The 56436-nt window shown below is 69.3% G+C and carries 51 protein-coding genes and 1 other RNA gene (2 of these 52 cut by a window edge); 20 read left to right on the top strand and 32 right to left on the bottom strand.

All coding sequences use genetic code 11. The features are described from left to right. The 3 genes in view from ABD648_RS01940 to ABD648_RS01930 are tightly spaced (at most 1 nt apart) and all read right to left on the bottom strand, a layout consistent with a single transcriptional unit that may run on beyond the window. Positions 1 to 607, bottom strand: partial view of a GMC oxidoreductase gene (locus ABD648_RS01940; protein ID WP_282217049.1) — the 5' portion only. It extends 1025 nt beyond the left edge of the window; 607 of the gene's 1632 nt are visible here — the first part of the coding sequence; it begins with the start codon at positions 605 to 607; its stop codon lies beyond the left edge, outside the window. Further along, the gene (locus ABD648_RS01935) at positions 604 to 1509 is read right to left on the bottom strand and encodes a YegS/Rv2252/BmrU family lipid kinase (RefSeq protein ID WP_282217048.1); all 906 of its coding nucleotides are present in this window, start codon (positions 1507 to 1509) and stop codon (positions 604 to 606) included. Before ABD648_RS01935 ends, ABD648_RS01940 begins: the two co-directional genes overlap by 4 nt. A 1-nt stretch (position 1510) precedes the next feature. After that, positions 1511 to 3145, bottom strand: coding sequence for an FAD-binding oxidoreductase (locus ABD648_RS01930; RefSeq protein ID WP_282217047.1), 1635 nt, complete (start codon positions 3143 to 3145; stop codon positions 1511 to 1513). A gap of 20 nt (positions 3146 to 3165) precedes the next feature. On the opposite strand from ABD648_RS01930, the gene ABD648_RS01925 reads away from it, so the two are divergent. From ABD648_RS01925 to ABD648_RS01915, 3 genes are all read left to right on the top strand, one after another. Further along, the gene (locus tag ABD648_RS01925; protein WP_282217046.1) at positions 3166 to 3774 is read left to right on the top strand and encodes a TetR/AcrR family transcriptional regulator; all 609 of its coding nucleotides are present in this window, start codon (positions 3166 to 3168) and stop codon (positions 3772 to 3774) included. Beyond that, complete coding sequence (locus tag ABD648_RS01920) at positions 3771 to 5240, top strand: glycerol-3-phosphate dehydrogenase/oxidase (protein WP_282217045.1); 1470 nt, start codon at positions 3771 to 3773, stop codon at positions 5238 to 5240. Before ABD648_RS01925 ends, ABD648_RS01920 begins: the two co-directional genes overlap by 4 nt. 94 nt (positions 5241 to 5334) lie before the next feature. Beyond that, positions 5335 to 6033, top strand: a complete 699-nt coding sequence (locus ABD648_RS01915) for an SPFH domain-containing protein (protein WP_282217044.1) — start codon at positions 5335 to 5337, stop codon at positions 6031 to 6033. A 34-nt stretch (positions 6034 to 6067) separates the two neighbouring features. On the opposite strand, the gene dxs is transcribed toward ABD648_RS01915, so the two are convergent. The 5 genes from dxs to dut form a co-directional block, all read right to left on the bottom strand. Then, entirely contained in the window at positions 6068 to 8008 is a 1941-nt protein-coding gene (dxs, locus tag ABD648_RS01910; protein ID WP_282217043.1) for a 1-deoxy-D-xylulose-5-phosphate synthase, read from the bottom strand. Positions 8009 to 8164: 156 nt separating this feature from the next. Further along, entirely contained in the window at positions 8165 to 11002 is a 2838-nt protein-coding gene (locus tag ABD648_RS01905) for an aconitate hydratase (protein ID WP_282217042.1), read from the bottom strand. Between the two features lie 153 nt (positions 11003 to 11155). Then, complete coding sequence (locus ABD648_RS01900; RefSeq protein ID WP_282217041.1) at positions 11156 to 11890, bottom strand: DUF3159 domain-containing protein; 735 nt, start codon at positions 11888 to 11890, stop codon at positions 11156 to 11158. Then, positions 11887 to 12474 (bottom strand): DUF3710 domain-containing protein, encoded by a 588-nt coding sequence (locus ABD648_RS01895; protein ID WP_116634865.1) that lies wholly within the window; start codon positions 12472 to 12474, stop codon positions 11887 to 11889. Before ABD648_RS01895 ends, ABD648_RS01900 begins: the two co-directional genes overlap by 4 nt. Beyond that, entirely contained in the window at positions 12474 to 12941 is a 468-nt protein-coding gene (gene dut / locus ABD648_RS01890; RefSeq protein ID WP_282217040.1) for a dUTP diphosphatase, read from the bottom strand. The genes ABD648_RS01895 and dut overlap by 1 nt, the downstream gene beginning before the upstream one ends. 12 nt (positions 12942 to 12953) lie before the next feature. On the opposite strand from dut, the gene ABD648_RS01885 reads away from it, so the two are divergent. Further along, entirely contained in the window at positions 12954 to 13415 is a 462-nt protein-coding gene (locus tag ABD648_RS01885; protein WP_282217039.1) for a DUF3093 domain-containing protein, read from the top strand. Positions 13416 to 13488: 73 nt separating this feature from the next. Here the strand turns inward: ABD648_RS01885 and ABD648_RS01880 are convergent, their stop codons facing one another. Further along, on the bottom strand, positions 13489 to 13782 hold the full coding sequence (locus tag ABD648_RS01880; RefSeq protein ID WP_105725536.1) for a DUF4193 domain-containing protein: 294 nt from the start codon (positions 13780 to 13782) through the stop codon (positions 13489 to 13491). Positions 13783 to 13980: 198 nt separating this feature from the next. On the opposite strand from ABD648_RS01880, the gene sepH reads away from it, so the two are divergent. Then, the gene (gene sepH, locus ABD648_RS01875) at positions 13981 to 15027 is read left to right on the top strand and encodes a septation protein SepH (protein ID WP_282217038.1); all 1047 of its coding nucleotides are present in this window, start codon (positions 13981 to 13983) and stop codon (positions 15025 to 15027) included. 39 nt (positions 15028 to 15066) lie between these two features. Here the strand turns inward: sepH and ABD648_RS01870 are convergent, their stop codons facing one another. Further along, positions 15067 to 16188, bottom strand: coding sequence for an alkaline phosphatase family protein (locus tag ABD648_RS01870; RefSeq protein WP_282217037.1), 1122 nt, complete (start codon positions 16186 to 16188; stop codon positions 15067 to 15069). A gap of 44 nt (positions 16189 to 16232) precedes the next feature. On the opposite strand from ABD648_RS01870, the gene ABD648_RS01865 reads away from it, so the two are divergent. Continuing rightward, positions 16233 to 18674 carry a DNA gyrase/topoisomerase IV subunit A gene (locus tag ABD648_RS01865; RefSeq protein WP_282217036.1) on the top strand — a complete coding sequence of 814 codons (2442 nt, stop codon included), beginning with the start codon at positions 16233 to 16235 and terminating at the stop codon, positions 18672 to 18674. Between the two features lie 22 nt (positions 18675 to 18696). On the opposite strand, the gene ABD648_RS01860 is transcribed toward ABD648_RS01865, so the two are convergent. Genes ABD648_RS01860 through ABD648_RS01845 form a run of 4 tightly spaced genes read right to left on the bottom strand, consistent with a single transcriptional unit; the run spans position 18697 to position 22700 of the window. Continuing rightward, entirely contained in the window at positions 18697 to 19629 is a 933-nt protein-coding gene (locus ABD648_RS01860) for a 3-oxoacyl-ACP synthase III family protein (RefSeq protein ID WP_282217035.1), read from the bottom strand. Beyond that, positions 19616 to 20917 (bottom strand): F390 synthetase-related protein, encoded by a 1302-nt coding sequence (locus ABD648_RS01855; protein ID WP_282217034.1) that lies wholly within the window; start codon positions 20915 to 20917, stop codon positions 19616 to 19618. Before ABD648_RS01855 ends, ABD648_RS01860 begins: the two co-directional genes overlap by 14 nt. After that, positions 20917 to 21714, bottom strand: a complete 798-nt coding sequence (locus ABD648_RS01850; RefSeq protein WP_282217033.1) for an MBL fold metallo-hydrolase — start codon at positions 21712 to 21714, stop codon at positions 20917 to 20919. Before ABD648_RS01850 ends, ABD648_RS01855 begins: the two co-directional genes overlap by 1 nt. Continuing rightward, positions 21711 to 22700 carry an NAD-dependent epimerase/dehydratase family protein gene (locus ABD648_RS01845; protein WP_282217032.1) on the bottom strand — a complete coding sequence of 330 codons (990 nt, stop codon included), beginning with the start codon at positions 22698 to 22700 and terminating at the stop codon, positions 21711 to 21713. Before ABD648_RS01845 ends, ABD648_RS01850 begins: the two co-directional genes overlap by 4 nt. Before the next feature lie 32 nt (positions 22701 to 22732). Between ABD648_RS01845 and ABD648_RS01840 the strand changes: the two genes are divergently transcribed. After that, positions 22733 to 23950 carry a glycosyltransferase gene (locus tag ABD648_RS01840; protein ID WP_282217031.1) on the top strand — a complete coding sequence of 406 codons (1218 nt, stop codon included), beginning with the start codon at positions 22733 to 22735 and terminating at the stop codon, positions 23948 to 23950. 5 nt (positions 23951 to 23955) lie between these two features. On the opposite strand, the gene ABD648_RS01835 is transcribed toward ABD648_RS01840, so the two are convergent. After that, complete coding sequence (locus ABD648_RS01835) at positions 23956 to 26091, bottom strand: DNA gyrase/topoisomerase IV subunit B (protein WP_486348111.1); 2136 nt, start codon at positions 26089 to 26091, stop codon at positions 23956 to 23958. Between the two features lie 181 nt (positions 26092 to 26272). Between ABD648_RS01835 and ABD648_RS01830 the strand changes: the two genes are divergently transcribed. After that, on the top strand, positions 26273 to 26491 hold the full coding sequence (locus tag ABD648_RS01830; RefSeq protein WP_223628754.1) for a DUF7455 domain-containing protein: 219 nt from the start codon (positions 26273 to 26275) through the stop codon (positions 26489 to 26491). Positions 26492 to 26558: 67 nt separating this feature from the next. Here the strand turns inward: ABD648_RS01830 and ABD648_RS01825 are convergent, their stop codons facing one another. The 5 genes from ABD648_RS01825 to ABD648_RS01805 all read right to left on the bottom strand — a co-directional run bounded on the left by ABD648_RS01825 (position 26559) and on the right by ABD648_RS01805 (position 31523). Further along, positions 26559 to 27599 (bottom strand): alanine racemase, encoded by a 1041-nt coding sequence (locus tag ABD648_RS01825; protein WP_282217029.1) that lies wholly within the window; start codon positions 27597 to 27599, stop codon positions 26559 to 26561. Further along, complete coding sequence (locus tag ABD648_RS01820) at positions 27596 to 28300, bottom strand: alanine racemase (protein ID WP_282217028.1); 705 nt, start codon at positions 28298 to 28300, stop codon at positions 27596 to 27598. Before ABD648_RS01820 ends, ABD648_RS01825 begins: the two co-directional genes overlap by 4 nt. A 176-nt stretch (positions 28301 to 28476) precedes the next feature. Next, positions 28477 to 29169: a coenzyme F420-0:L-glutamate ligase gene (locus ABD648_RS01815; RefSeq protein ID WP_282217027.1), complete on the bottom strand. Its 693-nt coding sequence runs from the start codon at positions 29167 to 29169 to the stop codon at positions 28477 to 28479. Next, the gene (locus ABD648_RS01810) at positions 29169 to 30413 is read right to left on the bottom strand and encodes an RNA polymerase sigma factor (RefSeq protein ID WP_282217026.1); all 1245 of its coding nucleotides are present in this window, start codon (positions 30411 to 30413) and stop codon (positions 29169 to 29171) included. Before ABD648_RS01810 ends, ABD648_RS01815 begins: the two co-directional genes overlap by 1 nt. 168 nt (positions 30414 to 30581) lie before the next feature. Continuing rightward, positions 30582 to 31523, bottom strand: coding sequence for a proteasome assembly chaperone family protein (locus ABD648_RS01805; RefSeq protein ID WP_282217025.1), 942 nt, complete (start codon positions 31521 to 31523; stop codon positions 30582 to 30584). Between the two features lie 113 nt (positions 31524 to 31636). Between ABD648_RS01805 and ABD648_RS01800 the strand changes: the two genes are divergently transcribed. The 3 genes from ABD648_RS01800 (at position 31637) to sucB (ending at position 36332) form a co-directional block, all read left to right on the top strand. After that, a complete protein-coding gene (locus tag ABD648_RS01800) occupies positions 31637 to 33109 on the top strand; it encodes a leucyl aminopeptidase (RefSeq protein WP_282217024.1) in 1473 nt (490 codons plus the stop codon). A gap of 3 nt (positions 33110 to 33112) precedes the next feature. Next, positions 33113 to 34486, top strand: coding sequence for a dihydrolipoyl dehydrogenase (lpdA, locus tag ABD648_RS01795; RefSeq protein WP_282217023.1), 1374 nt, complete (start codon positions 33113 to 33115; stop codon positions 34484 to 34486). A 67-nt stretch (positions 34487 to 34553) separates the two neighbouring features. After that, positions 34554 to 36332: a 2-oxoglutarate dehydrogenase, E2 component, dihydrolipoamide succinyltransferase gene (sucB, locus tag ABD648_RS01790; protein ID WP_282217022.1), complete on the top strand. Its 1779-nt coding sequence runs from the start codon at positions 34554 to 34556 to the stop codon at positions 36330 to 36332. An 8-nt stretch (positions 36333 to 36340) separates the two neighbouring features. On the opposite strand, the gene ABD648_RS01785 is transcribed toward sucB, so the two are convergent. After that, positions 36341 to 37795, bottom strand: a complete 1455-nt coding sequence (locus ABD648_RS01785; RefSeq protein ID WP_282217021.1) for a hypothetical protein — start codon at positions 37793 to 37795, stop codon at positions 36341 to 36343. A 163-nt stretch (positions 37796 to 37958) separates the two neighbouring features. Between ABD648_RS01785 and ABD648_RS01780 the strand changes: the two genes are divergently transcribed. Next, positions 37959 to 38669 carry a DUF4191 family protein gene (locus ABD648_RS01780; RefSeq protein WP_282217020.1) on the top strand — a complete coding sequence of 237 codons (711 nt, stop codon included), beginning with the start codon at positions 37959 to 37961 and terminating at the stop codon, positions 38667 to 38669. Between the two features lie 63 nt (positions 38670 to 38732). Here ABD648_RS01780 and ABD648_RS01775 read toward each other — a convergent pair whose 3' ends face one another. After that, complete coding sequence (locus ABD648_RS01775) at positions 38733 to 39920, bottom strand: RimK family alpha-L-glutamate ligase (RefSeq protein ID WP_282217019.1); 1188 nt, start codon at positions 39918 to 39920, stop codon at positions 38733 to 38735. Positions 39921 to 39937: 17 nt separating this feature from the next. Here ABD648_RS01775 and ABD648_RS01770 point away from each other — a divergent pair, with 17 nt between their 5' ends. Beyond that, positions 39938 to 40426, top strand: coding sequence for an ATP-dependent zinc protease family protein (locus ABD648_RS01770; RefSeq protein ID WP_282217018.1), 489 nt, complete (start codon positions 39938 to 39940; stop codon positions 40424 to 40426). Between the two features lie 7 nt (positions 40427 to 40433). Here ABD648_RS01770 and ABD648_RS01765 read toward each other — a convergent pair whose 3' ends face one another. After that, positions 40434 to 40862, bottom strand: coding sequence for an RDD family protein (locus ABD648_RS01765; RefSeq protein WP_282217017.1), 429 nt, complete (start codon positions 40860 to 40862; stop codon positions 40434 to 40436). Between the two features lie 121 nt (positions 40863 to 40983). Here ABD648_RS01765 and glnA (ABD648_RS01760) point away from each other — a divergent pair, with 121 nt between their 5' ends. After that, positions 40984 to 42408, top strand: a complete 1425-nt coding sequence (gene glnA / locus ABD648_RS01760) for a type I glutamate--ammonia ligase (RefSeq protein WP_282217016.1) — start codon at positions 40984 to 40986, stop codon at positions 42406 to 42408. A gap of 411 nt (positions 42409 to 42819) precedes the next feature. On the opposite strand, the gene ABD648_RS01755 is transcribed toward glnA (ABD648_RS01760), so the two are convergent. Further along, entirely contained in the window at positions 42820 to 43743 is a 924-nt protein-coding gene (locus ABD648_RS01755) for a helix-turn-helix transcriptional regulator (protein WP_282217015.1), read from the bottom strand. Between the two features lie 100 nt (positions 43744 to 43843). Here ABD648_RS01755 and ABD648_RS01750 point away from each other — a divergent pair, with 100 nt between their 5' ends. From ABD648_RS01750 to ABD648_RS01735, 4 genes are all read left to right on the top strand, one after another. After that, positions 43844 to 44275 (top strand): cyclophilin-like fold protein, encoded by a 432-nt coding sequence (locus tag ABD648_RS01750; protein WP_282217014.1) that lies wholly within the window; start codon positions 43844 to 43846, stop codon positions 44273 to 44275. A gap of 112 nt (positions 44276 to 44387) precedes the next feature. After that, positions 44388 to 44876 (top strand): pyridoxamine 5'-phosphate oxidase family protein, encoded by a 489-nt coding sequence (locus ABD648_RS01745; RefSeq protein ID WP_282217013.1) that lies wholly within the window; start codon positions 44388 to 44390, stop codon positions 44874 to 44876. A 73-nt stretch (positions 44877 to 44949) separates the two neighbouring features. Further along, positions 44950 to 45108 (top strand): hypothetical protein, encoded by a 159-nt coding sequence (locus ABD648_RS01740; protein ID WP_165808032.1) that lies wholly within the window; start codon positions 44950 to 44952, stop codon positions 45106 to 45108. Between the two features lie 83 nt (positions 45109 to 45191). After that, positions 45192 to 46349, top strand: coding sequence for an AI-2E family transporter (locus ABD648_RS01735; protein ID WP_282217012.1), 1158 nt, complete (start codon positions 45192 to 45194; stop codon positions 46347 to 46349). 7 nt (positions 46350 to 46356) lie between these two features. Here the strand turns inward: ABD648_RS01735 and ABD648_RS01730 are convergent, their stop codons facing one another. Genes ABD648_RS01730 through ABD648_RS01715 form a run of 4 tightly spaced genes read right to left on the bottom strand, consistent with a single transcriptional unit; the run spans position 46357 to position 51876 of the window. Then, positions 46357 to 47277, bottom strand: coding sequence for a diacylglycerol/lipid kinase family protein (locus ABD648_RS01730; RefSeq protein WP_282217011.1), 921 nt, complete (start codon positions 47275 to 47277; stop codon positions 46357 to 46359). A gap of 49 nt (positions 47278 to 47326) precedes the next feature. Beyond that, complete coding sequence (locus ABD648_RS01725) at positions 47327 to 50302, bottom strand: bifunctional [glutamine synthetase] adenylyltransferase/[glutamine synthetase]-adenylyl-L-tyrosine phosphorylase (protein WP_282217010.1); 2976 nt, start codon at positions 50300 to 50302, stop codon at positions 47327 to 47329. A 9-nt stretch (positions 50303 to 50311) separates the two neighbouring features. Continuing rightward, complete coding sequence (glnA, locus tag ABD648_RS01720) at positions 50312 to 51649, bottom strand: type I glutamate--ammonia ligase (protein ID WP_116634839.1); 1338 nt, start codon at positions 51647 to 51649, stop codon at positions 50312 to 50314. A 2-nt stretch (positions 51650 to 51651) separates the two neighbouring features. Continuing rightward, positions 51652 to 51876: an SPOR domain-containing protein gene (locus ABD648_RS01715; protein ID WP_282217009.1), complete on the bottom strand. Its 225-nt coding sequence runs from the start codon at positions 51874 to 51876 to the stop codon at positions 51652 to 51654. A 68-nt stretch (positions 51877 to 51944) separates the two neighbouring features. Between ABD648_RS01715 and ppgK the strand changes: the two genes are divergently transcribed. Continuing rightward, positions 51945 to 52691, top strand: coding sequence for a polyphosphate--glucose phosphotransferase (gene ppgK, locus ABD648_RS01710; RefSeq protein ID WP_282217008.1), 747 nt, complete (start codon positions 51945 to 51947; stop codon positions 52689 to 52691). A 139-nt stretch (positions 52692 to 52830) separates the two neighbouring features. Here ppgK and rnpB read toward each other — a convergent pair. The 4 genes from rnpB to ABD648_RS01690 all read right to left on the bottom strand — a co-directional run bounded on the left by rnpB (position 52831) and on the right by ABD648_RS01690 (position 56131). Next, positions 52831 to 53213, bottom strand: an RNA gene (rnpB, locus tag ABD648_RS01705) — RNase P RNA component class A. A 43-nt stretch (positions 53214 to 53256) separates the two neighbouring features. Then, positions 53257 to 54954 (bottom strand): bifunctional 3'-5' exonuclease/DNA polymerase, encoded by a 1698-nt coding sequence (locus tag ABD648_RS01700; protein ID WP_282217007.1) that lies wholly within the window; start codon positions 54952 to 54954, stop codon positions 53257 to 53259. A 22-nt stretch (positions 54955 to 54976) separates the two neighbouring features. Continuing rightward, positions 54977 to 55711, bottom strand: a complete 735-nt coding sequence (locus ABD648_RS01695) for a zinc ribbon domain-containing protein (RefSeq protein ID WP_282217006.1) — start codon at positions 55709 to 55711, stop codon at positions 54977 to 54979. Positions 55712 to 55747: 36 nt separating this feature from the next. Beyond that, positions 55748 to 56131 (bottom strand): YchJ family protein, encoded by a 384-nt coding sequence (locus ABD648_RS01690; RefSeq protein WP_282217005.1) that lies wholly within the window; start codon positions 56129 to 56131, stop codon positions 55748 to 55750. Between the two features lie 61 nt (positions 56132 to 56192). On the opposite strand from ABD648_RS01690, the gene ABD648_RS01685 reads away from it, so the two are divergent. Then, on the top strand, positions 56193 to 56436 hold the start of the coding sequence (locus ABD648_RS01685) for an aldo/keto reductase (RefSeq protein WP_282217004.1). The gene runs 596 nt beyond the window's last position; the window shows 244 of its 840 coding nt (coding positions 1-244); the start codon lies at positions 56193 to 56195; its stop codon lies beyond the right edge, outside the window.

Below are 56436 nucleotides of genomic sequence, written 5' to 3'. Positions count from 1 at the left end.
TCGCGCCGACCCGGCATCCGACCATGCAGTTTCCGCACAGCGTGCACCCGGTGCGCTCTGGCCCCTCCCCGCCGAAGAACGGATCCGCCGTGCGCTCCCCCGGCTTGCCGAACCAGACGCCCACGGGCGCGTGACGGAAGGTGCTCCCCACGCCGAGATCCTCGGCGGCGCCGGCCATGATCCTCTCCACCGGTCCGCTGTGGGGGTAGCGCTCGACGACGCCGAGCATCCGCTTCGCCGTCACGTAGTGGGGCGCGAGCTCGGTCTCCCAGTCGGCGAGTCCCGCCCACTGCAGGTCGGCGAAGAACGCTGCGCCAGGCTGATAGAGGGTGTTCGCGTAGTTCAGCGAGCCACCGCCCACACCGGCACCCGCGAGGATCATCACGTGGGGCAGCCGGTGGATGCGCTGCACGCCGAAGCATCCGAGTCCCGGTGCCCACAGGTAGCGGCGCACGTCCCAGCTCGTCTTCGCGAAGTCCTCGTCCTCGAAGCGCCGCCCCGCCTCGAACACCCGCACGCGATACCCCTTCTCGGTCAGGCGCAGGGCGGCCACCGACCCGCCGAATCCGGAGCCCACGATCACGACGTCTTCATCGAAACCGCTCACGATCGGCCTCCCTCAGCTGGCGTCATCACGGTCAGCGCCGCCGCGCGCACCGAGATGGTGCACTCGTCCTCACCGAGACGCTCGCCGTCGGCGTACACGACGAGACCGGGCGCGCTCACCGTGACCGTCCGTGCGCGGCGACGCTGCACTTCCGGCCGCGAGAGATGCCGTCCGCTCAGGAGCAGCGGGAACAGCCGCAGGAGCCTCAGACGTCCGATCCGGGCCACCTGGACGAGATCGAGCAACCCGTCGTCGGGCTCCGCTCCGACGCACACCGGCATGCCGCCCCCGTAGCTCGCGGTGTTGCCCACCGCGACGAGGGTGCCGAGCGCTGTGACGGGCGCCTCCCCGTCCACGGCCACCGTGAAGCGCAGCGGCCGGAGGCGTGCGAGCTCGATGACGAGCGCCAGGTAGTAGCGAAGAGCTCCGTGCGGCCAGCGAAGCCTGTTCGTGCGGTCGCTGACCTTGGCGTCGAATCCCAGCGCGGCGATGGTGAGGAAACGCGCGGTGCGGTCGCCGGTCGTCACCTCGCCGACGTCGATCACGCGTCCGGCGCCGGTCAGTGCAAGTTCCGCGGCGGCAGCCGGATCGTGCCGCGGCAGCCCGAGCGCTCGGGCGAGGTCGTTGCCCGTACCCGCGGCGACGAGCGCGACGGGGACGGATGCCGCGCAGACCGCGTCGAGGATCGCGGAGAGCGTCCCGTCCCCTCCGACAACCACCAGGACGTCAGGGCCCTCGTCGAGCGCGCGCACGGCGAGCTCGACGGTCGCCGACGCGGAATCGCCGACGTAGACGCGCACGTCGGCTCCCTGCGACCGCAGGTGCGAGACCGCGGCATCCGTCGCGTGTACGCCCCGCCCCTTGCCGGCGTACGGATTCGAGAGCAGGGCGATGTGGCCCACGTCAGCCGATCCTCTCGAGCGGCGCCGACGCACCGACGACGGCTCCGGGGTTCATGATGCCGCGCGGATCGAGCTCCCGCTTGATGGCGGTCAGGATGCGGATGCCGGTCTCGCCGATCTCCTGCGCCAGCCACGGTGCGTGATCGCGCCCCACCGCGTGATGATGGCTGATCGTGCCCCCTGCGGCGAGGATCGCGTCGTTCGCGCGCGCCTTCACCGGCAGCCAGGTGGTCAGTGGATCAGAGCGGATGCCGGCGAGCACGGTGAAGTACAGCGATGCGCCCGTCGGGTAGACGTGTGAGACATGACACATCACGTACGACTTGGCACCGGCATCCGCGAAACCCTCGCGCAGGGCGTTCGCGACGGCGGTGCGCAGACTCTGCAGGTTCGCCCAGGTGGTCGCCGTCTCCAGCGTCTCGCAGAAGACGCCCGCGTCGAGGAGGGAGTCGCGAAGGTACGGTCCGTCGAAGCGCCCTGACACCCACTCCTCGGCGGCACCCTGGCCGGACGAGGTTCCTCCCGCCGCCGCGAGCAGAGCGGCGGTCCGCTCGCGTCTCTCGGCGATGCCGTCGCCCTCGTACACGGTGACGACGCTCGCGCCCTTCGCCAGCGCCTTTCCGATGCGGCCGACCTGCGCCAGGCTCACGGCGGTCTCCGCTTCGTCCGACAGCCGTATCACCGTCGGCCCGCCGCCGTTCTGCGCGACCGCGCGCAGTCCCTCCGCACCGCTCGCGAAGTCGGGGAACGACCAGGCCTCGAAGACCCTCTCCGTCGGAACAGGGTGCACGCGCACGCGCACTTCGGTGATCACCCCGAAGATCCCCTCCGAGCCGAGGAAGACGCGAACCAGGTCGGGACCCGCCGCGGAGCCCGGTGAGCGGCCGAGGTCGATGTCGCCGGTGGGCGTCGCGACCCGGATGCCGGTCACCATCGTGTCGAAGCGGCCGTACCCGGCCGAGTTCTGTCCGGAGGATCGGGCGGCCGCGAACCCGCCGATCGTCGCGTAGCGGAAACTCTGCGGGTAGTGCCCCAGTTCGAGGCCGTGCGCCGACAGCAGCGCCTCGGCTTCAGGCCCGGTGGTCCCGGCCGCCAACACGGCCTCGCCGCTGACCTGGTCGAGCTTCAGGAGTCCACTGAGGCGCCGGAGATCGAGGCTGAGGACGGCGCGGTGTGCTCCGCGCTCCGGATCGAGCGCACCCACGACGCTGGTGCCGCCGCCGAACGGGATCACTGCGATGTCACGAGCGGCGGCGAGGGCGAGGCAGTCGCGCACTTCGTCGTGACTGCCGGGACGGATGACCGCATCCGGCACCTGCTGGGTGCTCTCACGGCGGCGGAGGAGATCGGGCGTCGACCTGCCCCCGGCGTGTCGGATCCGCCCCTCCGCGGACGCGTCGACCTGGTCGCTCCCGACGACGGCGGCGAAACCCGCAAAGTCCTCTGCGGTGAGCGCGCAGTCGGCGATGCGGACCTCGTCGAGTGCGGGCGCGGCCGGCGGGCGGCGGATGCGGCCCAGCAGGAGCGGCAGAAGCGCTCGCACCGCACGTGGCAGCTCGTGTGCCTGGGCAGGATCTCCCCAGCCGTTCCAGCGCATCGGACCGGCGTCGGCGCCTCTGCCGTTCTCTTGCTCCATGCGTTACAGTGTGACAGATCATGGAAGAACGTCAACCAGGAAGATCCGCTCTCCTCGCCGCTCGCCCGCAGTGGGACGCGACGCAGGCCCGCGTCCTCGACGCGGCCGACGCCCTCATCGGCCGTCGCGGAGTCCACGGCGTGACCATCGCCGAACTCGCACGGCGCTCGTCGCTGAGTCGCCCGACGATCTACCGCAGCTGGAACGATGCGGACGACGTCGTCCGCTCCGCCCTGTTGCGACGCGTCGTGGGGCTCATCGATCAGTTCCCTGCTCCGGCTCGCACCCGCTCCGCGCTCGTCGACGACGTCATGAGATTCACCTCCCTGTTCCGCAACGACGCGGTGTACGGCCGCCTGCTCGCCGATGAGCCGGAGGCGTTCACCCGTTACACGCTGCAGCGCGTCGGCTCCAGCCAGCGGATGATCCTGCAGTGGCTCGCCACGGCCATCGGCGCCGCGCAGGACGACGGCTCGGTGCGCACGGGCGAGCCGCAGGAGATCGCGGTGATGCTGCTCCTGATCGCACAGTCGGCCGTGATCTCGCATGGCACGGTCGCCGATCTCATCGATGAAGCAGCCTGGGAGCGCGAGCTGCGCGCGGCGCTCGACGGACATCTGCGGGCATGAGTCGCCCGTCGTCCGACCTCGATCCTCGTCGCCGTCGCCGAGAGCTGGACCGATCATCCCTCGACGAGGTCGACGTGCTCGTGGTGGGCGGCGGGATCACCGGAGCAGGCGTCGCGCTCGACGCCGCATCCCGGGGGTTGAGCGTGACACTCGTCGAAGCCGAGGACCTGGCCTTCGGGACCAGCCGGTTCAGCTCGAAGCTCGTGCACGGCGGGCTCCGCTATCTCGCGACCGGTGACATCGCGACCGCGAGGGAGAGCGCCCAGGAGCGCCACCTCCTCATGACGGCGATCGCGCCGCACCTCATCCGTCCACTGGCACAGCTACTGCCCTTCCGCCCCGGCGTGACCTGGCGGCAACGAGGCGCCGGCGCGGTGGGGATGACTCTCGGCGACCTTCTGCGCATGCAGGCCCGCACTCCGCGTTCTGTGCTGCCCGCCCCGCGCCCCGTGTCGGCACGGACCGCGGCGCGCCTCTTCCCGGCGCTCGACGCGCGGGGCCTCCGCGGCGGCATGCTCTCGTACGACGGACAGCTGGTCGATGACGCGCGGCTCGTCGTGACCGTGGCGAGGACGGCGGCCGGAATGGGGGCACGCATCCTCACGCACGTCCGCGCCGAGCGGCTGCACGCCGGCGGGGCGGTCGTGACGGACGAGTTCACCGGCGAGCGGTTCGAGATCCGCGCGCGCAGCGTGATCAACGCGACCGGCGTGTGGGCCGGCACGCTCGACGACGCCATCTCCGTCCGACCCAGCCGGGGCACGCATATCGTTCTCGACGCAGCGGACCTCGGCGATCCGTCCGCCGCCCTCACGATTCCGCACGAGGGTTCGATCAGCCGCTACGTGTTCGCTCTCCCCCAGCGAGGGCGACGCGTGATCGTGGGACTCACCGACGAGAGCGCGCCTGGACCCGTTCCCCGGATCGCGGAGGCGAGCGAACCCGAGATCGCCTTCCTCCTCGCCACCCTGAACCGGGTGGTGTCGACGCCGATCCGACGCGACCAGGTGCGCGGCTCCTTCGCCGGCCTGCGTCCCCTGGTCGACAACGGTGCGGATGCCACAGCCGATGTCTCGCGCCGGCACCTGGTCGCCGTCTCCGAGGGCGGATTCGTCACCGTCCTCGGCGGCAAGCTCACCACCTACCGACGGATGGCGGAGGATGCCGTCGACCTTGCCGTGCGCACGCGCGGCCTGCCCCTCGCGCCGAGCCGCTCGGCGTCGATCCGACTGATCCAGGATGACGTGGTCGGCCGCGCCCGCCTCGCGGACGCGGAAGCCGAGGTCGCGGAAGGCATCGCGGTCACCCGCGCGGAAGTCGAGTTCGCCGTGCGGGCCGAGGGCGCGATGACGGTCGACGACGTGATGGAGCGTCGGACGCGGATCGGACTCGTCGATGCCGATCGCGAGCGCAGCCTCCATGTCGTCGAGGAGATCGTCGCGCAGACGCTCGCGCAGATCGACTGAGACGACCGGGAGAGGAATCGGCCGCGAAATCCACGTGAACATCGGGTGCGCGGGCTCTCCGAGCGGACTCCGACGGCGTCGCAGCGTGCAGAGTATGAGCGTGGACGCGATCTTCAGCATGTTCAGCAGTGGTGGAGCGATGGGTGGCCTGGTCAAGACCGGGACGGCGGTGCTCACGGTCCTCCTCGTCGTGCCGGCGATGCTGAAGCTGTTCTTCGTGACGGTCGACGAGGGCTGGGCCGCGATCCGGACGCGCAACGGCAAGCCGATCATCCGCCGCGCTCGCCTGGGCAAGACGGGAACACCCGGAGTCGGCGAGGTCGTCGTGCTCACACCGGGCTCGCACGGCGCCTTTCCGCTGTTCTACTGGTACAAGCTCATCGATGTGAGGTGCCGGGCGACGGACCTGCCCGCACGGCACCTCACCGCGGCCTCCGGGCACCAGCACCTCGTGCACGCGTCGTTCGAATGGCGTCCTGTCGTGTCGGGCCGCGACCTGCGGGTGTTCGAGCTCGACGTCGTGAACGTCACCGAGCGCGCCGCCAACATCATCTCGGCGGCGCTGCGCGATGCTGTTCGTTCGCTCGAGGGAGCCGAACTCCCCCGCAACGACGAGTTGAGCACGCAGGTTCTGGCGCTGTGCGGCGAGAAGGTGCGCGCGGCCTGCGGAGTCGAGGTCGTCGACGTGCTCATCACGGGAGACGCCCTCACCGACGGCTACCTGCTGTCTCAGGCCATCCGCGGCACCGACAACGCCCCCGAGGTCGTCGCCGCCCTGCACGCGCTGAACTGAGGCCCGTCGGCCCTGCTGCGCTGCGGCTCGGAGGTCAGCGCCGTTCGCGCAGGGGCAGATCGATCGCCTCGGTCTCGCCCGTCTGCCGCGCGACCGGGATCCGGGTGCCGAGCACCTGAGAGACGATGTCCTGCGCGATCTTCGAGGGGGTCAGCCCCGCATCCGTGAGGATCTGATCGCGTGAGGCGTGGTCGATGAACTCGTCCGGAAGGCCCAGTTCGTCCACGGCGGTGTCGATGCCGGCCTCGCGGAGCACCTGGCGCACGCGCGTTCCGATGCCGCCGACGCGGATGCCGTCTTCGAGCGTGATCACCAGTCGGTGCTGCCCTGCGAGCTTCACGACGGAGGGCTGCACGGGGATCGCCCACCGCGGATCGATGACCGTCGCGCCGATCCCCTGAGCGCGGAGACGGTCGGCGACGTCCATGGCCAGCGCGGCGAACGGTCCGATCGCGACGATCAGCACGTCTTCGGACTCGCCGCGGGCGAGCACATCGACGCCGTCCTCCAGACGTTCGATGGCCGGCAGGTCGGCCGCGACCTCTCCCTTGGGGAACCGGATCACGGTCGGTGCGTCATCGACGTCGACCGCCTCGGCGAGGGCCTCGGTGAGGCGCGCAGCATCCCGAGGCGCAGCGATCCTGATGTGCGGCACGATCTGCAGCATCGCGAGATCCCACATGCCGTGGTGGCTGGGGCCATCGGGGCCGGTCACGCCGGCGCGGTCGAGGACGAAGGTGACACCGGCACGGTGCAAGGCGACGTCCATCAGCACCTGGTCGAACGCGCGCCCCATGAAGGTCGCATACAGCGCCACGACAGGATGCAGTCCGCCGAAGGCCAGGCCGGCGGCTGAGGCGACGGCGTGCTGCTCGGCGATCCCGACGTCGTAGACCCGATCGGGGAAGCGCTCAGCGAACGGCGCGAGACCCGTCGGCCGGAGCATCGCCGCAGTCATGGCGATGACGTCGGTGCGGCGCTCGCCGATCGAGACGAGGGAGTCGGAGAACACATCGGTCCAGCTGCGTCCTCCGGACGACAGCTCCTCGCCGGTGGCCGGGTCTATGCGCCCGACGGCATGGAACTGGTCGGCTTCGTCATCGCGGGCGGGCTGATAGCCGCGGCCCTTCTCGGTGATGGCGTGCACGATGACCGGTGCCCCGTAGGACTTCGCGAGCTCGAGCGTCTCGAGCAGCGCGGGGAGATCATGCCCGTCCACCGGGCCGAGGTACTTGATGTCGAGATTGGAATACAGGGCCTCGTTGTTGGTGAATCGCGAGAGGAAGCCGTGCGTGCCGCCGCGCACGCCGCGGAACACCGCACGCCCGACCGGTCCGAAGGCGCGGAACAGGCGATCCGACTTGTGGTGCAGCTCCTTGTAGGCCGCGGCCGTGCGCACACGGTTGAGATACCGCGACATCCCGCCGATCGTCGGGGCATACGAGCGACCGTTGTCGTTCACGACGATCACGAGGTTGCGGTCGTTGTCATCGGAGATGTTGTTCAACGCCTCCCAGGTCATTCCGCCGGTGAGCGATCCGTCGCCGACGACGGCCACCACATGACGATCGGCCCGTCCGGTCGCCGTCAGTGCGCGTGAGACGCCGTCCGCCCAGCTGAGCGAGCTCGAGGCGTGCGAGGACTCGACCACGTCGTGCGCGCTCTCGCTGCGCTGCGGATAGCCGGCGAGACCGCCGCGGACCCGGAGACCTGAGAAGTCCTGGCGCCCGGTGAGCAGCTTGTGCACGTACGACTGGTGCCCCGTGTCGAAGATGAAGGGATCGTCCGGGGAGGAGAACACGCGATGCAGCGCGATCGTCAGCTCGACCACACCGAGGTTCGGGCCGAGGTGGCCGCCGGTGCGGGAGACGTTCTCGACGAGGAACGTGCGGATCTCCGCAGCGAGCTCGCCCAGCTGTTCGGTGGACAGCGCGTCCAGATCACGGGGTCCTGAGATGCTCGGAAGAATGGGCATCTGCACCTCCTCACAGGCTCTGTCTCTGGCGTCCGACAGGGGCCGGACGTCCCCTCGATCCTACCGCGCCGGGCAGGGAAAGCTCGGAGAGCGTGCACCCCTTGACATACGGAGAGGGGCCCGTGTCCGAAGACGCGGGCCCCTCTCGGACTGTGCTCAGACGAGCGAGCGCAGCACGTACTGCAGAATGCCGCCGTTGCGGTAGTAGTCCGCCTCACCGGGGGTGTCGATGCGGACGACCGCGTCGAACTCGACCGCCTGCTTGCCCTCGGGCGAGTTCTCGCTCGGAGTCGCGGTCACGCGCACCGTCTTGGGCGTGACACCCTCGTTCAGCTCCTCCAGGCCCGTGATCGAGACGATCTCGGTGCCGTCGAGTCCGAGGGACTCCCAGCTCTCGCCGGCGGGGAACTGCAGCGGGACGACGCCCATGCCGATCAGGTTCGAGCGGTGGATGCGCTCGAAGCTCTCGGTGATGACGGCCTTGACGCCCAGCAGGCTCGTTCCCTTGGCCGCCCAGTCGCGCGACGAGCCGGAGCCGTACTCCTTGCCGCCGAAGATGACGAGCGGGGTGCCCTGCTCCTGGTAGTTCATGCTCGCGTCGTAGATGTACGACTGCGGTCCACCCGGCAGGGTGAAGTCGCGGGTGTAGCCGCCCTCGACGACCTGGCCGTCGTTGACCGCGGACACCATCATGTTCTTCAGGCGGATGTTCGCGAACGTGCCGCGGATCATGACCTCGTGGTTGCCACGACGGGAGCCGAAGGAGTTGAAGTCCTTGCGGTCGACACCGTGCTCGGTGAGGTATTGGGCCGCGGGCGTGCCGGCCTTGATGTTTCCGGCCGGCGAGATGTGGTCGGTCGTGACCGAGTCGCCGAGCGTCGCCATCACGCGCGCACCCTCGATGTCGCGCACCGGGGTGAGCTCCATCGTCATGCCGTCGAAGTACGGAGCCTTGCGGACGTAGGTCGAGTTTTCGTCCCACTGGAAGATCGCGTCATCCGGCGTCGGAAGGCTCTTCCAGCGCTCGTCGCCGTCGAACACGGTCGCGTACTGCTTGATGAACTGCTCACGGGAGATCGACGAGTCGACGAGCTCCTGCACCTCGGCGGGCGTCGGCCAGATGTCGCGGAGGAACACGTCGTTGCCGTCGGTGCCCTTGCCCAGTGCGTCGTTCTCGAAGTCGAAGTGCATCGATCCGGCCAGCGCGTATGCGATGACCAGCGGCGGGCTGGCGAGGTAGTTCATCTTCACGTCGGGGCTGATGCGCCCCTCGAAGTTGCGGTTTCCGGAGAGGACGGCCGTGACCGCGAGGTCGTGGTCGTTGATGGCCGCGGAGACCTCTTCGATGAGCGGGCCCGAGTTGCCGATGCAGATCGTGCAGCCGTAGCCGACCGTGTAGAAGCCGAGGCCCTCGAGGTCCTTGTCGAGACCGGACTTCTCGTAGTAGTCGGTGACGACCTTCGAGCCCGGGCCGAGCGTGGTCTTGACCCACGGCTTCTGCTTCAGGCCCTTCTCGAGCGCCTTGCGCGCGACGAGACCCGCGGCGATCATGACCGAGGGGTTCGAGGTGTTCGTGCACGACGTGATGGCCGCGAGCGTGACGGCGCCGTTGTCGAGGATGTACTTCTCCCCCGACGGCGTCGTGACCGGCACAGGCTTCGACGCGTTCGCCGGGGCGCCACTGTTGATGTGCACCGGACGCGTCGTCGTGGGCTCCTCCTCGCCGGGGACCGAACCGGGGTCGGATGCCGGGAAGGAGTGCTTCGACTCGAGATCGACGACGGAGTCCGAGGTCGAGGCCGATGCGTACGCCAGGATGTCCTGCTCGAACTGCGACTTCGCCTCCGAGAGGAGGATGCGGTCCTGCGGGCGCTTCGGGCCGGCGATCGACGGGACGACGGTGCCGAGGTCGAGCTCCAGGTACTCGCTGAAGGTCGGCTCGTGCGCCGAGTCGTGCCAGAGCTTCTGCTCCTTGGCGTACGACTCGACGAGCGCGACGGCCTCCTCGCTGCGACCGGTGAGGCGCAGGTAGTCGAGGGTCACGTCGTCGATCGGGAAGATCGCGGCGGTGGAGCCGAACTCGGGCGACATGTTGCCGATGGTCGCGCGGTTGGCGAGCGGGACGGATGCGACGCCCTCGCCGTAGAACTCGACGAACTTGCCGACGACGCCGTGCTTGCGCAGCAGGTCGGTGATCGTGAGCACGACGTCGGTCGCGGTCACGCCGGCGGGGATCTCGCCGCTGAGCTTGAAGCCCACGACACGCGGGATCAGCATCGACACGGGCTGACCGAGCATCGCGGCCTCGGCCTCGATGCCGCCGACGCCCCAGCCGAGCACGCCCAGGCCGTTGACCATCGTGGTGTGCGAGTCGGTGCCGACGCAGGTGTCAGGGTAGGCGCGGAGCACGCCGTCGACGTCGCGGTCGTAGATGACCTTCGCCAGGTGCTCGATGTTCACCTGGTGGACGATGCCGGTCCCCGGGGGGACGACCTTGAAGTCACTGAAGGCCGTCTGGCCCCAGCGGAGGAACTGGTAGCGCTCGCCGTTGCGCTCGTACTCGATCTCGACGTTGCGCTCGAGGGCGTTCTCCGAGCCGAACAGGTCGGCGATGACGGAGTGGTCGATGACCATCTCGGCCGGCGAGAGCGGGTTGATCTTGTTCGCGTCGCCGCCGAGAGCGGTGACGGCTTCGCGCATGGTGGCGAGGTCGACGATGCAGGGAACTCCGGTGAAGTCCTGCATGACCACGCGGGCCGGCGTGAACTGGATCTCGGTGTTCGGCTCCGCCGCGGCATCCCAGGACCCGAGGGCCTCGATCTGCGCCTTCGTCACGTTCGCGCCGTCCTCGGTGCGGAGCAGGTTCTCCAGGAGGACCTTGAGACTGAAGGGGAGCTTCTCGAAACCGGGCACCGTGTCGATGCGGAAGATCTCGTAGTCGGTGCTGCCGACCGTCAGGGTGCTCTTGGCACCGAAGCTGTTCACCGTGGACACGAATCCGTCTCCTTCTATTCGGATGGGAGCGACAGGCGCCTCCATCTTGCTCGCCAGGGAGCCCCTGCGGCTAGGAAGGCGGACCTAACCAGTCTGCCCCGCGGGAGTCGCTGGCGAAAGCCTGCGATTTATCTTGATGTCAAGATAAATCTATCATGCCTCGGCAGGTTCGTCGCTCCCGGACGCGCGCGGATAGAGAGCTCGCACCACGAGCCAGGTGACCGCGATCAGCGGCGCGAACAGCGGGAGGCCCATGATGAGCTTCAACGTGCCGAGCGCCGTGACCTGCTCGGTGAGGTAGAGCGGCAACTGCACGGCGAGGCGGGCGAAGAAGAGCGCCGCCCACGCGATCCCGAGCCAGAAGAACGCCCGGCGCTTGCGACGATCCGCGCGCCAGGCCGTGCCCTCCCCCATCAGGAATCCCACGGCGATCCCGATCAGCGACCAGCCGATCAGCGCCGACACGAGGATCACGGTTCCGTAGGCCGCGTTCGTGATGAGGCCGGGGACGAAGTTGTCCTGCCCGCGACCCGTCCACAGGGCGAGGGCGGCAGCCGCAGCGGCGGCGATCAGTCCGCCGAGCGCGGCGGACGGCGGTGACTTCTGCACCAGGCGCACGACCGTGAAGACAGCGGCGAGGCCGACAGAGACGCCCAGGGCGAGGATCAGCGGCTCCGGGCGGATCGTGAAGAGGATCACGAACGCCAGGCTGGGCAGGACGGATTCCAGGATGCCGCGCCATCCGCCGATCGCGGACCAGACGACCTTGTGCGTGCTCGCGCTCTCCGCCGGATCCAGACCAGCGCGGCGTGCGGCACCGCCGAGGGCAGCGCCGAGGATGTCCGACGCGCTCTGCTCGCGCTCGTCGCCCGGACCGGGCTCGGTCACGCGGATCCCGGCGTCGCCGGCATCTTCAGGGGGATCAGGTCGCGCGGAGGCATCGGGGCGCTGCCGCGGACGACCACGATCGAACGGAAGAGGTCCTCGACCTTGGCGGCGGCCTCGGGATCGGATGCTCCCGCCCCGCCGATCACACCGCGCAGGAACCAGCGCGGGCCGTCGATCCCGATGAACCGCGCCAGCCGGAGGCCCGATCCCTCGTTCGCGGTCGCGGGCACCTCGGCCAGCAGCTCCTTGCCCAGGGCGCCCTCGCGCTCCTCGACCCGACCGCCCTGCGCCTTGACCTGATCGCGCAGCTGCACGCGGGTCTCATCCCAGAGCCCACCGGACCGCGGCGCGGCGAACGGCTGCACCTGCAGCGAGGAGTCCGCATAGTCGAGGCCGACGGCCACGATGCGCTTGGACTGCTCTTCGACCTCGAGGCGCAGGTTCAGTCCCTCGCGCGGCAGGATCTTGATCCCGCCGAGGTCGATGTAGGGCCGAACCGGGTTCGCCTCGGAGTCGTCGAAGGGTCCCTCGGTGGCCCGGTCGTCGGGCGCCGACTTCGAGGGAGTCGCGTTGTTGTCAGTCATCAGCCTTGTCCTGCTTCGTTCTGGTGGAGCCCTGCCTGGTACCCGGTGGAGCCGAAGCCCCCATCGCCGCGGACGCTGTCGGGCAGCTCGTCGACCGGGATGAACGTGGCGCGTGTCACGGGCATGACGATCAGCTGCGCGATGCGATCGCCGACGGCCACATCGTACGCGTTCCGGATGTCGGTGTTGATCAGGCTCACCTTGATCTCGCCGCGGTACCCGGCGTCGACCGTTCCGGGAGAGTTCACGATCGAGATGCCGTGCTTCGCCGCGAGTCCGCTCCGCGGCACGACGAAGGCGGCGAATCCGTCGGGCAGCGCGATACGCACGCCGGTGGCGACGAGGGCGCGCTCCCCCGGCTCGAGACGGACGGCCTCCGCGGCCACCAGGTCGGCACCGGCATCGCCCGGGTGGGCGTATCCGGGGACCACAGCGGCGATAATGGGGACATCAACGGAATCGGTCACCCCATGAGGCTAATGCAGAACACCGCCACAGACGCACGTCCGCGCTACCGCGAACGGCTCGCTCCGAGCCTCTGGCTGCTCGTCACCGTCGCACTCGCCGGACCCATGGTCTCGCTCATCTTCGTGCCGGTCGGCTCGACCGTCGCACTGATCGCGGGGGCGGCCGTATCGGCGGTCCTCGTGACGTCCTTCATCGCCGCCGCCCCTGTCGTCTCGGTCGAAGGCACGACGCTGCGGGTCGGACGCGCGCACATCGACGCCCGCTTCCTCGGCGAGCCGGTCGCGCTCACGGGTGAGGACGCTAGGCAGGCGCGCGGCCCCGGCCTCCCGGCACGTGGCTGGCACCTGATCCGCGGGGGCATCGACGGCATCGTCGTCGTGCCGGACACCGACCAGGACGACCCGGTCGAGGCGTGGACGATCTCCAGCAGGACGCCGGACCGTCTCGCCGCCGCCATCCGCGCCGCCCACTGAGAAGGGCGCCGCAGACGACAGCGCGCCCCTGATCGGATGATCGGGGGCGCGTGAGACGTCGCTCAGAGGGCTGCTACGCAGCGCACTCCTTGCAGATGGGCCCGGATGCGCCCTCGTGGTCGAGCTGCGAGCGGTGCTTCACGAGGAAGCAACTCATGCATGTGAACTCGTCCTGCTGCGCGGGCAGCACGACGACGTCGAGCTCGAGGTCGGAAAGGTCGGCACCCGGGAGGTCGAAGTTCGACGGGTTGTCGGAGTCTTCGTCCCCGCTTGAGCCGGAGGATTTGTCCGGCACACGCTCCTTGAGGGCTTCGATCGACTCGGAGTCGTCTTCACTCTTGCGGGGAGCGTCGTAATCGGTTGCCATGCGGTAGATCTCCACTTTCATGGTGCGAGTGGGTGGTGCGCCGTCGGGTAATCGGCGGCCATAGTTTGCACGACCCGAACGCAATAAGCAAATGCCGGTCCGTGCGACATACCAAACTCACGGCACGCCCAGGCTATTCCCGGTCGCAGCGGCCGTCGCGTGGCACCATGAACGCACACCCATCAGAGGGGCATTCGCATGGAAAACGTCACCATCGTCGGCACAGAGGCAGGAGTGCTCGTACTCGCCACCGAGTCGGGCGAGCGCTTCGCGCTGCCCATCGACGACGTGCTGCAGCGCGAGATCCGACGCGCCACTCGCCAGGCGGAGCCGGCGGGTCAGCGGCTCGCCGCAAGTCCTCGGGACATCCAGGCGCAGATCCGCGCCGGACTCACCGCAATCGAGGTCTCCGAGCTCCTCGGGATCAGCGTCGACGACGTCGCGCGCTTCGAAGGTCCGGTCCTCGCGGAGCGTGAGCACATCATCGGTCAGGCGCTCGCCGTGCCGGTCCTGATCGGGAGCGAGGTCGAGCCCGACGCGCAGCCGACGTTCGGCGCCGCCGTGCGCGACAAGCTCGCCGACGTCGCCGCATCCTCGGAGCGCTGGGCGAGCTGGAAAGAGGAATCCGGCTGGGTCATCAAGCTGGAGTTCACCGCCAACGACGTCGACCACGACGCCCGGTGGAGCTTCGACCCCCGCCGCAGCGCGCTGGCGCCGCTCAACGCCGACGCCACGCAGCTCTCGCGCCAGGGTTCGCTGCCCGAGGGGCTCATCCCCCGCCTGCGCGCCGTGGACCACGAGCGCACCACCTCGCCGTACAAGGACGAGAGCCGGTTCGACTCCGGCGCCTTCGGTCCTCGGCTGCTGCCTGCGCCGGACGGCGGCGTGGAGGACCCGTCCCTGCCGGAGCGGTCCGACGCCGCTGCACAGGACGCCGCGATCAATCGCGCGCCCGAGTCCCAGAAGACCAACCCCGAGACCGCCGATCTGCTCGAGGCGCTCCGCCGCCGCCGTGGTCAGCGCGAGACCGCACCGCTGATCGACGACGTCGAGGAGTCCGACGGCGGACAGAGCCCGATCTCACTGTTCGACGCGTTCGACCAGCCGGCCGACGAGCCGGAGCCTGCGGCGCCGACGCCCAAGCCGTCCGGCGCCGACGCGGCGGACAGCGGTGCACGCCGACGGCGCCGCAACGCCATGCCGTCGTGGGACGAGATCGTCTTCGGCGCCCGCACCGACGAATAGACCCGCACGGACGAAGAGCCCCGACGAGGAGCACAGGCCTCAGCGGGCGAAGGCACCGAGCCTGATCAGCGGAACCTGTCGTTCCTCCGGTGTGAGGCCGCCGTGCTGTCCGACCATCCCTCGGCCGCGCTGATCCGCCGCCGTACCGTCGTACACGGCACCCGCGCCGCGGGCGACGACCAGCAGGTCGCCGATCCGTGACGCCGCCGCGGCTCCGACCGTCGGGCCGAACAGCCCGTGTCCGATGGCTTCGTCGCGCGTGATGACATCGGCCGCGCCGTCCAGATCGGCGCGCCAGCGCGCGGTGACCGCGGCGCGGTCGGCATCCGGTTCCAGGTAGACGTGCAGCATCCGCGGCTCACCGCCCACATGGCGGATGCCGGCGAGATGCTCCTCCTCGAGTACGACCTGCCGATTCGCCGGGACATCGACCATCCCGTGATCGGACGTGACGAGCACGCCGACTCCCGCCGGTGCGCGCACCGCGAGGGCCGCGTCGATGTCCTCCAGCGCGGTCACCCATTCGGGCGAATCGACGCCGTGCTTGTGGCCGGCCTTGTCGACCTCCGGCAGGTAGCAGTAGACCAGCGAACCCGGATGCCGCTGCGCGAGGTCGTAGGCGGTCGCCACGCGATCCGCGGGCGTGGTGGCGGCGACGAACTCGGCCCCGCGCAACGTCGCCCTGGTGAAGCCGCTGCGGGCGTAGGCGGCGACGCCCACGGCGAAGCTCCCGTGTCCTCGCGCGGTCGCCCGCTCGAAGATCGTCTCCGCCGGCTGCCAGACCAGCGGATCGATCCCGTCGGTCTCCCAGCCGCTCAGCTGGTTGACCAGCACGTCACGGCTCCGGTCGAGCACCCGGTATCCGACGAGACCGTGCTCGCCGGGCCACACTCCCGTGACGATGCTCGTCAATGCCGCGGCCGTCGTCGAGGGGAAGACCGAATGCGCGACATCGCGCTTCGCCATCCCCGCCGTGAGCGCCCTGGCATGGCCGGCGTGCGCGCGGAGGCTGATGGCACCGAGGCCGTCGATCACGACCAGCACCACCGATTCCGCGCGCGGCAGCACGGCGGATTCACCGCGCAACGCGGCGAACAGGTCGTCCGCCACCCCGACGATGCTCCGGGCACCGGGCGACTCGGACGGTAGCATGAAGGACATCCGAGCCAGTCTGACACAGGCTCCTCTACGCCCCCAGGAAGTCCATGCCGAAAACCCCGCCGCCCGAGCCCGTCGAGGAACGCATCCAGGACATCGACCTCGGAAGCGAGATGCAGGGCTCGTTCCTCGAGTACGCGTACTCGGTGATCTACTCGCGCGCCCTGCCCGACGCGCGCGACGGTCTGAAGCCCGTGCAGCGTCGAATCCTGTACCAGATGGCCGAGATGGGCCTGCGCCCCGATCGCGGCCACGTCAAGAGCGCCCGCGTCGTCGGCGAGGTCATGGGAAAGCTGCACCCCCACGGCGACACCGCGATCTACGACGCCCTCGTACGGCTCGCTCAGGAGTGGGCGCTGCGGGTACCGCTGGTCGACGGACACGGCAACTTCGGCTCGCTCGACGACGGGCCGGCCGCCGCCCGGTACACCGAGGCGCGCCTGGCAGCTCCGGCGATGGCCCTGACCGAGAACCTCGACGAGGACGTCGTCGACTTCATCCCGAACTACGACGGTCAGTTCCAGCAGCCGGCGGTGCTCCCCGCGGCGTTCCCGAACCTCCTGGTCAACGGCGCCAGCGGCATCGCGGTCGGCATGGCGACCAACATGGCGCCCCACAACCTCATCGAGGTCGTGGCCGCCGCGACGCACCTGCTCGAGAACCCGGATGCCACCACCGAGGAGCTCATGGAGTTCGTCCCGGGCCCGGACTTCCCGTCCGGGGGCATCCTGATGGGGCTCGACGGCGTCAAGGACGCGTACACGAACGGCCGCGGCGCGCTCAAGGTGCGCGGCAAGGTCTCGGTCGAGCCGCTCGGTCCGAGGCGCACCGGCATCATCGTCTCGGAACTGCCGTACATGGTGGGCCCCGAGCGTCTCATCGAGAAGATCCGCGACGCGGTCCAGGCGAAGAAGCTGCAGGGCATCAGCGACGTCACCGACCTCACCGACCGCAACCACGGTCTGCGCGTCGCCATCGGCATCAAGACGGGCTTCGACCCGAACGCCGTGCTCGAGCAGCTCTACCGGCTGACGCCGCTGGAGGACTCCTTCAGCATCAACAACGTCGCTCTCGTCGACGGCCAGCCGCGCACGCTCGGCCTCAAGGAGATGCTGAGCGTCTACGTCGGCCACCGCCTCGAGGTCATCACCCGACGCAGCCGCTACCGTCTGGCCCGCCGTGAGGAGCGCCTGCACCTCGTCGAGGGGCTGCTCATCGCGATCCTCGACATCGACGAGGTCATCCAGGTCATCCGCTCGTCCGACGACTCGGAGCAGGCTCGAGCGCGGCTGCGCTCGGTCTTCGATCTGAGCGAGCTGCAGGCCGAGTACATCCTCGAGCTGCGGCTGCGCCGGCTCACCAAGTTCTCCCGCATCGAGCTGGAGGCGGAACGCGACTCCCTGCTCGCGGAGATCGCCGCGCTGCGCGAACTGCTGGAGAGCCCGGTGCTGCTCCGCGCTGTGGTCGCACGCGAGCTGGACGCCGCCGCCGATGCCTACGGCACCCCGCGCCGCACACTGCTCATGAACGCCGCTCCCCCGAAGCCGCGTGCCACGAAGGGATCCGTCGACCTGCAGATCGCCGACGCCCCGACCGTGCTCGTGCTCTCCACGACCGGCCGCGCCGTGCGCGTCGACCGCGTCGAGGGACAGGAGCTGGGCGTTCCCGCGCGACGGAGCAAGCACGACGCCATCCTGACGACCGTCGAGACCACGGTGCGGGCGGAGCTCGGCGCGCTGACCAGCGCAGGCCGCGTCATGCGCTTCTCCCCCGTCGATCTCCCGTCCGTGCCAGCGACATCCGTGCAGCTCGCAGCCGGGACGCCTCTCCGCGACTACCTCGGCCTCCTGTCCAAGAACGAGCGGATCATCGGCTTCGTGCGCTTCGACAGCGAGACGCCGATCGCTCTCGGCACGGCTCAGGGCACCGTCAAGCGCATCGTCCCGGCATCCCTCCCGGTCCGTCCCGAGCTCGACGTCATCGGCATGAAGCCCGGTGACACGGTGGTCGGCGCGGCCGAGGCGCCGGACGACGCCGAACTCGTGTTCGTGACGACCGATGCGCAGCTGCTGCACTTCGCGGCGTCCGCGGTCCGGCCGCAGGGCGCCCCTGCCGGCGGAATGGCGGGCGTCAAGCTCTCCGCCGGCGCCTCCGTGCTCTTCTTCGGCGTGGTCGCCCCGGGCTCCGACGCGGTCGTCGCGACGGTCTCGGGCGGCGACAGCATCCTGCCGGGCACCGACCCGGGGCGGGCGAAGGTCTCGACGTTCAGCGAGTACCCGGCGAAGGGCCGCGCGACCGGCGGTGTCCGGGCGCATTCGTTCCTGAAGGGCGAGGACCGGCTCACGATCGCCTGGGTGGGTCCGAGCCCCGCACAGGCGGTCGACCCGACCGGCGCGGTGCGCAAGCTCCCGGAGCCCGGAGCGCGTCGCGACGGCTCCGGTCAGCCCATCGACGGGGTCATCGGCAGCATCGGCCGCACGATCGTCTGACGGACGGACGACGTCCCCGAAGTCAGAGGCGCAGCGCGAGCACGTTCGCGGTGAGCCCGGCGGCGGTGCCGCACAGGATCACGGTGTCGCCGGCGCCCACTCGTCCCGCGTCCAGAGCCCGCGTGAGCATGAACGGCACGGACGCGGAGACCATGTTCCCGAACGCCGCGACCTCGTCGACGCGGCGATCCACCGGGATGCCCAGGCGGTCGAGCATGGGGCCGAGCGCGGCGGAGGCCTGGTGCGGGACCCACAGCGCCACGTCGTCGTAGTCGATGCCGTGGCGTTCGTGGAAGCGCTCGAAGAATGCGGGCAGCACGCGCATCATCCCAAGGAGCGCGCGGCGGCCGTTCATGTCGAAGAGGTAGTCGCCAGGGTCGCTCTCCGCGTAGAGCTGGGCAGGCGAGTGCGAGAGTCCGCCGCGGATCTCGGTGTCGTGCGCGTAGGCGGGCCAGGTCTGCTGTGCGCTGGCGATCACGCCACGCGACGGGTCGTCCGATCGACGCAGCACGACGGCTGCCGCGGCATCGCTGAACAGCTCGTAGCTCTCCCGCTGGTCGGGGTTGAGGAACCGTGTCCCGACATCGCCCGAGAACACGAGGATCGTGTCGTGGTCGCCGGAATCGAGGTACCGCGAGGCGACGTCGAGCGCGGTGATGAAGCTGGTGCAGGTCGAGTTCACGTCGAATGCCGCAGCATGCCCCTCGAGAGTCAGCCGCTCGAGGACCAGTGCCGCCGTGCACGGGATCGGCTGGATGCCGGCCGCCGATGCCCCGAGGACGAGATCCACCTCGTCGATGCCGATACCGGCGCGCGTCAGAGCCCGCTCGCACGCCGCCGCCAGCATGTCCAGATGCGACATGTCGTCCGCGATGCGATAGCGCACCTCGTCGCCGAAACGCACGGTGCGCTCGGGCAGCACGCTGCCCCAGCCGACGATCTCACAGCTCCTCATCGGCATCCCCCCTCCAGGTCCGCGCCACTCGGCGCAGCTTCACCGATCCGTCCCGCATGTACGGCTGGAAGACGATCTCCGGCCGCTCGCAACCCAGTCGCTCGGCGAGGGCATCCACCTCGGCGGTGACGCTGCCCATCGTCCGATCATCGAGCACGTCCAGGGATATCTCGAGCAGCGACGCGTTCGTCTGCACCACTCGATACTCGTCGAAGCCCTCGGCATAGAGCAGCGCGCGCGACATGACGTCGGCGAACACCGGGACGCGGCGACCGTCGAGCCCGCGGAACACCAGAGTGTCCCCCTCCCGCCCCTCGATGCGCTCGATCGCCGCGAGGGCGCTCCCGCACCGGCACGGGCCCGTACAGGCGCGCAGCACGTCGCCGAGCCGATAGCGCACGATCGGCTGCGCGCGGCGGCGGAGATCCGTCACGATAGGCGTGAACCGCTGGTCGTCGAGCTGCTCGCGCTCGAAGAGGACGCTGTCCTCGTTCAGGTGGATCACGCCCGCCTCGCAGGTGTGCGCGAGGAAGCCCTCCGTGCACTGATAGAGCTGGTGGATCCTCGGCTGCCGCAGCGACGTCGCGATCCGTTCCTCGTCGGCGATCTCGAGCACCTCGGCGACCGCGTACACCTTCTGCGGAACGGTGCGGAAGCGCCCGGCGTCCGCCGCGCGGGCGATCAGACGGAGGACCGAGGGCGGTGCGACGAGGATGGTGGGCCGATAGGCCTCGAGGCGGCGGATGTTCTCGTCCATGTCGGCGTACACGTCGAAGTAGGAGAACGAGACCACCTTCGAGCCGACCGATTCGTACAGGCTGTTGTCCGCGCGCAGGAAAAGGGCGATGCGATGGCCCGTGAGCCGCCCGCGCGGCAGCGTCCGCGCGAGCACGGTGCCGACCCAGGCGTCCCGTTCCCGCGGGCTGACGATGAAGAGTCCGCGGTGCCCGCTGGTGCCGCTGGAGAGGCCGACGGAGTTCTCTCCCAGATCGGCGTCGAACTCGCGGGACCGCTCGTTCGCGATGGCCAGGGCCAGGGCCTCGTCGCGCTGCACGCCGACCGTGTTGATCTCGTCGAAGCGGCCCATCATCACGCTCTTGTCCATGAGCGGGAGCTCGGCGAAGGCGTGCGTCTCGAGCAGCCGGCGGAAGTGCGGCGATCGGTGACGCAGGAACCGGAGATGACGCCTCAGGAGACGCGCCTGGCGCCGTTCGACAGCCGCGCGCGTGCGCAGGGGGCGTCCCCACCGCACGGCGGCGAATTCCCGCAGGATGCGCAGCCTCGACATCAGTCCAGCAGCTCCTTCGCTCCGAGGGGGTCGTGACTGCAGACGATGCGGATGCCGGCGGCGGCGACGTCCTGCAGGAGCACGGCCGTTCGTCGGTAGGCGACGTGGTCGTGCTGCACGGCCCGAGGGATCGCGCGGAGGTCGGCGGTCGCCGCGAGCAGGTCCCGCCCCCATGCCGCGTCTCCGGCGAGCAGGACGCGCCCGTCCACCAGCGCGCCGATGTGCCCGTCCGCGTGGCCGGGAAGATCCACGACGACGTAGGACCCGTCGCCGAAGAGATCCGCGCCGCGCAGGGGGATGCCGCCGATATCGATCACCTGGAACGCCTCGTCGTCGAGCACGATCCGCGTCGCGTCGTCGAACCAGTCCGGAAGGAGACCCGTGAGGATGCCGGCGCGCAGGCGCGGTGCGGTCAGCGAACTCCGCTGGCCCGGAGTCATCACGAAGGTCGCCGTGGGGAACCTCGCGATCCCCCCGATGTGGTCGGGGTGCAGGTGGGAGAGCACGACGTGGGTGATGGACGACGGGTCGACGCCGTCGTCGGCCAGCTGCCGGGCGATGTCGTCGCCGGCTTCGACCTTCGGCGGGAGCAGGCGGCGGTAGGCCGCACCCCGCCACCCCGTGCGCCAGGCGCCGGGGGCATAGCCGGTGTCGAAGAGCACGCGCCGTCCGTCCGAGCCGTCGAACAGGAACACGCCGGAGGGGAACTCGCGCGACTCGCGCGCGCCGCCGCGGAACATGGCGGAGAGATCATGCGCCGTGCTCCCGCAGACGTAGTGCCGCAGACGCGCGCTCACGCGTGCGCCTTCTGATCGGCGGCCGCACGGGCGAGCGCCTCGTCGAGCGACACGAGCGGCCGGTAGCCGAGCTCGGCCTTCGCCCGGGTGAGATCGAGAGTCTGCGAGTAGGCGATCGTGCTGAGCGTGTAGCGGGTGAGAGGCGGTTCCGGGCGACCGGGGATCACACGGCAGACGGCTTCGAGGGCCGAGGCCAGCATCCACGCGAACCGTCTGTTCATGGGGCGCATCCGAGGCACCTCTCCCATGAGCTCGAGAAGGGTCGTGAGCAGGTCGCGGAACGGCCGGGGATCGTCGTTGGTGATGTTGTACACGCCACCCGCGGGATCGCCGGCATCGAGCGCGAGCCGGAGCGCCGTCGCGACATTCTCGACGGCCGTGACATCGATCAGGTTCCCTCCCCCGTCGAACAGCGGGATCCCGACGCGACGATGCACGTCCAGCAGACGCGGCACCAGGCTCGGGTCCCCGACTCCGATCAGCCCCCGGGGTCGCACGATCACGAGCTCCGGGAAGGCCGCCGCCCGCCGGGCGTCCTGGAGAAGGGTCTCGGCGGCGATCTTCGAGCGGATGTATCCGTTGAGACGATTGCGTGTGTCCACGTCGTCCTCGCGGATGGCGACGCGATCACGCGGTGCCGCGTAGACGCTCGGCGAGGACACGTGCACGAGCCTTCGCACGCCGTTGCGACGGGCGAACTCGACGACATGCGCCGTCCCCTCGATGTTCGCCTCAAGGAAGGCCCTCCACGGGCCCCAGGGCGTCGAGAGCGCGGCGCAGTGGATCACGGCGTCGACGGGAAGCTCCGCGGACGCCAGGGACGCCAGATCGCCGATGATGCGGTGCTCTCCGTCGGCGACGGCGGCGAGGGCGGCAGCATTGCGCCCGGCGGCGAAGACCTCGAACCCGTGAGAGCGCAGATCACGCACGACGTGACCGCCGAGGAACCCGCTCGCCCCCGTCACCAGCACACGGGCTCCGGACATGCTCTTCACCATAGCGGCCCTAGTCTGAGGGGGTGCGCATCGCCATGGTGACCGACTACTACCTGCCCACGCTCGGCGGCGTGCAGACGGTGATCAAGGCGCACAAGGAGGAGCTGGAGCGCGACGGACACGACGTGCTGGTCTTCGCCCCGCTCGCCGAGCCGAGCACCGACCCCGCGGTCGTCCGGCTTCCCACTGCCCGGGGCTTCGCACCGGACGGCTACCCGTTCACCTGGACGCCGTCGGCCGCAGCGGCGTGCCTGCGGGATGAGCTCCGAAGCCGCGAGGTCGACGTCGTGCACGTGCACACCGAGATGTTCGCCGCCCTCGCGGGGTTCGAGGCAGCGAGGGCGCTCGGCATCCCGATCGTGCAGACCATGCACGGCCGGATCGACGTCTACACGCGCTCGGTCCTCCCGCTGCCGAGCGTGACCACGGCGCTGCTCGCCGGGATGCACCGGCGGCGGATGAGCCACGACCGCGCCCGCGTCGACTCCTCGGCTCCGTACACCCGCACGCGGACGGCCCGGCGGATGTGGCGGCTCATGGTCAGTCAGGCGAACCATGCCGACCAGGTGATCGTGCCCTCCGCCCACTTCGCCGAGAAGCTCCTCGCCCAGGGCGTGGACACCCCGATCACCGTGCTGTCGAACGGCCTCGAGCAGTCGGTCCTGGATGACATCGGCAATGCCGAAGCGCGCGTGATCCGACCCGGTGAGCCCCTGCAGGTGATGTGGTGCGGGCGGCTGTCACCCGAGAAGCGTCCGGAGGTCTTCCTCGACGCCGTCGGCCAGGTGCCGGGCATCGTCGCGCACCTGTACGGCGACGGGGTCTCCCGAGGCGCGGTATCGCGACACGCAGCCCAGATCGCCGACGGCCGCGTCGAGGTCCACGGACCGGTGCCGCAGTCCGAAGTCCTCGCGGCGATGCATCGGGCGCATGTGCTGGTCTCGAGCTCGCTCGACTTCGACAATCAGCCCATGGTGCTGCTCGAGGCGATCGCCTCCGGCCTCCCCGTGGTCGTCACGGACCCCGATCTGGCCGAGACGCTGCCGTCCGGCGGCGGGATCGTCACCCCGACCCCGGATGCCGCCGGCCTCGCCACCGTCCTGGCGCGCCTGCGCGACGATCCCGCGCAGGTCGCTCGGCTGAGCGCCGCCGCCGCCGCGCATCGCGAGCAGATCGCGCAGACGACGCATCGCGCCGCGCTCCTCGGCGTCTACGAGGCAGCTCTCGCGACCGTCCGCTGACGCGATCAGGCGTCGATGGCCTCGCGCGACAGGCGCCCAGAGGAGTCGATGATGAACTCGCGACGCGGCGCGACCTCGTTGCCCATGAGCAGCTCGAAGACGCGACCGGCCGCCTCGGCATCCTCCATGCGCACCCGGCGCAGCAGGCGCCCGGAACGGTCCATGGTCGTGTTGGCCAGCTGCTCGGCATCCATCTCACCGAGGCCCTTGTAGCGCTGGATCGGCTCGTGCCAGCGCTTGCCCGACTTGCGGAGCTTCGCCAGCAGCGCGTGCATCTCCTGCTCGCTGTAGGTGTAGATCGTCTCGTTCGGCTTCGAGCCGGGGTTCATCACGATGACCCGATGCAGCGGCGGCACGGCGGCGAAGACACGGCCGTCCTCGATCAGCGGCCTCATGTAGCGGAAGAACAGCGTCAGCAGGAGGGTGCGGATGTGCGCGCCGTCGACGTCGGCGTCGCTCATCAGGATCACCTTGCCGTAGCGGGCGGAGTCGATGTCGAAGGTGCGACCCGACCCGGCGCCGATCACCTGGATGATCGATGCGCACTCGGCGTTCGACAGCATGTCGCTGACCGACGCTTTCTGCACGTTGAGGATCTTGCCGCGGATCGGCAGCAGTGCCTGGAACTCGCTGTTGCGGGCGTTCTTGGCGGTGCCGAGCGCGGAGTCGCCCTCGACGATGAAGAGCTCGCTGCGTGCGACCTCGTTCGTGCGGCAGTCGACGAGCTTCGTCGGCAGCGTGGAGGATTCCAGGGCGTTCTTGCGACGCTGCGTCTCCTTGTGCGCACGCGCAGAGACGCGCGCCTTCATCTCGGAGACGATTTTGTCGAGGAGCTGCGACGCCTGGTTCTTGTCGTCGCGCTTCGTGGAGCTGAAACGCTGCGCGAGGTCCTTGCGGAGCACCTGCGCGACGATCTGCCGCACCGCGGGGGTGCCGAGGATCTCCTTCGTCTGCCCCTCGAACTGCGGCTCGGGCACGTTGACCGTGAGCACGGCGGTGAGCCCGGCGAGCACGTCGTCCTTCTCGAGCTTGTCGTTGCCGACCTTGAGCCTGCGGGCGTTCTGCTCGACCTGCGATCGGAGCACCTTCAGCAGCTCCTGCTCGAAGCCCTGCTGGTGCGTGCCGCCCTTGGGGGTCGCGATGATGTTGACGAACGAGCGCACCGTCGTGTCGTATCCGGTGCCCCAGCGCAGCGCGACGTCGACCGCGCAGGTGCGCTCGACCTCGGTCGCGATCATGTGGCCGTCGGCCTGCAGCACGGGGACGGTCTCCTTGAAGGTGCCCTCCCCCTGGATGCGCCAGTTGTCCGTCACCGGCGGATCGGTCGCGAGGTAGTCGACGAACTCGGAGATGCCGCCCTCGTAGCGGTAGGAGATCTCGCGCGGCACCTCGTCGACGACAGGGGCGAGCACGCCCTCCGCGGATGCCGCTGGGGTCTGCGGGCCGCGATCCCGGTCGTCGCGGACCAGGATCTCGAGTCCCGGCACGAGGAACGCCGTCTGACGGGCGCGCGTCTCGAGGTCCTTCAGCTGGAAGGCCGCGTCCTTCGTGAAGATCTGACGATCGGCCCAGTACCGGATCCGTGTGCCGGTCACGCCGCGTGGAGCCTTCCCGATGACGCGCAGCTCGCTCTTGTCCTCGAACGGGCGGAAGGGCGCGTCGGGCCGCTTCTCCCCCGTGTCCGTGAAGATCCCGGGTTCGCCGCGATGGAACGACATCGCGTACACCTTGCCGCCGCGGTCCACCTCGACGTCGAGCCGCTCGGAGAGCGCGTTCACGACTGAGGCGCCGACGCCGTGCAGACCGCCCGACGCGGCGTACGAGCCGCCGCCGAACTTCCCGCCGGCGTGCAGCTTGGTGAAGACCACCTCGACGCCGCTCAGGCCGGTGCGCGGCTCGATGTCGACGGGGATGCCTCGACCTCGGTCGTGCACCTCGACGCTGCCGTCGTCGTGGAGGATGATGTCGATCTTGTCACCGTTGCCGTCGACGGCTTCGTCGACGGCGTTGTCGATGACCTCCCAGAGGCAGTGCATGAGCCCGGGCGATCCGTTCGACCCGATGTACATGCCTGGGCGCTTGCGGACAGCCTCGAGCCCCTCAAGCACCTGGAGATGATGGGCGGAATACTCGGCGGTCACAATCTCCGAGTCTATTCTCGACATGACCCACCGGCCCGCAGACACTCCCCACGGGCATCCAGCCGGCGCTGATCGCGTACGCGCTGAGCGAAACACGCCGTGATCCGGGCATGCCTACAGGTGCAGCGTGGTTGTATTGAGCACGACCCACAGCGAGGCCGACACCCGAGGAGGCACCGAGATGAATGCAACAACCGAACGTGAGGCCACCGCCATCGAGTTCCGCCTGACTGCCATGGATCGCTGCGATTCATGCGGCGCTCAGGCGTACATCGCCGCAGAGGTCAACGGATCCGAGCTCCTGTTCTGCGCCCACCACGGCCGCAAGTACGAAGAGAAGCTCCGCAGCATCGCCACCAGCTGGCATGACGAGAGCGCCCGCCTCGTCGAGACCGTCTGACGCCTGCTCGCCGGCTCCGGCCGACTTCCGACCCCGGGTCGCGCATTCGCGCAGCCCGGGGTCTTTCTCATTCCCGGACGATACGACGCACGCGCGGGGTCAACCGGGTGAGGATCTCTTCACCCACGCTGTCGATCCGCTCCGCGAGGGTCGTCGCGCTGACCTCACCGGATTCGCCCGGACCGAACAGCATGACCTCGTCTCCGACCTGCGCCCCCGGCCAGCCCTCGACGACCGAGGTGGTCTGCCCGATCTCGGCGAGGGTGCGCGTGCCGCCTGGCGTGCCGACGGGCATCCCGGAGAGCGTCGACGGCAGACCGTCGAAGCTCCCGATCGCGATCACCGCGGCACCGTCGACGATCTCCTCGACGAGCGCGCTCAGTGAGGCGACGGGTCGGACGCCCTCGAGCTCCGGCCCGTCGGCGGAGCGGATGCCGTAGCAGAACGCGCCGATGCGCGACACGCTGCCGCGCAGTTCCGGACGCCACCACGACGCGGCCGACGCCGTCAGGTGCAGCAGTGCCGGCGCAGGCCCGGACTCGCCGGCGATGCGCACGGCGTCGAGGAACGCGGTCTGAGCCTCGTCATCCTCGGCGTCGCTCGCCTCGGCGATGTGGCTCCACACGCCGACCAGCTCCAGCTGCCCGAGCCGCTCCGCCGCTCGCGCTTCCGCGAGCGCCTCGGGCCACTCCTCCGGGAGCACGCCGTTGCGGTGCAGTCCGGTGTCGATCTTGAGGTGCACTCGGGCTGGTGCACCGAGGACCGCGGCGCGAGCGATGACCCGACTCAGGTATTCCCGGGTGCCGACGCCGAGATCGATGTCGTGTGCCAGCGCCTCGTCGATCTCGTCGTCCGTCGACGTGGCCCACGCGAAGATCCGCGCATCACGACCGGCGATGCGACGCACCTCGAGGCCGCTACGGATGTCGTAGCTGCCGAACCACCGGATGCCGGTCTGCACGGCGGTCTCGACGGCCCACCGCAACCCGTGCCCGTAGGCATCGTCCTTCAGCACCAGCATGAGCGTCGACGGCTCGATGCGGGCACGGACGGCTTCGATGTTCGCGCGGAACGTCTCGCTGCTGATCCGCAGCTCCGGACGGCTCATGCCTCCCACCCCCGTGCCGCGTGGGCGCCGGCGACGGTGACAAGCTCGGCGACGGACATCGCGGTGATGGCGGCCCATCGGCTCAGACCCGATCCGGCCGATCCGGTTCCGCCGAAGTAGGTGACCTCTGTTCCGGAGGCGACGTCTCGTCCTTCCAGGTCGACCACGCACACGTCCATCGCGACGCGGCCGACGATCGGTCGCGCGGCTCCCTCGACGTCGACGTGCGCCTGATTCCCGAGGGCTCGGACGATCCCCTGCGCGTACCCGCCGGTCACGAGCGCCACAGTGGTGTCCGCCGGCGCGCGATACGTGTAGCCGTAGGACACGGCGTCTCCCGCGCGGAGGCGCTTCGTGGACAGGACCCGACCGGTGAGGCGCATCACGGGCTGCAGCGTCAGGGCCCCGGCAGCGTCGGGGAGGCCGTAGAGCAGGGACGGGTCGATGTCCGCGACTCCTGAAGTGACGGCGTCGATCCCCTCGAGGTGCAGCGCGTCGACCTCGCCCTGGGAATCGACGAGCACTCGATCCGCACCGGCGGCGATGACCGCCTGCGCGACGGAGAGCACCCCGTGCCCCCACGCATCCCGCCGGAGGTCGGCCGTTCGTCCGCCCGCGCGGACGGCAGCGGATGCCGCGGCGGCGAGTGCCGAGCGGGAGATCACGGCACGCGGGAGGGCGCTGGAGGTCGTCTCACACACGCGTTCCAGCCTAGCTTCCGCGTTCCTGGTCGTCCCCCGGGAACGCAGAAGGCCCGGATGCCGAGCATCCGGGCCTTCTGCTATCGATGGGTCCCTGACCTGGCTATCGGGTCCCTGAGCTGACTATTTGGGTCCCTGAGCTGACTATTTGGGTCCCTGAGCCTGTCGAAGGGGCGTCAGACCTCGCGGACGATCCCGAGCGGCGTGGACTCGCGGCCCTGACCGAGCGGGTTGTCGCCGAGGATCTTCACGAGACGACGTTCGCCGTGCCGGTCGAGCGTGGAGCCGAGGATGTTGCCGCCGAGGTCGTTGATGTCGACCACGGCCACCTCGAGCTCGCCACCGAGAAGCGACTTCAGGTGCGCGGCGACACCGCGAGGATCCTTCGGACCGAGCACGACCGCCTCGTTGTAGGGCGGGATCGTGTGGCTGGTCGGTCCGTCGATCGCCCGGGCCTTGTCGCCCGCGATCCGGTAGAAGTCCCCGCGACGGCCGAAGGCCTTGGTCACGGCGGCGACCGCGGATGCGAACAGGATGCGCGGCGTGCCGCACTCGCGCAGCGCCATCTCCATCGTCTCGGGCATGCCGAGTCCGATGCCGTACGGCGTGCGGGTGACGTACTTCGACAGGAAGAGCGCGAGCTTGCGCGGCTTGATCTCGTCCAGACGGTACGACCGGCCCTGCGTGATCGCGACGATCTTCTCGGTCACGAACAGCAGGTCGCCCGGACGCACCGAGTCCTTCGCGTACTCCGTGATGACGGCGTCGAGGTCGTCATCCGGCATGACGACTCGTGTGCGCAGCGGAATCCGCGCGAAGCTCTTTCCATCGACGCTGGTCTCCAGCGCCTTGCCCTCGTTCGCCTGCATCACTCGAGGTAGTCCCGCAGCGACTGCGAGCGGCTCGGGTGACGAAGCTTCGCCATGGTCTTCGACTCGATCTGACGGATCCGCTCGCGGGTCACGCCGAACGTGTCGCCGATCTGGTCGAGCGTCTTGGGCTGGCCGTCACCGAGGCCGAAGCGCATCCGGATCACGCCGGCCTCACGCTCGGACAGCGAGTCGAGCAGCTGCTCGAGCTGACGCTGCAGCATGGTGAAGCCCACGGCGTCGGCCGGGACGACAGCCTCGGTGTCCTCGATGAGGTCGCCGAACTCGCTGTCGCCGTCCTCGCCGAGCGGAGTGTGCAGCGAGATCGGCTCGCGGCCGTACTTCTGGACCTCGACGACCTTCTCCGGCGTCATGTCCAGCTCGCGGCTGAGTTCTTCCGGAGTGGGTTCGCGACCGAGGTCCTGCAGCATCTGCCGCTGGACGCGGGCGAGCTTGTTGATGACCTCGACCATGTGCACCGGGATGCGGATGGTGCGGGCCTGGTCGGCCATCGCGCGGGTGATCGCCTGACGGATCCACCAGGTGGCGTAGGTCGAGAACTTGAAGCCCTTGGTGTAGTCGAACTTCTCGACCGCACGGATCAGACCGAGGTTGCCCTCCTGGATCAGATCCAGGAACTGCATGCCGCGGCCGGTGTAGCGCTTCGCGAGCGAGACGACGAGACGGAGGTTGGCGCCGAGCAGGTGGCTCTTGGCACGCTGGCCGTCACGGGCGACCCACTGCAGGTCGAGTCCGAGCTGGCCGGTCTTCTCCGCAGCCGACATCGCCGAGAGCTTCTCCTCGGCGAAGAGACCCGCCTCGATCCGCATGGCGAGCTCGACCTCTTCGGCCGCGTTCAGCAGCGCGACCTTTCCGATCTGCTTCAGGTAGTCCTTGACCGGGTCGGCCGTGGCACCGGTGATCTGCGTCGAGTAGACCGGGACGTCCTCGTCGTCGTTCGACGAGATGACGATCGCACCGGTCGGCAGCGGCTCGGTGAACTTCGGCTTGGCGTCGTCGTCCTCGTCGTCGCCGTCCTCGGCAGCGCCGGCGGCAGGAGCCTCGTCTTCTTCGACGACGTCATCCGACTTCTTCTTCTTCACGGGGGCACGCTTGGCGGCCGCACGCTTCGCTGCGCTCAGCGGCGCGGGCTTCTCAGGAGCGTCGACCTCGACCTCTGCGTCGACGGCGGTCTCTTCGGCCTTGGTCGTCGTCCGGGTTTTCTTCGTCGTGGCAGGAGTCACGTTTCGCCTTTCACGGGGCTGCGGGACCGCCCCGGGACATTTCGGACACTAGTAAGACCCTTGTCAAGTCCGGCGTTCGAAAACACCGATTGACAACGGGTCAGACTCCTAGTATCGCACACGTGTGGCGATGCGGATGCATTCCGGCGAAGTTGTCGGGAGATTCGTCTAACCGCGCCCGGGCTTGTCGTCGTCTCCCGAGGGACGCGAGGCCAGGTAGCGTTCCAGCTCCGCAGCCAACTCGTCGGCGCTCGGCAGATCGCGTTCGCTGAAGCCGCCCTCGTCGTACGTGTCGTCGTCGGGGTTCCGACCGGCCATATAGGCGTCGTAGCGGCGTTCGAGGTTGTGCACCATCTGCTGCAGCTCCTCGTTGCCCGCGACCTGCTCGTCGACCCGGGTGAGGTAGTCCTCCCGGCGCTCCTGCACCGCATCGAGGAGGAGCACCAGCCCCGTCGACGCCATCAGCTTGTCCGCAGCGGCGATCACGGCATCCGGGTTCTCGGTCTCGGCGAGGTAGTGCGGCACCAGCAGCACGAAGCCGACGGCACGGCGCCCGCTCTCGACGAAGCGGAACTCCAGGAGGTGGCCCGCCGTCGCCGGCACCTGGGTGCGCGGCCGCCACACGGAGTGCGCGACCGTGAGCTCGCGGCGGTTGCCGCTGACGGTGGTCCCGATCGGACGCGTGTGCGGCACGGGCATCGCGATCGAGTGCACCCAGTTGAGCCCGGACACCTCGAACTCGGCCGCGAGATCGAGGACCGTCTGCGCGAACGCGTTCCACGCGAAGTCCGGCTCGTAGCCGGCGAGCAGCAGGAAGGGCTGTCCGAGGGCGTCTGTCGCGAGAGAGAGCTCCAGGCGCGATGGACGGAACTCCGTGAGGTGATCCTGATCGAAGGAGATCACGGGGCGACGGGCACGGTAGTCGAGGAGGGCGTCGTTGTCGAACACCACGACAGGCTGCGGCGACGCGGTCTCGCGCAGGTGATCGATGAGACCGGACACCGCGCTCCCCGCGTCGGTGAATCCGGTCAGAAGGACGACCAGGGGCAGGCCGTGGGGCACCGCCGGCGCATTCGCGACGCGTTCGTGGATCTCACCGGAGAAGGGCATGACTCCATGCTACGAGCAGGTCCCGATGCCCGGGCTGGGCTCATCATGCTGAGAGCGAACACGCGGACGGGCCTCGCGCACCCGGGCAGCGGCGAGGATCCTAGGATGGAGGCATGACGCTTCCCGTGCTCTCGCACACCACCGATCATTTCCCCGGAAGCGCTGCAGATGCCGCAGTGCTCGTCGTCCCCGATCTCTCCGAATCGGCCGAGTCGCTGGTCGTCTACCCCGGTCTCGCCGACGCCCTCGCCGGAATCGGATTCACGGGAGCAGCCTCCTCGTATACGCGCGTGTACGCACCCGAGGTCACGTCGTTGCCGTTCGCCGTCGTCGGAACGGGCTCGGCCGCGAACGAAACGGCTGTGCGCAATGCCGTCGGCGCCGCGCTGCGCTCGCTCACCGGGTTCGAGAACGTGGCCGTCGGGCTCGCCGCAGGCCTCGAGCAGTTCGCCGCCGCGGCCGCCGAGGGCGCTGTGCTCGGCGGTTACCGCTTCGACACGTACCGGTCGGAGAAGGGCAAGTCCCGCGCGGCTGCCGTCACACTGCACGCCGAGATCGACGAGGCATCGATCGCGAAGGCGCAGGCCATCGGCGAAGCGGTCGCGCTGATCAAGGACCTGGTGAACGTGCCTGCCGAGTGGCAGAGCCCGGAGCAGCTCGCCCAGAGCGCGGCGGACAGCGTCGCCGACCTCGACGTCTCCGTCGAGATCCTCGATGAGGCCGCGCTCGCGGAACAGGGCTTCGGCGGCATCCTGGGCGTCGCACAGGGCTCCGACCGCCCGCCGCGACTGGTGCGGCTCGACTACTCCCCCGCCGCCGCGACGCGCCACATCGCCCTCGTGGGCAAGGGCATCACGTTCGACACCGGCGGACTCTCCCTGAAGCCCGCCGCCTCGATGGTCGGAATGAAGTTCGACATGGCCGGCGCGGCCACGAGCCTCGCCGCGCTCCGCGCGATCGCGACGTTGGGTCTTCCCGTCCGGGTCACGGCGTGGCTTGCGATCACCGACAACATGCCCTCCGGCCGCGCTCTCCGTCCCGGCGACGTCGTCCGCATCCTCGACGGAACGACGGTCGAGGTGCTCAACACGGATGCCGAGGGCCGGCTCGTCCTCGCCGACGGGCTCGTCGCAGCGAGCCGCGAGCACCCGGACGTGATCGTCGACGTGGCCACGCTCACCGGCGCCATCGTCGCGGCACTCGGCCACCGCCACACCGGCGTGTTCGGCGATGACGACACGGTCGCCGAAGTCCTCGCCGCGGCAGAGCAGGCGGATGAGCTCGCCTGGCACATGCCGCTGCCGTCGTACATGGAGGACTCGATGGAGTCTCCGATCGCCGACCTCCAGAACGTCAACATGAGCGATCGCATGGGCGGGGCCTCGTACGCCGGGCTCTTCCTGCGCCGCTTCGTCGGGCGCACCTCCGAGGCGAAGGATGCGCCCCGCATCCCCTGGGTGCACCTCGACATCGCGGGCTCCGGCGAGCACGCCGGCTCCGCGTACGGCTTCACCGAGAAGGGCCCCACCGGCGCGATGGTCCGAACGATCATCGAACTGGCCGCAGCATCCCACAAGGAGGCATGACACATGACAACCCACACCTTCGACATCGTCGTCCTGGGCGGCGGAAGCGGCGGCTACGCCGCAGCACTCCGTGCCAGCGAGCTCGGCAAGTCGGTCGCCCTGATCGAGAAGGACAAGGTCGGCGGCACCTGCCTGCACCGCGGCTGCATCCCGACGAAGGCGCTCCTGCACGCCGCTGAGGTCGCCGAGCACGTGCGCGACGCGGCACACGTCGGCGTGACCGCCACGCTGGAGGGCATCGACCCCGCAGGCGTCCGCGCCTACCGCGAGGGCATCGTCGCGAAGAAGTTCAAGGGACTCGAGGGGCTGGTGAAGGCGCGGGGCATCACGACCGTCGCCGGACTCGGCCGCCTGAACGCCGACCGCAGCATCAGCGTCGGCGATGACGTGTACGTCGGCGCCGACGTCGTCCTCGCCACCGGTTCGTACAGCCGATCGCTGCCCGGACTCGAGATCGGCGGCCGCGTCCTCACGAGCGAGCAGGCTCTCGCTCTCGACGTCATCCCGGAGCGCGTGCTCGTCCTCGGCGGCGGTGTGATCGGCGTCGAGTTCGCCAGCGTCTGGCGTTCCTTCGGCACCGAGGTCACGATCATCGAGGCGCTGCCGCACCTCGTCCCGAATGAGGACATCGCGCTCAGCAAGGGTCTCGAGCGCGCCTTCCGTCGTCGGGGCATCCAGTACTCGCTGGGCGTGCGCTTCCAGACCGCCGTGCAGGACGAGACCTCGGTCACGGTCACGCTGGAGGACGGCAAGGAGTTCACCGCCGACTACCTCCTCGTCGCCGTCGGTCGCGGGCCCGTCACGGCGGACCTCGGCTTCGAGGAGGCCGGCGTGAAGCTCGATCGCGGCTTCGTGACCGTCGATCAGGATCTTCGCACAGGCGTTCCCGACGTCTGGGCCGTCGGCGACATCGTCCCGGGCCTCCAGCTCGCCCACCGCGGCTTCCAGCAGGGCATCGCGGTCGCCGAGCGCATCGCCGGTCTCTCGCCGGTGAACATCCCGGACTCCCAGATCCCCAAGGTGACGTACTCGAGCCCCGAGGTCGCCTCCGTCGGCGTGACAGAGGATGCCGCGATCGCCGAGCACGGTGCGGATGCGGTCGTCGCCTACGAGTACAACCTCGCCGGCAACGGCAAGAGCGAGATCATCGGGACCAGCGGACTGGTCAAGGTCGTCCGCCTCAAGGACGGGCCCGTCGTCGGCGTTCACCTGCTCGGTGACCGCGTCGGCGAGCTCATCACCGAGGGGCAACTCGCCGTCGCCTGGGAGGCGCACCCGGAGGACATCGCTCCGCTGATCCATGCGCACCCCACGCAGAGCGAAGCCCTCGGCGAGGCCTTCCTCGCACTGGCCGGAAAGCCGCTGCACGCCCTCTGAGCACCAACCGGTGCCCGAGTCACTAAGCTAGATACGCGTCATACAACTTCTTGAAGGAGACTCAGTCATGAGCACATCCGTGGTCCTCCCCGCTCTCGGCGAGAGCGTCACAGAGGGTACGGTCACCCGCTGGCTCAAGCAGGTGGGCGACACTGTTCAGGCGGATGAGGGCCTGCTCGAGATCTCGACCGACAAGGTCGACACCGAGATCCCGTCCCCCGTCAGCGGTGTGATCGAGGAGATCCTCGTGGCCGAGGACGAGACCGTCGAGGTCGGTGCTCTGCTCGCACGCATCGGCGACGGCAGCGCTGCGGCCCCGGCTTCGGATGCTCCGGCAGAAGCCGCGCCCGCTGAAGCCGCACCCGCGGAACAGGCTCCGGCCGAGCAGCCTGCGGCTGAGGCGGCACCGGCCGCTGCGCCGGCGCCTGCGGCGGAAGCCGCACCGGCCGCTGCGCCCTCCGGCGACGCGAAGGACATCGTCCTCCCCGAACTCGGCGAGAGCGTGACCGAAGGCACCGTGACGCGCTGGCTGAAGCAGGTCGGCGACACCGTCGAGGTCGATGAGGCTCTCCTCGAGATCTCGACGGACAAGGTCGACACCGAGATCCCGTCGCCGGTCGCCGGCGTGCTGCAGGAGATCGTCGCCGCCGAGGACGAGACCGTCGCCGTCGGCGCCGTTCTCGCTCGCGTCGGTTCGGGCGCTGCGCCCGCCGCTGAGGCACCCGCCGAGGCTCCCGCTGCGCCTGCTGAGGCTCCCGCTGCACCCGCCGCCGAGGCACCGGTGGCTCAGGCCCCCGCCGCCGAGGCCGCACCGGCACCGGTCGCTCCCGCGCCCGCTGCGGCACCCGCTGAGCCGGCACCTGCTGCCGCATCCGCACCTGCTGCTCCGGCCGCAGAGCCTGCCGCGCCGAAGCTCAGCCTGCCGACCGACAACGACAACCTCTACGTCACGCCGCTGGTTCGCCGTCTGGCCTCCCAGCAGGGCGTCGACCTGGCGTCTGTCACCGGCACCGGCGTCGGCGGTCGCATCCGCAAGGAAGACGTGCTGAAGGCGGCCGAGACCGCTGCCAGCGCTCCGGCTGCTTCTGCTCCGGCCGCAGCTGCCGCTCCGGCGCCGCTCGAGGTCTCGCCGCTGCGTGGCACCACGCAGCCGATGTCGCGTCTGCGCAAGGTCCTCGCGAAGCGCGCGGTGGAGTCCATGCAGCAGACGGCTCAGCTGACGACAGTGGTCGAGGTCGACGTCACGGCCCTCGCGGACTACCGGGACAGCGTGAAGGCCTCCTTCCTGGAGAAGACCGGCGACAAGCTGTCCTTCCTCCCGTTCTTCGCTCTCGCGACCGCCGAGGCCCTGCAGGCCTTCCCGATCGTGAACGCGACGGTCGACGGCGAGAACATCGTCTACCCCGCGAGCGAGAACGTGTCGATCGCGGTCGACACCGAGCGCGGCCTGCTCACGCCGGTCCTCCGCGACGCGGCGTCGAAGAACATCGCGCAGATCGCACACGAGATCGCCGACCTCGCCGCGCGCACGCGTGACAACAAGCTGAAGCCGGACGAGCTCGCGGGCGGCACCTTCACGCTGACGAACACGGGCTCGCGTGGCGCGCTGTTCGACACGCCCGTCGTGTTCCTCCCGCAGTCGGCCATCCTCGGAACCGGCACGGTCGTCAAGCGCCCGGGTCTGGTGAAGGTCGGCGGTGCTGACGCGATCGCGGTCCGCTCCTACGTGTACCTCGCGCTCTCGTACGATCACCGGATAATCGATGGTGCCGATGCCGCGCGCTTCCTCGGCGCGGTGAAGGCTCGCCTCGAGTCGGCGCAGTTCGCCGCTCAGCTCGGAGCCTGACACTCGCATCACTCTGGCTGGTCCGCGACGCCGTAGACGTCGCGGACCAGCCATTTGTCGTTCTGGCGCACGAGCACCATCATCTGCTCGGCTGCCGGCGCCGCCTGTTCGTCTCCGCCCTCGGGAAGACCATCAGCGGAACCGAGCCGCACCACGGCGACATCGCCGTACTCGTCGACGAGCTCGACCGTCGGCGTGCGCTCTCCCCGGGCGCCGAGCGCGTCGACGACCCCGGCGGAACCCTCTGCGACAGCATCGGCGCAGAGGAGGTCCTCCGCCACGCTGCATTCGGCCACCAGCGCCAGGAGAGCGGTCGCAGCGGCCTCCGGACCGCCATCGTCTGCGGGCGCAGACGGAGAGGCATCCGTCTCTGATCCCTCGTCCGGCGGTGAAGGGCTCGCAGAAGCAGGGCTGGATGACTGCGCCGGAGAGGCCGTGGCTCTGGCCGCATCCGCCGACTCCGCCGTGTCATCCGCCGGCCAGAGCAGCCCGCCGACGAGCACGGCCAGCGCCGCCACTCCGCCGACGAGGAGAGCGGGACGCCGCCGGGATGATGCGCCTCGGGAATCCGCTCCCGCGGCAGCCCTCCCCGTCCGCCGGGCACCGGATGCGCCCGTCCGCCGAGGGAGGCGTTCGCGGACGGCAGCCCCGGCGGACCGCAGCGCGCCGACGCACGCGGCGATGGGAGAGGTCGTCTTCCGGTGATGTGGGGACGCCGACCGCTCCCCTCGCCTCGTCGCACGAGAGGGCGCCAAGCGCCCTTCGACGTCGAAAGCCGCCCGGGCGACATCGCGTGCGCGCTCCGGAGCGTGCGACTCCCGCGAGATCGGGCGAGGCGCGGCGATGGCCAAGAGCTCCTTCTCCCACTCCTCCAGCACTCGCTGCGGCACCCGCGGCTGCGGCAACGCCTTGACCAGGCCCTGCTGCACGCCGGTGAGAACGCGGCCCAGTGCCTTGTCTCCGCAGTCCTCGGCCAGACGCTCGACGATCTCCGCGGCCCCGGATCGCGGATCGTCCCCGTCGCCGAAGACGAGGATGGGGCGGCCGCCGTCGGTCAGCCACCACATCCCCGTCTGCACCCCGGCGGCGCCGGCTCCGAGCTCGTCGAGGCCCCGCAACAGGCTCACCACGAGCGTGCTGCATTCACCCGATGACAGCGCGGAGCCGGCAGCCGTCCGGCGGACCAGGAACCCCAGCACCCGGTCGGTGCACCATGGCAGCAGCGCGTCGTGTCCGTCGGCGCGCCGGATGACGTCGACAGGACCCGCGACATGCTCCGCTCCCGCGAAGCGCCACCCCACCCATCCGGCGAGCGAAGCGGCATCCACCCGCACAGCCACGCCGTCCCCACGAGTGACCAGTGCGCCGGCGAACGGACCTTCTGTCGGATCGAGAACGCGGACCACACGATGAGCTCCCGGGAGGAGCGCGGTGCCCCGGTCTTCGTTCTCGACGTCTGCCATGTCCCCATCACAGCCGACAGACACCCCGCGAGGGACTGATCGGCATCGATGTGGATGGAATGGCACGATCCCGGCCAATGTGGAGGAAGAGTCGCGTCGGCCGGCGCTCCGCTGGGCGCGAACTCGACATCACGGCATCCGCGAACTGGGTAGGCTGGTCCTCATGGCAAAGCGTGCTCCCGAACCCGAGAAGCGTCCTGGGTTCTTCTCCCAGATCAAGTCCCTCTTCCGGTTCACTCGTGAGGCCTACCCGTGGCTCCCGTGGCTCCAGGTGGGGATCCTCCTCATCGGCGTGCTCCTCGGTCTCGTCGCCGGCTACCTGATCCCGCCGTTCCAGATCTGGACGCTCGTGCTCTGGGGTATCACCGGTCTGATGCTCGGCGTGCTCGGCGCCCTCTTCCTGATGACGCGGCTGTCGACCTCGGCGATGTACACGAAGATCGACGGCATGCCGGGTGCGACCGGCCACGTGCTCAGCACCAGCCTCGGCCGCAGCTGGCAGGCCTCGGAGACCCCCGTCGGGATCAACCCCAAGACGCAGGAAGCGGTCTACCGCACCGTCGGCCGCGGCGGCATCGTCGTGGTCGGCGAAGGCGCTCGCGGACGACTGACGCGTCTCGTCAACGAGGAGCGCAGCAAGGCGCAGCGCGTCGCGCACGGCGTCCCCGTCACGGTCCTGTACGTCGGCCACGGAGAAGACGAGGTCGCGATCGCCGATCTCTCGAAGACCATCAAGAAGCTCCCCAAGGCGATCGACAAGACGACCATGGCCGCGGTCATCCGGCGCATCGACTCCGTGTCGCAGTCGCTGTCCTCGCTGCCGATCCCGAAGGGCATCGACCCCACGAAGGTCCGCGCTCAGCGTCCGCGCTGATCACGCGACATCCGCCACGACAAGCGCGGCCGCCCTCATCCTGAGGAGCGGCCGCGCTTTCGTTCACTCCGAGAGCGGCTGGCGCGGCAGGCGGCGCACCTTGGCGCGGCGACGGCGCCGCTCGGGGACCATGGAGCGCATCTCGTCGAGCTTGCCGAAGCAGAAGAGCCGGTCGTCGGCTTCGAGCACGACGTGCTTGCGCGGGTTCGGGATCACGCTGACACCGCGGTGCAGCGTCAGAACCGTGATGTCGCGCTCCCAGAGGCCCGCTTCGCCCAGGGTCTTGCCCACCAGATCGACAGCGCCGTGGACCATCAGTTCGGCGACCCCGTACCCGGTCGACACGGTCAGTCGCTGACGCACGTCGATCTCCGGGAAGGCGACCTGGCCGGCGATGTAGTCGATGATCGCTCCCGCGACATCGAGCTTGGTGGCGCTCTCGATGCCCTGCAGGCCCGGCGAGGAGTTGACCTCCATCACCAGGGGCCCGTCCTCGCCCTCGAGCATGTCGACCCCCGCGACGCGCAGACCCATGATCTGGGCCGATCGCACCGCTGCGCGTTCGTACACCGGGTCGAGCTCGATCGCCGCGACCGACCCTCCGCGGTGCACGTTCGAGCGGAACTCGTCGCCGGCCGCGGACCGACGCATCGCTGCGACGACACGGTCGCCGACGACGAGCGCACGGATGTCGCGGCCGCGGCTCTCGGCGATGAACTTCTGGATGAGCACGTTCTGCTTCGTGGAGTGCAGGGTCTCGATGATCGCCTCGGCGACCTTCACCTGCGGCGCGAGGATGACGCCGATCCCCTGGGTTCCCTCCAGCAGCTTGATCACGACCGGTGCGCCGCCGACGCGCTCGATCGCCGGACGCACGTCCGCACGGTTGCGCACGAACGCCGTCGGCGGCATCGCGATGTTGTGCCGGGACAGGATCTGGTTGGCGCGCAGCTTGTCGCGCGCGCTCGAAATGCCGTTCGCCGTGTTCGGTGTGTAGACGTCCATCTGCTCGAACTGACGGACCACGGCGGTGCCGAAGTAGGTGATCGAGTTGCCGATGCGCGGCAGGATCGCGTCGTAGTCGCTGAGCTGACGCCCCCGGTAGTGCAGGTCCGGTTCATCCGCCGTCAGGTCGATCGCGAAGCGCAGCGTGTTGAGCACCTTCACGTTGTGGCCGCGCTGGAGCGCAGCCGCACGCAGTCGCTGGGTGGAGTACGCGTGGGGCGCACGGGAGAGCACTGCGATCTTCACGGAGAATTCCTGCCAGGATGGGTCGAGTGAACAAGTCTCCCCATTCAAACACCCTTACGGGGTGGCGCGAGTGGGTGAGCCTTCCGGATCTCGGAGTCGACTGGCTCAAGGCCAAGATCGACACCGGCGCCCGCACCTCCTCGCTGCACGCGTTCGACGTCCGCGAGTTCGAACGCGAGGGCGAGGACTGGGTCCGCTTCCGGGTCAAGCCCTGGCAGGACAGCCAGGAGGATGCCGTCGTCGTCGAGACGCCCGTGCATGACCGCCGTGCGGTGCGCAGCTCATCCGGTCACGCGCAGGAGCGCCTGGTCGTGAAGCTGCTGGTCCGTCTCGTGGATCGCGAGGTGCTCGCCGAGGTCACGCTCAGCAACCGCGACGAGATGGGCTTCCGGATGCTGATCGGGCGCGAGGCCCTGCGCCGCGGCTACATCGTCGACCCGGCGCGCTCGTTCCTCGGCGGACGGGCGCCCCGCGAAGCGCGTCGCCGCAACCGCGGTCGGATCTGACGCGCGCTCAGGCGCGGATCAGGAGGGTGCCGATCGCCTTGTCGTGCAGCCCGCGCTGATCCGCGTCCCAGATCACCGCGGGCACCACCACGATCAGCAGCAGGGTGCGCACGATCGGCCGCCACAGACCGACCCATGCGCCGTCCAGACGCACGACGCGCATCCCGAGGATGCGGTGGCCCGGGCTTCCGCCGATGGTCGGGATGAAGAGGATCTGCAGGACCGCGAACACCATCATCGGCGCGAACTGCGAGAGCCCTGCTTCGGTGGGCAGCGCGAACTGATCGAACCCGAAGAACGCCGTCGCGATGATCGTCGCCGCGGCGTAGTCGATGGCGAGAGCACCGATACGGCGACCGACTCGGGCCACGCTCCCAGGGCCCGAAACCGGCAGTCCGAGTCGTTCACCGGGGTACGTGTTCACAGCATCCGTCACTGCTCCAGCCTAGGCGACCCCTGTAACATGCCCGAAACAATACGGACACCCCGGGGAAACGCCCCAGCCGTACTGTGCACAATGGCCGTGAAGCCATCGATCCGCAATCCAGGAGTCGTACATGTTCAAAGATTCGTCCGAGGTTCTGAGCTACATCAAGGAGAACGACGTCAAGTTCCTTGACATCCGTTTCACCGATCTCCCGGGTGTGCAGCAGCACTTCAACATTCCTGCGGCGACGGTGGACGAGGCGTTCTTCACCGAGGGCCAGCTCTTCGACGGCTCCTCGATCCGCGGCTTCGCGAGCATCCACGAGTCCGACATGCAGCTCATCCCCGATGTCACCACGGCGTACGTCGATCCGTTCCGCGAGGCGAGCACCCTCGTGATGATCTTCGACATCTACAACCCGCGCACCGGCGAGATCTACTCCAAGGACCCGCGTCAGGTCGCCAAGAAGGCCGAGAAGTACCTCGCGTCCACCGGCATCGCCGACACCGCGTACTTCGCTCCCGAGGCCGAGTTCTACATCTTCGACGACGTGCGCTACTCGGTCACCGCCGGTGAGAGCTTCTACAAGGTCGACTCCGAGGAGGCCGCGTGGAACACCGGCCGTGAGGAGGAGGGCGGAAACCTCGCCAACAAGACCCCGTACAAGGGCGGCTACTTCCCCGTCTCCCCCGTCGACAAGACCGCAGACCTGCGCGACGACATCACGCTCAAGCTCATCGAGGCCGGCTTCATCCTGGAGCGCTCGCACCACGAGGTCGGCACCGCCGGCCAGCAGGAGATCAACTACCGCTTCGACACGATGGTCCACGCGGCGGACGACATCCTCAAGTTCAAGTACATCGTCAAGAACACGGCTGACGAGTGGGGCAAGGTCGCGACCTTCATGCCCAAGCCGCTCTACGGCGACAACGGCTCCGGCATGCACACGCACCAGTCGCTGTGGGAGGGCGGAAAGCCGCTGTTCTACGACGAGGCCGGCTACGGCCAGCTCAGCGACATCGCGCGCTGGTACATCGGCGGCATCCTGGCCCACGCGCCGGCGCTCCTCGCCTTCACGAACCCGACCCTGAACAGCTACCACCGTCTGGTCAAGGGCTTCGAGGCTCCGGTCAACCTGGTCTACTCGGCCGGCAACCGCTCCGCTGCGATCCGCATCCCGATCACGGGCTCCAACCCGAAGGCCAAGCGCATCGAGTTCCGCGCGCCTGACGCCTCCGGCAACCCGTACCTCGCGTTCGCCGCGCAGCTGATGGCGGGCCTCGACGGCATCAAGAACCGCATCGAGCCGCACGAGCCGGTCGATAAGGACCTCTACGAGCTTCCCCCCGAGGAGGCCAAGGGCATCCCCCAGGTCCCGAACTCGCTGCTGGACTCGCTCGACGCACTGGCCGAGGACCACCAGTTCCTCCTCGAGGGCGGCGTGTTCACCAAGGAGCTCATCGAGACCTGGATCTCGTACAAGTACGAGAACGAGATCCTGCCGATGGCCCAGCGCCCGCACCCGTTCGAGTACGAGCTGTACTTCGGCGTCTGATCGACTGACGACCGCGAACAAGACCCCCGGAGCTCTGAGCTCCGGGGGTCTTCGTCATGGGGGGATCAGTCGCCGGACCGTCGGCGTCGGCACGAGTCATGTCGACGGTGCCCCGACTGGCTCTGGGAAACCCATCGGGACACCTAGCCGGCTTCGCTGGGGGTCTCCACCGGCTCGCCCCGTCCGCATAGAGCGTACGCCCGCTTCCCGGCATCCACCATGGGATGTTCACGCGGGCCGAGGAGGCGTACGATCACCGTGAGAGCGCGTATCAGACCCGTCCTGGGGGACCGTGTCGGAGCCGCTCCGGTGTCGAGGGGCTCTTCCTCGTCAGGATCTCTCGGGAGACCCGGAGAGAGAGTCCCTCCGCTGTGATCGCAGTCGGTGGGTGCGCTCGTCGGTCATGAAGATTCAGCGGCGGTGCTCAGGGCCGGCTGCGGGCGCGAGCGGCGACTGTTGTGTATCCGGCGAAGCGCTGGCGATCGTCGCCGCGGTGGCGACCCCGAGGAGATTCAAGGTCTCTTCGGCCGCGGACCCGGGCTCCGCGGTGAGGATCGTCATCTGCACGCCCGGCTGGCCGACGAGGTCGAAACCGTTGTAGTGGAGTTCGAGATCACCCACGAGGTGATGGTGATAGCGCTTCACCCCGCTCTGGTGATGCCACACGTCGTGGCGGGCCCACAGCCGTCGGAAGTGCTCGCTGCGAGTGGAAAGCTCGCCGACGAGCGCGTGCAGGTCTTGATCATGAGGGTTCCGGCCCGCTTCGGTGCGGAGTTGGGCGACGTTCACGGCGGTCATGGCATCCCAGTCGGGATAGAACCGTCGTGCCACGGGCTCGAGGAAGAGGAAGCGAGCGAAGTTCGGTGGCGCGCTGGTCGCCGAGCTGATCATCTCGTCCATGAGGGCTCGTCCGAGCGCATTCCACCCCAAGAGATCGGTGCGACCGTTTCCGATGAGCGCGGCGGCCGAGTCCATCGAATCCAACAACCACTGCACACTGGGCGATGGACGCCAGACCTGCGCAGCAGGCTCTCGTCGACGAGGTACCGACACGTTCGCAGAGCGGTGCGCGAGGCGGTAGAGGTGCTCGCGCTCAGCGTCATCCATGCGGAGGGCTGTCGCCAGACCATCGAGCACTGCTGGGGACGCGCCTCCGATAGCTCCGCGCTCCAGCCGTGCGTAGTATTCGACGCTGACACCTGCCAACGCTGCGACTTCTCCACGACGGAGCCCCGGTACACGCCGGTCGCTTCCTCGCGGAAGCCCTACTCGCTCGGGCTCGAGACGAGCCCGACGAGACGTGAGGAACTCGCGGATCTCGCTTCGGTCATCCATGTCACCAGGCTAGGTCGCCGGACGCATGTATGGGATGCCCTGTCAGGGCGCGTCAGACCCGTGACTCCCGTGCGGCGATCCCGTCGCGTTACCTGGACAGATGAACAGACGACTGGGCGCCCTCACGGCCACGCTTCTCATCCTGCTGAGCGCCGTCGCGTGCGGTCACCCGCCCGCGGCGAGCAATGACGTCGCGGTGGGCCTGGAGGCGACCTCGTCGGCCCTCAGCCAGGCCTTCGCGGCGGAGCTCCCGGCAACGTTCTCCTTCACCGACCGCATGGGCACGGCGCTGGTCGCGACGACCGAGACGCAGATGACGATCGACCCGAACGGAGCTCCGGCGACGGAGTTTCGCGCCGGCGACGTCGGATACCGGGTGTCCGGTCGAGCACTCGTCGTCTTCCTCTCCGACAGCCCGAGTGCGCACACCGACGATGTGTACCTGCTCGGGCACGTCGTGAGCGGGCTCGGCGACATCGCAGAATGCGTCCGCGATTGTCGGATAGCGTTCACCGTCCCGTCTGCAGGGTGAGGGGCAGGCTCCGGCCGGTCTAACGCGAGGGGCGCTGATACGCAACCCCTTCGACGGAGCGGGACGAGGAGAACAGGATGGGAGTTCCACCGATGCGAAAGGGACGACTCTCATGACCGACACCACCCCCACCCAGCGGGTCGCCGAGCTGATCAAGGACTTCCGCTTCGCGATGTTCACCACGCGCAACGCCAACGATCGACTGGTCTCCCACCCGCTCACCGTGCAGGAGGCGGAGTTCGACGGGGATCTCTGGTTCCTCGTCTCCCGCAGCGCATCCCTCGTCGCCGACATCGCGAAGGACGAGCGCGTCGGGATCTCCCTGAGCTCGAACGACTCCTGGGTGTCGCTCTCCGGCACCGCCGAGCTCGTCGAGGACAAGGCCAAGGTGAAGGAACTCTGGAGCCCGACCGTCGAAGCCTGGTTCACGAACGGTCCGGACGACCCCGACGTCGGGTTGCTGAAGTTCTCCGCCGAATCAGCCGAGTACTGGGACAGCCCGGGCGGGAAGATCGCCTCGCTCTTCAGCTTCGTGAAGTCGAAGATCACGGGTGAGCCGTACGACGCCGAGAACGAGACGGTCGAACTCTCCGGCAAGTGACCGGTCGCTACGCGGCGTCGCTCTCCCCGTCAAGGGCCTGCGCGACGCCGCGCCGGCGCTGTACCTTCACAGCATGTGGACCGTACTGATCATCCTGCTCGTCGCCTGGGCCATCGTCGCCGTCGTGGGCTTCGCGATCGAGGGTCTGCTGTGGATCGCCATCATCGGCATCATCCTCTTCGTCGGGACGATCCTCTTCGGCGTCATCCGCAATCGCACCCCGAAAGCCTGATGCTGCCCCTCGCGTGTCCGGCCGGTTGTCCGCGCTGATGAGGGATGATCGACGGGTGAGTCTTACAACCGACCGGGGGAATCATGCGGCGTAGAAGAGTGATCGCGAAGACGGATGCTGCTCCGGTCATCGGAACGCCGGAGGTGAAGCGCTCCCAGCCGTCCAACGGCGTCGCCGCGTACGCGCGGACGAACCCGTTCATGTTCGGCCTGCTCGGCGCGCTCGGCGTGCTGGTCGCGCTCGTGATCGGCGGGATCGTCGACCAGCTCGCCACGGTCCTCGTCTACATCGGCGTCGCCATCTTCCTCGCGCTCGGCCTCGACCCCATCGTCACCTTCATCGAGAAGAAGCTCCCCCGTGCCGCCGCGGTCGCCATCGTCGTGGCCGCCGTCGTGCTCGCGTTCGCGGGCATCATCCTGGCGATCGTTCCGCTCCTCGTCGAGCAGATCAGCAATCTGATCAAGAACGGTCCGACGATGATCCAGGACTTCATGAACACCGACTGGTTCAAGGACGTCAGCGGCCAGTTCGGCTCCACGATCGAGGATGCGGTCCAGGGCGTGCTGAGCTTCGTCCAGGATCCCGGCAACTTCGCCGACATCGGCGGCGGCGTGTTCGCGGTGGGTGCCGGCATCGCCGGCGGCTTCACCGGCATCACGATCGTCCTGATCCTCACGCTGTACTTCATGGCGTCGCTGCGCAGCATGAAGCGCACCGCCGCGCGCTTCGTCCCGGCCTATCAGCGCGACACCTTCAGCGAGCTGCTGGAGGACGTCTCCGGAGCCGTCGGCCGCTACGTCATCGGCCAGGCCAGCCTCGCCCTGATCAACGGCGTGCTGAGCCTCATCTTCCTGAGCATCATCGGCGCGCCCGTGCCGGCCCTCCTCGCGCTGATCGCCTTTATCGGATCGATGATCCCGCTGGTCGGAACTCTGACGGCCTCGATCATCAACGCGCTGATCTGCCTGTTCGTCTCGCCGCTCACAGCGCTGATCGCGATCGGCTACTACCTCGTCTACATGCAGATCGAGGCGTACGTGCTCTCGCCGCGCATCATGAGCAAGGCCGTGGCGGTCCCCGGGGCCCTCGTGGTGATCGCCGCGGTCGCCGGTGGAGCCCTCGGCGGCATCCTCGGGGCGCTCGTCGCGATCCCCGTGGCCGCCAGCATCATCATCATCGTGCAGAAGGTGACGTTCCCCGCTCAGGACCGGAAGACCGTCCCGCCCGTCGTCACGATGTGACGGGGGCTCAGCGGACGAGCAGGGCGCCCGGCTGCACGCGCACGTCGAACGCGGAGACCTCGCCCATCTCCTCGCCGTCGATCTCGAAGACGAGCGGGGTCTCCAACTCGACGGAGATCGTCTCCACGGGCAGGTGACGCGCCGAGTCCGTGCTGACGGCCTCGTCGGTCGCTCCGAACAGGCGACGGATGCCGTTGTCCCAGACGAACGAGCGCACGGTGTCGAGCCACTGCAGCGCTCCGTCAGCACTGATCATCAGGACGTCGAGCTTGCCGTCGTCGAGCACCGCGTCGGGCAGCAGGCGGATGCCGCCCTGCACCATCCCGCAGTTGCCGATGAGCATCGTGTGGCCGCGCACCGCGACCGCCTTCTCACCGTCGATCGCGAGGGTGATGTCGGTCATCTCGGTGCCGGCGAGGGCTCGCCCCATCGCCTCGACGTAGGCCAGCCATCCGGCCTTCGACTTGAGGTCGTCATCGGTCTCGACGAGCATCTGCGCGTCGACGCCGAAACCGACCATCACGGCGAAGGCGTGCTCGGTGCCGTCGTACGACACCCAGCCGAGATCGATGCGGCGCGGCTCGGAGTCACGGACGCGCTCGAGAGCCGCCTTCACATTGTTGAGGGGCACCTCGAGGTTCCGCGCGAGCAGGTTCCCGGTGCCCTGCGGCACGATCCCCAGCGCGGTCTCCGAACCGGCCAGGGACTCCGCGACCGCGCGGACCGTCCCGTCGCCGCCGACCGCGATGACGATGTCGCGCCCGTCCTCCCGAGCCTCGCGGGCCATGCCACGACCCGGGTCCTCCGGCGTGGTCTCCCACCAGCGGATGTCGGTCTGATCGTCGAACACGCCGCTCGCCGCAGCCTGCAGAACCTCCTGCTCGACCTTCGAGGGGTTCCAGACGATGCCGATGCGTGCGTGGGTCATAGCGTCAGCATGGGTCACGGCTGGGGATACTGCAAATTCGCTCTCTCGGCTACCCGTAGAAGAGATGCTCGAAAGCCTTGCGGGCCCGTCGCGTGACCCCGAGGTAGTCCTCTTCGAGCTCGGTCGCCGACCGGTCGGGATAACCCAGGAGCCGGGCGATCGCGTCGAGCTCTCGACGATCAGCGGGCAGCACATCGCTCGTCTTCCCGGTCAGGAGAGTGATCGCCGAGCGGAGACGGCTCGCCAGACGCCAGGCCTCCCGCAGGAGCTCGGCGTCCGATTCCGGCACCAGGTCGGCCGCCACGGCGGCATCCAGCGCAGAGAGCGTCGAGGTGGTCCGCAATCCGGGAACGGCGTGCGCGTGCTGGAGCTGGAGCAGCTGCACGAGCCACTCGACATCGCTGAGCGTGCCGGGGCCCAGCTTGAGGTGCCGCCGCGGATCGGCGCCCTGGGGCAGCCGCTCCCCCTCGACACGCGCCTTGATCCGTTTGATCTCACGAGTGCCCTGCAGGTCGACGGTCTCGGGGTAGCGGATCGAATCCGCGAGCGCCGTGAAGCGGGCCATGAGCTTGGAGCTCCCGGCGATCCCCCTGGCGCGGAGCAGCGCCTGCGCCTCCCAGGACAGGGACCAGCGCCGGTAGTACTCGGTATAGGCCTCGATGGACCGTACGACGGGCCCCTGGCGACCTTCCGGACGGAGATCGGCATCCAGGTCCAACGGCACACGATGATCCGTGAGATGCTCGCGCAGCCCCGCGACGATCTGCGTGGCGAGGGTCTGCGCGCGCTGACCGTCCACGCCGTTCGCGTCGTAGACGTAGAGGATGTCCGCGTCGGACCCGAAGCCGAGCTCGGCGCCGCCGAAGCGCCCCATCGCGATCACCGCGAAGTCCAGCGCGTCGTCCTCGGGCGGCACGACCTCCCGGATGACGGCGCGCAATGCGGCCTGGATCGTCGCTTCGGTGATCTCGGTGAGGGCCGTCGCGACCTCCTCGATCGTCAGCACGTCGAGGACCCCGCCCATGGCGGTGCGCAGGAGTTCACGGCGCCGCAGCGCGCGGACGGCCCGTAGCGCGTCGGCGACCGTCTCGTGACGGGTCTGGATCGCGCGCGCCTCCTCGTCCAGCGCGGCCGCACCGCGCGGCCGCAGTCGTTCGGCGCTGTCGAGCCAGGCGACGGACTCCGGGATCCACTCCATGAGCTCGCCGATGTAGCGCGACGACGACAGCAGGCGCGTGAGGCTCTCCGCCGCCCCGGAGGAGTCGCGCAGCATCCGGAGGAACCACGGGGTGTCTCCCAGGCGCTCGCTGATCCGTCGGAAGGCGATGAGGGCGTAGTCGGGGTCGCTGCCGTCGGCGAACCAGCGCACCATGATCGGCATCAGAGCGCGTTGGATCGTCACCTTGCGGCTGAGCCCGGTCGTCAGCGCGCCGATGTGCCGCAAGGCACCGGCCGGATCCCGGAATCCGATGGCCGCCAGCCGGTCGTGCGCCTGGGCGGCGGAGAGCGTGCGCTCCTCCTCGGGAAGGCCCGCCACGGCGCTGAGCAGCGGACGGTAGAAGAGGCGCGTGTGGATCTCGCGCACTTCGCGGCGCACGCTCTCCCAGCGCGTCCAGATGCCCTCGCCGCTCTCGGCGAGGCCGGTGCTGCGCGCCAGCACGCGCCGACCCGCAGGCGTGCGCGGCAGCAGATGGGTGCGACTGAGCTCGCGCAGCTGGAGACGATGCTCCATCAGCCGGAGGACGCGGTAGTCGTCGGCGAAGGTGCCGGCATCCGCGCGTCCGATGTACCCGCCGGCGACGAGCGCATCGAGGCTCTCGAGCGTGCCGCGGGTGCGCAGCGACTCGTCGGTGAGGCCGTGGACGAGCTGCAGCAGCTGCACCGTGAACTCGATGTCCCGCAGCCCGCCGGCGCCCAGCTTGAGCTGATACGGCGCGTCCTCCGGGTCGATGTGCTCGGTCACGCGCTCGCGCATGCGCTGAACGCTCTCGACGAAGTCCTCTCTGGCAGCACTGGACCAGATCTTCGGCTGCACGGCGGCGATGTACTCCGCCCCGAGCTCGGGGTCACCGGCGAGCGGTCTCGCCTTGAGCAGCGCCTGGAACTCCCAGCTCTTGGCCCAGCGGTCGTAGTAGGCGAGATGAGAGGCGAGCGAACGCACCAGAGCACCCTGCTTGCCCTCCGGCCGCAGGTTGGCGTCGACCTCCCACAGAGGTGGCTCCACCTCGATGCTGTCGAGGCCGCGCATCGTCTCGCGGGCCAGCCGGGTGGCGATGTCGATGGCTCGCGCCTCGGCGACGATCTCCTCGTCGCTCGTGCCGCCGACGAAGATGACATCCACGTCGCTGACGTAGTTCAGCTCCCTGGCCCCGGCCTTCCCCATCCCGATGATCGAGAGCCGCGTCGCCGCGATCTGCTCCTCCGGCACGGTGTCGCGCAGGCGGGCCCGCGCGATCGCGAGCGAGGCCTCGAGGGCGGCGCCGGCCGCATCCGCGAGGGCGGCGGAGACCGCGGCCACGACCGTCTGCGGATCCGGGTGCGTCAGGTCGTAGGCGGCGATGGCGGCGAGACTCCGCCGGTATGCGACCCGGACCGCGACGACGGCGGCATCATCACCGGCGCTCGCGAACCCGTTGCTCGTGCCCACCGCAGCAAGCAACTGATCACGAAGCACCTCGGGTGTGGCAAGAGAGGTGATCGACTCCCCCAGCACGGAGAGCTGCTCCGGATGCCGGAGGAAGAAGTCCGCGAGCCCCTCCGAGGCGCCGAACACCCGCCACACGCGGTGGCGCGACGGCGGATCCTCGAGCAAGGCTTTCAGGGGTCCGGCATCCCGGCGCGCGACGCGAACCATCCCCCGCACCGCAGCATCGGGGTCCGCCGCATCTGCTCCCTCGAGCAGCGATTGCCGCGGCATCCCGAGAGTCGTCGCCAGTTCGGAGAGGGATGCCGCAGCCTCACTGAGCTCGGCGAAGCCGAGCCTGGCCAGAGCGGAGAGAGAGACGGAATCGTCCGGGCGGGCCATGGGCGACGCTCAGAGGAGTTCGAGGTTGTTCTTCAGCTCCAGCGGCGTGACCTGGCCGCGGTAGGCCTCCCACTCCTTGCGCTTGTTGAGCAGCACGTAGTTGAACACCTGCTCGCCGAGCGTCTCGGCGACGAGTTCCGACGCCTCCATGAACTCGAGAGCGTGATCGAGGCTCGCCGGCAGCGCGGAGTAGCCCAGCGCGCGCCGTTCGGCGTCGCTCAGAGCCCACACGTTGTCCTCGGCCTCGGGCGGGAGCTCGTAGCCCTCCTCGATGCCCTTCAGGCCCGCGGCGAGCAGCAGGGAGTACGCGAGGTACGGGTTCGCCGCCGAATCCAGAGCGCGGTACTCGACACGCGAGGACTGCCCCTTGTTGGGCTTGTACATCGGCACCCGGACGAGCGCGGAGCGGTTCGCGTGACCCCACGTGACGAAGCTCGGAGCCTCGTCGCCGCCCCAGAGCCGCTTGTACGAGTTCACGAACTGGTTCGTGACCGCGGCGATCTCGTTCGCGTGCCGCAGGAGACCGGCGATGAAGTGACGCCCGGTCTTGGAGAGCTGGTACTTCGCACCCTCTTCGTAGAAGGCGTTCTGGTCTCCCTCGAACAGGGACATGTGCGTGTGCATGCCGCTGCCCGGGTGGCCGCTGAGGGGCTTCGGCATGAACGTCGCGTAGACGCCCTGCTCGATCGCCACCTCCTTGATGACCGTGCGGAACGTCATGATGTTGTCCGCCGTCGTCAGTGCATCGGCGTAGCGGAGGTCGATCTCGTTCTGACCGGGGCCGCCCTCGTGGTGGCTGAACTCCACGGAGATGCCGAGATCCTCGAGCATCCGCACCGATCGACGACGGAAGTCGTGCGCCGTGCCGCCCGGCACGTTGTCGAAGTAGCCGGCGGAGTCGACGGGCACCGGACCCTCGGGGCCGAACGACGACGACTTGAGCAGGTAGAACTCGATCTCGGGGTGCGTGTAGAACGTGAATCCGGCATCCGCGGCCTTGGCCAGCGTGCGCTTGAGAACCTGTCGCGGGTCGGCGACCGCCGGCTGCCCGTCGGGCGTCGTCAGGTCGCAGAACATGCGCGCCGTCGGATCGATCTCGCCGCGCCACGGCAGCGTCTGGAAAGTCGTCGGGTCGGGCTGCGCGAGCAGATCGGACTCGTGGCTGCGCGTGAGTCCCTCGATCGCCGAGCCGTCGAATCCGATGCCCTCGGCGAAGGCGCCCTCGACCTCGGCCGGTGCGATCGCGACCGACTTGAGCGTGCCGATGACGTCGGTGAACCACAGCCGCACGAACTTGACGCCGCGCTCCTCGATCGTCCGGAGGACGAAGTCCCTCTGCTTGTCCATGACTACTCTGCGCCCTGGCCCTTTGCGTCGCCCTTGACGTCCCAGCCCTGCTCGGCGGCTTCCTCTTCGGCCCAGGCGCGCGCGCGCTCCTTGAGCACCTCCGGTGCACGAGTCGCCTCCGCCTCGGTGTCGAACGGTCCGACCCGGTCCACGGAGGGCGAGATCATGCCGAACTCGACCTGACCGGTCTCGGAGTTGTACCAGTACTTTGCGTCGCCGTCAGACATAGCTGCCCCTTCTTCGCGTGATGTCATCGATCCTACTGGCGTGTGCGGTGGTCGCTAAGCTATCGCCCATGGCAAAAGCGATCGGCGTCGACATCGGCGGCACGGGAATCAAAGCAGGAATCGTCGACCTCACGCACGGCACCATGGCCTCCGACCGGGTGCGCGTCCCCACTCCGGAGGGCGCAGCGCCGCAGGACGTCCTCGTCGCCGTGCAGTCGGTGCTGAAGACCCTCGACGTGCACGACTCGACCATGCCCCTCGGCGTCGCCTTCCCGGCGATCGTCAAGCGCGGCAAGACGCTGTCGGCGGCGAACGTCTCGAAGGAATGGATCGACTTCGACGCGGAGCGGTTCTTCCGCGACGGACTCGGTCGCAACATCGTCTTCGTGAACGACGCTGATGCGGCCGGTGTCGCGGAGGCGCGTCACGGCGCGGCCAGGGACGTCCGCGGACTCACGCTCCTGACCACCCTCGGCACCGGGATCGGCTCGGCCTTCCTCTACGACGGCGTCCTGCTCCCCAACACGGAGCTCGGCCAACTGAACTTCCGCGAGTTCGAGTCCGTCGAGCAGTGGGCGGCGACCTCGGCGCGCGAGCGCGAGAACCTCAGCTGGGCGGCCTGGGCCGAGCGGCTGCAGGCGTTCTACTCGCACATCGAGTTCCTCTTCAGCCCCGACCTGTTCGTGGTCGGCGGCGGCGTGTCGAAGAACGCGGGTGACTTCCTCCCGCTGCTCGAGCTCAAGACCCCGATCGTCCCGGCGATCCACCGCAACAACTCGGGCATCATCGGCGCGGCGTCGCTCGCCGGCGACTGATCCCCACGCCCACTCCAGACATCGCTACGCGCTGCCCGGAGCCTCCGGGCGCGTGGCCCCTCTTGTTCTGGAGTGCCTTGCCCGTCGAACGCACGACGAAGGCCCCGCTCATCGAGCGGGGCCTTCGGCATATCTGAGGCGAATGGGCCGACCTGTACGCCGGGTTCTGTTCCGGGGTTCTTCGCCCCTTCGACGGCCATCTCTCTCGGCGACACGTTGCCGTGGCACTCTAGCGGTCTACCCGAGGACTCGGCGAGCCGCGTCAACATCCTCTGTCTGACCTTGCTCCGGGCGAGGTTTACCTGGCGGGTCATGTCACCATGACCCCCGGTGGTCTCTTACACCACCCTTTCACCCTTACCCTCCGGGCCCTTCGACAAGCTCAGGAACCCAGAAGGCGGTCTGCTCTCTGTGGCACTTTCTCGCGGATCACTCCGGGTGGGTGTTACCCACCGCCCTGCCCTGTGGAGCCCGGACGTTCCTCGGTGCGGTTGCCCGCCACGCGGCCGTCCAGTCGACCCATTCGCGTCTCCAGTGTACTTCTCCGCGTCCGCGGCGACGGCGGCTACTTCTCCGCCGACTCGGCGATGCGCAGGTCGAGGGGAACGTCGATCGGGAAGTCGCCGAAGAGGCGGCGGGTGGCGACCGCTGCGGCGACCCGAACGGCGTCGGCCGCGGCCTCGGCCTGCTCCTCCGGCACGTGCAGGATGACCTCGTCATGGAGGAAGAAGGCCAGATGGGGCTGCCGCGCGAACGGTCCGGATGCCGTTGCCGGCACAGCCGCCTCGGGCGCACGCTGCAAACGGTGCCGGATCTCCGCCAGCCAGATCAACGACCACTCGGCCGCCGTCCCCTGCACGATGAAGTTGCGGGTGAAACGACCCCAGTCCCTGGCTCGCCGCCGGGCCAGGGCGACCTCGGCGGGATCGGCATCCGCCCCCGTGGCCCTCGACTGGAGCTCCGCCCACTCCGCCGACGGCCGCGGCGAGGAGCGACCCAGCCAGGTCGACACCACTCCGCCGTCCTCACCGGTGCGCGCGGCCTTGTCGACCAGCGCCATCGCCCGCGGATAGACCTTGCGCAGCCGCGGCACGAGACGGCCGCTGTCTCCGGTGGTGGCGCCGTACATCGCGCCGAGCACGGCGTACTTCGCCTCTTCGCGGGTACCGACGGCACCGGATGCCACGACTCCCTCGTACAGGTCGCTCCCCTGGGCTGCGCGCGCCATGGCCGCATCGGAGGCCATGGCCGCCAGCATCCGCGGCTCCAGCTGCGCCACGTCGGCGACCACCAGGGTCCAGCCCGGGTCGGCGCGGACGGCCGGCCGCAGACTGCGCGGAAGCTGCAGCGCGCCGCCGCCCGCCGACGCCCATCGTCCGGTCACGACGCCTCCGGGGATGTAGACCGGGCGGAACCGGCGATCATGCACCCACTCGGCCAACCACGCCCAGCCGTTGGCGCTGAGCAGACGCGAGAGCTTCTTGTAGGCCAGCAGTGGTTCGACGACCGCGTGCGACTGGCTCGCGAGCTCCCAGCGGCTCGTCGACTCGACGTGCACGCCGACGCGGTGCAGAGCACGGAGAAGCTTCGGCTGGCTGTCGAGGTGCAGCGTCGAGTCGCTGAGGATCGCGCGCACGCGGTCGCCCAGTTCAACCATCCTGCTGGGCAGGCCTCCTGCCGCGGGCCGTGTGCCGAGCGTCTCGGTCAGGATCGCGTCGTGGACGCCCTCGTCCCATGGGAGCCCGGCTGCCCGCATCTCCTCGGCGATCAGACCGCCCGCCGATTCCGCGGCGCACAGAAGCGTCAGACGGCCGTCGCGCTCCTGATCGATCACCCGGCGCTGTGCGCGGAACTGATCGAGCGCCTCGGCGACGGGGTCGTCCGCATGGTCATGTTCGACGACGTCGAACAGGGCGGGCGCCGCATCCGTCGGCTCACGGCGCACCCACGCCGCCGAGGGCGGCAGAGGTCGCGCCACGGCATCCGTATCGCGCAGGATCGCGTGGCAGAGCAGCAGGTCGTGCGTCCGGCCGAGTCGCACGCCACCCGCGAGCAGCATCGGGTAGATGTCTCTGGCGCTGCGGATGATCCACCGCGGCGCTTCCGTCTTCTCGAGCTCCGCGACCCACGTGAGGAGTTCCGAGCCGCCCAGCGGCACGCGGCTGCGTTCGCCGCCGTCCTCGTCGAGCTCCACAGCGACGTACCGCCCGTCACCGAGCGCGATCAGCGCGATCCGCCGTCCCTGCGCCGTCGACGAGCTCATCGACGGCGGGCGGGGGCCCCGCTCAAGAGAGCCCGGATTCCTCGGTGCGCACGAGGATGCAGCCGCACTCGGGGCAGAAGACGACGAGTTCGTCCGCCGCGCGGCGGATGTCGTTCAGGTCGGTGCTGGGAAGAACCATGCGGCATCCCTCGCACGTGCCGCGAGTGAGCAGTGCGGCGCCCGCGCTGTTCGCGGCGCGACGCGTGTACTCCGCGACGAGGTCGGCGGGCACCGTCGCGACGACCGCCGCGCGATCGCGTGCCAGCTCGGCACCACGGTCGGTCGCCGCCGCGACATCGGCCTTCGCCTGAGAGGTGAGCGCGGATCCCTCGGCGGTGGTGGTCGCGAGGAGAGCCTGCTGCGCGGCGACCGCGGCCTCGGCCTCCTCGAGCCGACCCATGACGTCGAGCTCGGCATCCTCGAGATCGCTCTGGCGACGGGCGAGGCTCGCGAGCTCGTGCTCCAGCGCCTGCGCGTCCTTGGAGCTCGTGGAGGCGGCGAGGCGCTCGGCGTCGCGGTTGCGCCGCTGCTCAACGACTGAGACATCGGACTCCAGCCGCGTCAGCTCGGTGCGCACGTCGTCGCGGGTCCCGGTGAGCGTGGTGAGCTCGCGGAGCTGATCCTGTCGGATGGCGACGAGCTCCGTGATCCGCGCTCCCTGTGCCGGCTGCGTGCGGGCACGCTCTGCCTGCGCGATGCGCCGGTCGAGGTCGGCGATGTCGAGCAGGGTGCGCTGGTTCTCGGGGGTGGCGTTCACGCTTTCAAATCTAGCCGCTGCGGCGACATCCGCCCATCACTCCACCTCGCCGTCGAGGTAGTACCACTGACGCTCCTCGCGGACGAAGCGGCTGCGCTCGTGCAGGGAACCGCGCTCCGCGCCCTGCCGCCAGTACGCCTCGAACTCGACGACGCCCTCCCGATCGAACGGGCCGCCCGCTACGCGATCGATGATGACGAGCCGCCGCCAGCTCAGCTCCGGGTCGAACTCGCACGTCTCGGGTCGAGTCGTCGGATGCCACGTGCGCAGCAGGTATCCGGCGTCCTCGAGCGAGAACGCGGTGTACCGCGATCGCATCAGGCGCTCCGCCGTCGGCGCGGCGGCGCCCTGGAGCAGCGGTCCACAGCACGCGTCGAACGTGTTCCCGGACAGGCACGGGCAGCGCACGGGGTCGGTCATGAGAGCCAGCATCGCAGGTCACGCCCTACGCTGAAGACACACCTGCACCGAAGGAGCCACGATGCCCACTGTCCCCACCTTCACCGCTCACAACGGCTTCGCCCTGCCGGCCATCGGCCTCGGCACCTACGCACTCAACGGCGACGAGGGCGCCGCCGCCGTCGCCGGAGCACTCGACGCGGGCTACCGCTTGGTCGACTCGGCGTTCAACTACGAGAACGAGGGCTCGGTCGGGCTGGGCGTCGCGGCATCCGAGGCGCCGCGTGAGGAGATCATCGTCACGACGAAGCTCCCCGGGCGCCACC

The organism is Microbacterium luteolum, assembly GCF_039533965.1.
In the GTDB taxonomy this organism is placed as follows: Bacteria; Actinomycetota; Actinomycetes; order Actinomycetales; family Microbacteriaceae; genus Microbacterium; species Microbacterium luteolum.
The sequence above is the reverse complement of the archived record's forward strand: the minus strand, read 5'-3'. Positions and strand labels throughout refer to the sequence as shown.

Excerpts from the sequence above, each read along its gene's own strand:
- dxs (WP_282217043.1), bottom strand. The coding sequence starts at position 8,008 with ATGCCCATTCTTCCGAGCATCTCAGGACCCCGTGATCTGGACGCGCTG.
- ABD648_RS01880 (WP_105725536.1), bottom strand. The coding sequence starts at position 13,782 with ATGGCAACCGATTACGACGCTCCCCGCAAGAGTGAAGACGACTCCGAG.
- ABD648_RS01870 (WP_282217037.1), bottom strand. The coding sequence starts at position 16,188 with ATGTCCTTCATGCTACCGTCCGAGTCGCCCGGTGCCCGGAGCATCGTC.
- ABD648_RS01780 (WP_282217020.1), top strand. The coding sequence starts at position 37,959 with ATGGCAAAGCGTGCTCCCGAACCCGAGAAGCGTCCTGGGTTCTTCTCC.
- ABD648_RS01915 (WP_282217044.1), top strand. The coding sequence starts at position 5,335 with ATGAGCGTGGACGCGATCTTCAGCATGTTCAGCAGTGGTGGAGCGATG.
- ABD648_RS01770 (WP_282217018.1), top strand. The coding sequence starts at position 39,938 with ATGGGTCGAGTGAACAAGTCTCCCCATTCAAACACCCTTACGGGGTGG.
- ABD648_RS01860 (WP_282217035.1), bottom strand. The coding sequence starts at position 19,629 with ATGAGGAGCTGTGAGATCGTCGGCTGGGGCAGCGTGCTGCCCGAGCGC.
- ABD648_RS01740 (WP_165808032.1), top strand. The coding sequence starts at position 44,950 with ATGTGGACCGTACTGATCATCCTGCTCGTCGCCTGGGCCATCGTCGCC.
- ABD648_RS01925 (WP_282217046.1), top strand. The coding sequence starts at position 3,166 with ATGGAAGAACGTCAACCAGGAAGATCCGCTCTCCTCGCCGCTCGCCCG.
- ABD648_RS01825 (WP_282217029.1), bottom strand. The coding sequence starts at position 27,599 with ATGAGCCGTCCGGAGCTGCGGATCAGCAGCGAGACGTTCCGCGCGAAC.
- ABD648_RS01715 (WP_282217009.1), bottom strand. The coding sequence starts at position 51,876 with ATGTCTGACGGCGACGCAAAGTACTGGTACAACTCCGAGACCGGTCAG.
- ABD648_RS01920 (WP_282217045.1), top strand. The coding sequence starts at position 3,771 with ATGAGTCGCCCGTCGTCCGACCTCGATCCTCGTCGCCGTCGCCGAGAG.
- ABD648_RS01855 (WP_282217034.1), bottom strand. The coding sequence starts at position 20,917 with ATGTCGAGGCTGCGCATCCTGCGGGAATTCGCCGCCGTGCGGTGGGGA.
- ABD648_RS01750 (WP_282217014.1), top strand. The coding sequence starts at position 43,844 with ATGAACAGACGACTGGGCGCCCTCACGGCCACGCTTCTCATCCTGCTG.
- ABD648_RS01730 (WP_282217011.1), bottom strand. The coding sequence starts at position 47,277 with ATGACCCACGCACGCATCGGCATCGTCTGGAACCCCTCGAAGGTCGAG.
- ABD648_RS01895 (WP_116634865.1), bottom strand. The coding sequence starts at position 12,474 with ATGACTGACAACAACGCGACTCCCTCGAAGTCGGCGCCCGACGACCGG.
- ABD648_RS01800 (WP_282217024.1), top strand. The coding sequence starts at position 31,637 with ATGACGCTTCCCGTGCTCTCGCACACCACCGATCATTTCCCCGGAAGC.
- ABD648_RS01735 (WP_282217012.1), top strand. The coding sequence starts at position 45,192 with ATGCGGCGTAGAAGAGTGATCGCGAAGACGGATGCTGCTCCGGTCATC.
- ABD648_RS01725 (WP_282217010.1), bottom strand. The coding sequence starts at position 50,302 with ATGGCCCGCCCGGACGATTCCGTCTCTCTCTCCGCTCTGGCCAGGCTC.
- ABD648_RS01830 (WP_223628754.1), top strand. The coding sequence starts at position 26,273 with ATGAATGCAACAACCGAACGTGAGGCCACCGCCATCGAGTTCCGCCTG.
- ABD648_RS01845 (WP_282217032.1), bottom strand. The coding sequence starts at position 22,700 with ATGTCCGGAGCCCGTGTGCTGGTGACGGGGGCGAGCGGGTTCCTCGGC.
- ABD648_RS01700 (WP_282217007.1), bottom strand. The coding sequence starts at position 54,954 with ATGAGCTCGTCGACGGCGCAGGGACGGCGGATCGCGCTGATCGCGCTC.
- ABD648_RS01865 (WP_282217036.1), top strand. The coding sequence starts at position 16,233 with ATGCCGAAAACCCCGCCGCCCGAGCCCGTCGAGGAACGCATCCAGGAC.
- glnA (WP_282217016.1), top strand. The coding sequence starts at position 40,984 with ATGTTCAAAGATTCGTCCGAGGTTCTGAGCTACATCAAGGAGAACGAC.
- glnA (WP_116634839.1), bottom strand. The coding sequence starts at position 51,649 with ATGGACAAGCAGAGGGACTTCGTCCTCCGGACGATCGAGGAGCGCGGC.
- ABD648_RS01690 (WP_282217005.1), bottom strand. The coding sequence starts at position 56,131 with ATGACCGACCCCGTGCGCTGCCCGTGCCTGTCCGGGAACACGTTCGAC.
- ABD648_RS01755 (WP_282217015.1), bottom strand. The coding sequence starts at position 43,743 with ATGGATGACCGAAGCGAGATCCGCGAGTTCCTCACGTCTCGTCGGGCT.
- ppgK (WP_282217008.1), top strand. The coding sequence starts at position 51,945 with ATGGCAAAAGCGATCGGCGTCGACATCGGCGGCACGGGAATCAAAGCA.
- ABD648_RS01805 (WP_282217025.1), bottom strand. The coding sequence starts at position 31,523 with ATGCCCTTCTCCGGTGAGATCCACGAACGCGTCGCGAATGCGCCGGCG.
- ABD648_RS01745 (WP_282217013.1), top strand. The coding sequence starts at position 44,388 with ATGACCGACACCACCCCCACCCAGCGGGTCGCCGAGCTGATCAAGGAC.
- sepH (WP_282217038.1), top strand. The coding sequence starts at position 13,981 with ATGGAAAACGTCACCATCGTCGGCACAGAGGCAGGAGTGCTCGTACTC.
- ABD648_RS01815 (WP_282217027.1), bottom strand. The coding sequence starts at position 29,169 with ATGCAGGCGAACGAGGGCAAGGCGCTGGAGACCAGCGTCGATGGAAAG.
- ABD648_RS01930 (WP_282217047.1), bottom strand. The coding sequence starts at position 3,145 with ATGGAGCAAGAGAACGGCAGAGGCGCCGACGCCGGTCCGATGCGCTGG.
- sucB (WP_282217022.1), top strand. The coding sequence starts at position 34,554 with ATGAGCACATCCGTGGTCCTCCCCGCTCTCGGCGAGAGCGTCACAGAG.
- ABD648_RS01885 (WP_282217039.1), top strand. The coding sequence starts at position 12,954 with ATGCAGAACACCGCCACAGACGCACGTCCGCGCTACCGCGAACGGCTC.
- lpdA (WP_282217023.1), top strand. The coding sequence starts at position 33,113 with ATGACAACCCACACCTTCGACATCGTCGTCCTGGGCGGCGGAAGCGGC.
- ABD648_RS01785 (WP_282217021.1), bottom strand. The coding sequence starts at position 37,795 with ATGGCAGACGTCGAGAACGAAGACCGGGGCACCGCGCTCCTCCCGGGA.